The sequence below is a fragment of the Burkholderia reimsis genome (assembly GCF_003294055.1).
Classification (GTDB): Bacteria; Pseudomonadota; Gammaproteobacteria; order Burkholderiales; family Burkholderiaceae; genus Burkholderia; species Burkholderia cepacia.
This window is the reverse complement of sequence record NZ_QMFZ01000020.1, coordinates 1-57671: the sequence shown is the minus strand read 5'-3', so window position 1 is coordinate 57671 and position 57671 is coordinate 1. Positions and strand designations below refer to the sequence as shown.

Here is a 57671-nt window from a genome sequence, read left to right as displayed (position 1 = left end):
GCGATTCGCCGTCCGAACGCGGAGTGCTTTTTTAAGCATACTCGTCATTCGTTCGTTTTAAAAGTCTGCGTCGGCGAGCGACGTGCGTGCGAACGCGGCGTTATCTCCATGCCGCCGGTGTGGCAACACGCGATACATGGCCGGGATCGAAACTTGCGCAACGCTGCAATCGCGGCGTGCGCGACGGCATGCGGAGGACGGGCATCGCGCGCGATCGTCCGTGACGATGCGCGTTTCCGGATAGGCGCACGATGCCGCGCCGGTCGGTAGAAACGACCGGCGACGACGCGGCTGCGCCGATGCGCGAGCTACACGCGCGCGTGCCGCGAACCGGAAAAGGAGACGTGCGACGCGCGCGTGCGAACGGATCGAGCCGGACGGTGACGATGCACGGCCCATCGCGCGGTATGCGCAAGCGTGACGCAGGCAGACCGGCGAATCAGCGTGCGCATCGTCGTCTCCTTGCGGTATCTGCTACGCGGCGGCCGGTTGCCAGTGATGCGCGGCGGGTTCTTGCGCGTGCGTGCCCGACGACGTCACGTGCGTGCCGGACGGCATCCGGAACGCGGCAACCGTTTCGGACAGCTCGCGACCTTGCGCCTCGAGCGACTTCGATGCGGCCGCGGCCTGCTCGACGAGCGCCGCGTTCTGCTGGGTCGTCTCGTCCATCTGCGTGATCGTCAGGTTCACCTGGTCGATGCCGCGGCTCTGCTCGGCCGACGCGGCCGCGATCTCGCCCATGATGTCCGTCACGCGCGCGACGGCCTGCGTGACGTCCGACATCGTCTTGCCGGCTTCGCCGGCGAGCGCCGAGCCGTCGCGGATCGTCTGCACCGACGCGGTGATCAGTTCCTTGATCTCCTTTGCCGCCGTCGACGAGCGTTGCGCGAGACTGCGCACCTCGCTCGCCACGACCGCGAAGCCGCGGCCCTGTTCGCCCGCCCGCGCGGCTTCGACCGCCGCATTCAGCGCGAGGATGTTGGTCTGGAACGCGATGCCTTCGATGATGCCCGTGATGTCGGCGATCTTCGACGAGCTTTGGCCGATTTCCGTCATCGTGTCGACCACGCGGCCGACCACCGAGCTGCCGCGATGCGCGACATCCGACGCATTCGCGGCGAGCGCGCTCGCCTGTTGCGCGTTCTCGGCATTCAGCCGCACCGTCGACGTGAATTCCTCCATCGTCGCGGCGGTTTCCTGCAGCGACGCGGCCTGTTCCTCGGTGCGCTGGCTCAGGTCTAGGTTACCCGACGCGATCTCGCTCACGGCATGCGCGATGCTGTTCGATGAATCGCGCACGCGGCCGACGATGCCGATCAACCGCTCGTTCATCGTCCGCAGCGCTTCGAGCAGGTCGCGGGTCTCGTCATTGCCGCTGACGTGGATGCGACTGCCGAGATCGCCGTTCGCGACCGTGCGCGCGACGTCCACGGCCGAGCCGATCGGCACCGTGATCTTGCGCGTCAGCCACAGGCTGCCGCAGGCCGCGAGCGCGACCGCGATCAGGCAGATGCCGGCCAGCAGGTTGCGCTCCATCGCATAACGATCCGCGAATTGCCGGGCGATCGCGAGTTCGCGTTCATGCGTATAGGTCGCGTAGGCATCGGTCGCACGCACGAGCTGCGCGAGCAGCGGGCGGCAGTTGTCGTCGATGTCCGCGGTCGCCTCTTCTTTCTTGCCGGCCTGCGCGAGCCCGACGATACGCAGCGCGACGGGCCCGTAGCTGGATTCGATGCGGGCGATGTTGTCCACCAGTTCGCGCGCGCGATCGGAGGTGTCGGTCGCGTTCGCCATCATCTCCTTGAGCTTCGCGAGATGTTCCTGCACGTCCTTGTGCGCCTGGTTCACCTCGGCCAGTTCGAACTCGAGATCGGACGGTTTGGTCACGAGCACGATGTTGCGCGCGGCGATCGCGCGCCGGTCGACCGCGGTTCGGATTTGCGCGGACTGGTTCGCCCGCGCGTTGATGCCGTTCATGTAGCGGGAAAACTCGGCGTTCGTATCGGATAGCGCCTTGAGTGCCACGCCCGACACGATCACGACGACCGCGGCGAGCAGGCCGAAGCCGCCGAGGAGTTTTGTCTTGATGCTCATTCTGGCGATATTCACGTTGTGCCCCTGCGCGTGTGGTTGGTGAATTGAATTTATTGTTCGACCAGATACGGGCTCGTGCCGGCATTAACGGGTATACGGAATGATTCTTTACCCTTCGAAAACCCTGATATTAGTTTTTTTAGCGCTGGAATCCTTTTCGGGCGGGTTTGCTCGAACCCGGGCAGAAAGAACCGAGGCGCCCGTGATTCAAAGGTTTATACGTGGAATTTGAAACCGGTTTTATCGGGCGAGGCAAAAGAGATATTTTTGCTAATAATTGTCTGATGAATTGGTTTCTATTTATGGGTGAATAAAACGAAATTCCGTCGCGCTCTAATTGGGGAGGGAACCGGTGCGCGTCGTCGGTATGTATGCGCGATGGGCGGAATTGTCCGGAAAGCGGAAATTCGTGGCGGAGTGGAGGCGCCGCAAGGCGGCCCGCGGCGGGCGCCGCGGGCCATGAGAGGGTCAGAACGTGGTGCGCAACCCGGCCATCACGCTGCGGCCGCCTTCCGGCGCGAGGCCGCGCACGACCGAGGTCGAATAGCGGATTTCCTGGTTCGTCAGGTTGTCGCCGCGCAGGTACGCGAGCCAGTGCGTCGCACCGACGCGGAACCTGTAGGTCAGCATCACGCCGAGCGACGTGTAGCCGTCCGTCGAAAAGTCGTTGTCGGGCACGCGATGCTGCGACCACGCATGCGTGACCTGCGCGCGCGCACCGAACGGGCCGAAGCCGTAGTCGGCCGCGAGCGTCGCGCGCAGCGGCGCGATGCGCGGCAGCGGCTGGCCCGTATCGACGTTGCGTGCGTGCGTGTAGTCGGCCGTCAGCTCCAGGTCGACCGTATGGCCGCGCCGCGCGAAGGCGCGCCACTTGCCGTCCAGCTCGATGCCGTAGAACTCGGCGCGCACGCCACGGTAGATCGCCTCGTTGAGCGAACCGTCGGTACCGGGCGCGACCGGTTCGCCGTCGTCGTTCACCACGCGGCCCGTGTTGTACTCGGTCAGGTAGTTCGAGAAGCGGTTGTAGAACACGCCGACGCTGCCGCGATTCGGCCCGCTCGCGTAGCGCAGCGACAGGTCGGTCGACACGGCCTTTTCCTTCGATGCGTTCGGGTTGCCGATCAGGAACTGGCCGGTCGCATCGTGCGGGCCGTTCGAATACAGCTCGTAGAAGGTCGGCGCGCGTTCGGTGTATGCGACGTTGGCCGCCACCGACCACACGGGCGTCAGCGAGAACAGCGCGCCGGCCGAGACGCTGCCGGCATTGAAGTCGCGCGGCTGCGCGCCCGCGAATTTCTCGACGCCGGCCGGATCGGGATCGACTTTCACGTGCTCGAAGCGCCCGCCGAGGCTCAGCTTGAGCGCCGGGACGACCTGCCATTCCTCGAGACCGAACAGCGCGACGCTGTTCGTGCGCGTGGACGGCACGAGCAATTCGTCACCGAGCGCCGAGAACGTGTTCTGGCCGAACTGCACGCCGATCGCGCCTTCGAACGGGCCGATCCTGCGATGCCGCGCCTCGATGCGCGCCTCGTAGCCGCGGTTGCGGAAGGTGGTGGCCGTCTCGCCGTTGTCGACTTCCTTGTGGCGATAGTCGGTGTACGCGAAGTCGAATTTCAGCTTCGTGAACGGGCCGCTCAGGTTGCGTATCTCGGAGGCGAGCGCGAGCCGTTCCTGGCGCATCCGCAGGCGCACGTCGTCCTCGGCGACGGAGCCGTAGTTCGACTCGTAGCCGCTGTACGACAGGCCCGCGAACCCGTCGGCCCACGTGTACGACGCGCCGACCGCGCCGCCATGCACGCGGCCGTCGCTGTTCGGCACGTTGCCGTACGGTTGCGGCGTGTCGGGGCCGTCGATCGCGCGTTGCTGGCTGCTGCGCGCATAGCCGGGAATCCGCAGCTTGCTCGTTTCGCGGTCGAACGCGTCGACATGGAACGCGAAGCGGCCGTTGCCGCCTTCGACCTGCGCGGCGCCCGCGCGCACCGAATTGGCGCCGCCGTAGCGCGCGTCGAGCGCGCCCGTCACGCCTTCGATCGCCTCGCGCGGAATCCGGTTGTCGATCGTGTTGACGACGCCGCCCACCGCATTGCCGCCGTACAGCAGCGCGGCCGGCCCGCGTACGATTTCGACGCGCTCGATCGACAGCGGATCCTGCGGCACCGCATGGTCGTATGACAGCGACGACGCGTCGTAGGCCGCGACGCCGTTCTGCAGCAACCGGATCCGGTCGCCGTCCATCCCGCGGATGATCGGGCGGCCGACCATCGGCCCGTAGGTGGTGGTCGACACGCCGGGCAGCCCGTTCAGCGTCTCGCCGAGCGAATCGGCCTGGCGGCGCGTCAGCGCGTCGCCGGACAGTTGCGCGGTCGGCGAGATCAGGTCGGTGTCGCCGAGCGGGTTCGCGGTCACGAAGATCGGCGCGAGCGCAGTGGTTTGCGTCGGTGCAGGCGACGCGGGCGCATCGGCCTGCGCGTGCGCGACGGCGGCGAACAGCATCAGCGAGACGGGCGAGAGCGGGCGAAGCGGTAGACGAGGGAGGTCGCGCATGGTCGGTGAATCAGTTGGAATGAATTGGAATCCGATCGGAAGGCGAGCCATGCGGGTCACGGCTGGATACGATATATTGTTGCGTCTGCGGCGCGCAGTGACCCGTCTGGATATGACTCGGCGTAACCCGGCCACCCGGATGAAACGGTTTCAGGTGGGCGAGATCACGAAATGATATGTTATATCATTTCAAATTCCAAGCAAAACGGCCGCCTGCCACAGGGTTTCCGACAAACGGCTGAAATGGCTGCGAAAGCAGAGGCGGGCCGTCGACCCGGCGGCGCAGCGGCGGTTTGCGCCACGCGTCCCACCATGAATCCGCCACCGGCGCGCACGATTCCCGCCCCGTTGACGCGTATCAATGTGTTCCGGTTTCGAGCCCGGATACTGGCGCGGTCATCGACCAGACAGGAGCGACGCATGACTCAAACCATGAAAGCGGCCGTGGTGCACGCGTTCGGCGAACCGTTGCGCATCGAGGAAGTGCCGATCCCGACGCCGGGCCCAGGCCAGATCCTCGTCAACATCAAGGCGTCGGGCGTCTGCCATACCGACCTGCACGCAGCCGACGGCGACTGGCCCGTGAAGCCGTCGCTGCCGTTCATTCCCGGACACGAAGGCGTGGGTGTCGTCGCGGCGGTCGGCGCGGGCGTCACGCACGTGCGCGAGGGCGACCGCGTCGGCGTGCCCTGGCTCTACACCGCATGCGGCCACTGCGAGTACTGTCACACCGGCTGGGAAACCCTCTGCCACGGGCAGCAGAACACCGGCTATTCGGTCAACGGCAGCTATGCGGAATACGTGCTGGCCGATCCCGACTACGTCGGCCATCTGCCGGCGCAGGTCGCGTTCGACGAGATCGCGCCGATCCTGTGCGCGGGCGTCACGGTCTACAAGGGCATTCGCGTCACCGATACGCGCCCGGGCCAGTGGCTCGCGGTTTCCGGTATCGGCGGGCTCGGCCACGTGGCCGTGCAATACGCGCGTGCGATGGGCCTGCACGTCGCGGCCGTCGACATCTCGCCCGACAAGCTCGCACTCGCGCGCGAGCTGGGTGCCCAGCTGACGATCGATGCGTCGATCGACGATCCCGCGAAAGTGATCCAGAAGGAAATCGGCGGCGCGCATGGCGTGCTCGTCACGGCGGTGTCGCGCAGCGCGTTCGCGCAGGCGCTCGGGATGGTGCGGCGCGGCGGCACGGTGGCGCTCAACGGTTTGCCGCCGGGCGATTTCCCGCTGCCGATCTTCTCGAGCGTGCTGAACGGCATCACGGTGCGCGGGTCGATCGTCGGCACGCGGCGCGACCTGCAGGAGTCGCTCGATTTCGCGGCGGACGGGCTGGTGCGCGCGCATATCCATCGCGACCGGCTCGGCAACATCAACGACATATTCGCGCGGCTGCGCGAAGGGAAAGTCGACGGTCGCATCGTGCTCACCGACATGCACTGACGCGCATTCGGCCCGCTGCCGCGACGCGACGGACGTCGCGGCAGCGCTGCGCTCACGCGTGCATCACGGCGCGAAGAACACGTCGGTGCGGTTCGTCAGGTTGCCCGCGTTGGTCTGCACGAAGAACGGGTGGAACGACGACGAAGGCATCACGTCGAGCCCCTGGTAGTCGCCGATGAAGAAGCCTTCCGCGTTCGGCGCGAGCTTCAGGTCGAACGGGCCGCCGACGCGCCGCTCGTCGGCGAACGTCGTGCCGCCGTCATGCGAGATCTTGCGCCAGAAACCGGTCGGCAGCGTCGTCGTGTTGCCGGCCTGCAGGTCGCGGAAGTCGTAGTAGGTGACCATCACGGCGCCCGTGTTGTCGACGCGCACCGACGGATTGAACGCAGGGCGCCCGGTCGGCGTATTCAACTGCTGCGGCGTGCTCCACGTCGCGCCGCCGTCCTTCGACGTCGATACGGCGATCTCGTCATACGTGCCGCCGTTGAAGCGGCTGTCCTGCCACACCACGTAGAGCTGCCCCGAGGCCGGATCGATCGCGGGTTCCGGAATGATGTCGCCGGTGCGCACGGGCTCGCCGGTGTTCGGATCGGTGACGCCGACCGTCTGCAGCCCCGCGATCACCTGCGGTTTCGTCCACGTCGCGCCGTCGTCGGTCGACTTGATGAACGCGACCTTGCCGGCCGCCTTGCTGAACGGCGGCTGGATCAGGTCGAAGAAGTCGTAGAGCGTGCCGCTCTTCGGATCGACGACGATCTGGTTGCCGATCGTCTGCTGACGCGACGGCACGTTGACGATCACCTTCGGGGCGCTCCATGTCTTGCCGCCGTCGGTCGTCTTCGAGAACAGCGTCGGCCCGCGGTAGGCGTGCGTGTGCAGGTTCGCGTACGGGTTGCCGTTCGGCAGCTCGAGGCGGTCCCACACCGCGTAGGCCGTGCCGGCCTTCACCGGGTTCGCCGTCACCGATTCCTTGTCGTTGAAGAACTGCGTCGTCGGTTCGTCGTTGGCGATCAGCACGGCCGGGCTGCTCCAGGTCTGCCCGCCGTCGGTCGACACCGACGCGGCCACCGCGTTGGCATTGTTCGACTGGTTGAACGAGATCGATACCGAATACGCGGTGCCGTCCGGCCCGAACGATACCCACGGATCGGACGCGCGCTCGTACTTCAGCCCGCCCGGCGCGCATGCGCTGAACGGCTGCGGCGTGCGGGCCCAGGTCGCGCCCGCGTCGAACGTGTAGCCGGCGACGAGCCCGTGGGCACCGCCGTTCGACCAGCGGTCCTGCTGCCACACGCCGATCATGTTCATCGGGTTCGCCGGGTTGACCGACAGCCACGGTTCGACCTCGGCGTTCACGTAGTTCGTGCCGGGTCCGCCGATGGTGCAGGCGGCGAACGGGCTCGGGCCGGACACGACCACGGGGTCGGCGTGCGCGGCCGCGGCGGCGGCCATTGCCACGGCCGCCACGGCGGACAGGCGGGTGAGGCGGGGCAGGCCGGTGACAAGCGGGTGGGATACGGTCGAACGTCGCATGGACAGCTCCTCGTTGACGTGCGGTGGCGATGGCGGGCATCGAGCGGCACGTCGCGCACCGGTACGCGGCGGCAACGAATGCCGTGCCGCGCGTCGGATCGTGTCGTTCAGGAAGCCGTTTCGGTCATCGCAATCCGCGTGTGCTGGATGCCGCCAGCACGTCGGTCAAGACACCTCTTCGTTTTCATTGCTTGTCGGGTGCGTCCACGGAGGCGGACGCGACGGGAAGGCCAGTCCGTGCATACGGCGAATGCGTCGAAGTGGATTGAATGTAGGCGATCGGTATGCGGCGCGGGAGGCGATTTTTTGTAACAGTACGTAGCCGGAAAGCGTTGCCGAAACAGCGCTTCCGGGACGCAAGATTTTCCGCCGGAAAGTTCGGAAACCGAATCGAATAAACGAATCGAAGGCGCGAATCGAAGGCACGAATCGGAATCGCTATCGATTACGCGGATTCGTGCCGATGCGGTGCGCGGTCGGCGCGGTTCAGCGTTCGGCCGGAAAGCGATCCTGCAACGCGTGCAGCCAGCGCGCGACGACGTCGAGTTCGGCATCGGAAAACCCGTCGCACAGCTTGCCGTTCAGCTCGCGCAGCAGCACGCGTGCGCGCTTGAGCGCCGCCTGGCCGTCGTCGGTCAGGTACAGCCGCGTTGCGCGGCCGTCGTCCGAATCGGCGTGACGCGTGATGAGGCCGGCCTTTGCCATGCGGTCGGCGAGGCCCGTCATCGCGGACGGCGCGAGCTGCAGCGCGGCGCCGACTTCGCCGATCAGCGCGCCGTCCTGCTTCGCGAGACAGAACAGTGCACCGGCCTGCGCGGCGCTCGCGCGCGTCTCGGTTTCGGCCTTGCGGTCGATCCAGCGCTGCACGCGCCGCTGGCCGATGTTCAACATGAAAAACAGTCGTCGGTCTTCGCTCAAGCTGGGTTCCCGGCTGCAATGGAAAGGGAGGGGCGGCCCGCGGTGCGTGGTGCGTCGAGTGCCCGCGCGAGCCAGTCGGCCACGTCGGGCCACAGCACGGTGCCGGGCCGACTGCGAAAGAAGCCCATGTGCCCGACCGGGCCGCTGCCCGCCGCGCGCGGATCGATCTGGCGGCGTTCGACCGGCGCGCGGGTCAGATAGCTTACCAGCAGGCCGATCGCGGCCGGGTTCGCCCACGGATCGTCGTCGAAGCCGAGCGCGAGAATCGGCAACTGCTGCTTCGCGAAGCGCTCGGCCGCGCCGAGCGTCGGATCGTCGAAGAAATAATGCGGCAGCGTCGTCCAGCGGCTCCATTCGCGGAACACGCCGGCCGGCATGTCTTCGCCGAGCCCGAGCCGCTTGCCGGGCACGTAGCCGAGCAGCGCCGACATCAGCGGGCCGAGCACACGCAGGATCAGCCGTACCTTCAGGCGTTCGGCCGCCCGCGTGATCAATCGTGTGCTGCCCGCATGCGCGGCGACGAGCACGGCCGCGCGCAGGTGCGGCGTGGCGGCGGACAGCCCGATCGCGTGCCCGCCGACGCTGTGCCCGACCGCCAGCAGCGGCAGCCCTTCATAGGCCTGCCGTGCCCACGCGGTCGCGGCACCCACGTCGAGCTCCATCCAGTCGCGCATGCGGGCCTGCAGCGCACCCAGGCGCGCGGGCCGCGATGCACCGATGCCGCGATAGTTGTAGGTGAGCGCGGCGAAACCACGCTCGGTCAGGAAGCGTGCGAAGCCCGCATACAGCCGCTCCGGCACGGCCGTCGCCGGATGGATCAGCACCAGCGCGCGCGGCGCCGCGTCCGGCGACCACAGCGTGCCGTGCAAAGCGTAGCCGTCGGCGGCGGAAAACTCGATGGGTTGGGAGGTCATGGCCGTCCTCGTTCCGGATGGTTATTTCGTATGCGAAATATAGTCCGGGATTTATTTCGCGCACGAAATATCTGTCGAGGATTCATTCGAACCGGGCTCCCGGACGGGCGGCGGGCGGCATCCGGCGATACCGGTCATGTCATAAAACATTTGCATCTTTGCATAGAAGAATATTGCGTTTGTTTCATGGTGCGGATCGACGTATCTTCACCGGTTCCATCCGTTCCGCCGGCCGCCGGGCACGGCGGATCACGTGGCGCCGCGATCGCGCGGGCGCCCGCCAACCTTCCGGGAGATCACGTTGCTGAGCCGAATCGTCACGGCACTCTTGCTGGCGCTTGCCGCGCAGCCAGGCATGGCCAAAGACACCGTCACGCTGCGCGTCGGTGAACAGAACTACTTCAACATCCAGGCGTCGATGGAGGCATCCGGCGTGCTGAAGGACCTGCCTTACACGATCGAGTGGAAGCACTTCCAGGCCGCCGCGCCCGTCGCCGAAAGCCTGAACGGCAACGCGATCGACGTCGGCTTCCTCGGCGATTCCGCGCTGCTCACGCTGGCCGCGCGCGGCGCGCCGGTGAAAGTCGTCGCGGTGTCGCGGCAGAGCCTCGACGGCGTTGCGATCCTCGTGCCGAAGAACTCGCCGGTGCGCACCGTCGCCGACCTGCAGGGCAAGACCATTGCCGTCTGGCGCGGCGCATGGAGCCAGCAGCTCGTGCTGCGCGCGCTCGAACACGCCGGCCTGCGCGCGGATTCCGTCAAGTACGCGTACCTGATGCCGATCGATGCGACCAACGCACTCGCGAACGGCTCGGTCGACGCCGTGTCGCTGTGGGAGCCGTTCGTCAGCACGCTCGCGTTGCGGCAGGGCGCCCGGCCCGTGACGACCGCGCAGGGACTGATGCCCGCGCTGAGCTTCGTCGCCGCGAACGAGCAGGCCGCAACGGGCAAGCGCGCCGAGATCACCGATTTCCTGAAGCGCGTGGTGGCCGCACGCCAGTGGGTCGACAGCCATCCGCGCGAGTATGCCGACCTGTGGGCGAAGCGCGCGAAGCTCGAGCCGGACGTCGCGTACCGCTGGCTCAACAATGCGCACCAGCGCGTGGGCCCCGTCGACGACACGGCCGCGAAGGATGCGCAGAACACCGCCGACTTCCTGCACAAGGCCGGCGTGATTCCGACCGCGTACGACACGGCGAAGCTGCTCGACCGCTCGTATGCGGGCGCGTTCGCCGCGCCCGCGCAGAAGACGGCCGCCGCGCAGTGAGCGTGCCGCAGCGCGCAGCCATTTCCGATCGACAACGAGAAGGACCCTCGACATGCCCGTCGACATCATCGGCATGATCACCGCGACGCCCGGCGCGGAGGTCGACGTACCGGGCGGCGCCGCCGTCCAGCCCGACTACGTGCGCCGCTTCGCGCAGGCGCACGAGGCCGCCGGCTTCGACCAGATCCTGGTCGGCCACTTCAGCAACGCGGCGGACGGCTTCATCGTCGCGTCGTTCGCGGCCGCCGCGACCGAACGCATCCGCATCCTGCTTGCGCACCGGCCGGGCGTGATCGTGCCGTCGGCCGCCGCGCGGCAGATCGCGACGCTCGACGTGTTCAGCGGCGGCCGGCTCGCGCTGAACGTCGTGTCGGGCGGCGACGATGCCGATCTTCAGCGCGACGGCGATTTCGTGCCGCATGACGCGCGTTATCGCCGCACCGGCGAGTATCTCGACGTGCTGAAACGGATCTGGCAGGCCGATGCGCCGGTCGACCACGATGGCGCGTTCTACCGGTTGCGCGGCGCGTCGCCGCTCGTGAAGGGCGCGCAACGGCCGCATGTGCCGATCTATTTCGGCGGCTCGTCGCCGGCCGCGCTGGCGGTGGCGGGAGAGCATGCCGATGTCTACATGATGTGGGGCGAGCCGCTCGCGTCGGTGCGCGAGCAGATCGCGCGCGTGCGTGCGGCCGCCGCGCCGTTCGGGCGTGCGCCGCGCGTCAGCGTGTCGTTCCGGCCGATCGTCGCCGATACCGAGGCGGCCGCGTGGGAGAAGGCCGAGGCGATCCGCGAGCGCGTGCGCGCGGCGCGGCTCGCGAACGGCCAGCCGATCGACGGCCACGCGCCGCAAAACGCGGGCTCGCAACGGCTGATGGCCGCCGCCGCGCAGGGCGACGTGCTCGACGAGCGGCTGTGGATGGGCGTCGCGAACCTGACCGGCGCGCGCTGGAATTCGACCGCGCTGGTCGGCACGCCCGAGCAGGTCGCGCGTGCGCTCGGGGCGTATTACCGGCTCGGCGTTTCGACGTTCCTGATTCGCGGGTTCGATCCGCTCGACGATGCGCTCGATTACGGGCGTCACCTGATTCCGGCGATTCATGCGCAGGTCGCGGAGCTCGACCGGCATCACGCGGCGGTGCCTGCGTAGGCGCATCGCGTCGTTGCGACGCAGGAGGCTGCTTCGATTCGCCCCGGCATTCCCGTTGAGGGATGCCGGGGCGATGTCATTCGGGTGGTCGAGTATCGATAGCTTTCAGAACGACGGCAATCCCGGCGGATTGGTTTCCGCCCGCGCGATCGCCTCGCTCTGCAAACCCCAGCGCGCGAGCGCCTGTCCGTAGCGGCCGCTGCCGATCAGCGCGTTCGTCGCCAGCGTCAGCGCGGGCGCGAGCCCGCTGCCGCGCCGGGTCGCGATCGCCACGTCGGCGTTGGCCGGCCAGCCCGCATTGACGACGCCGACACGGCGGATCTTGCCGGTGCGCGCGGCCTCGTAAGCGAGCGACGCGTTCGGGTTCAGTTCGGCATCGGCGCGGCCCGACAGCAGCGCGACGCGCGACGCCGCATCGTCGTCGAAATATTGCAGCTCGGCCGGCTTCAGCCCCTGCGCCACGTTGCGCCTGTTCCACTCGAGGAGGATGCGCTCCTGGCTCGTCCCCGCGCCCGTGATGATGCGCAGGCCGGCGATGTCCTTCGGCTCGGCGATCCTCGCGATCGGGCTGCCGGTGCGCACGTAGAAGCCGTGCAGCCCGAGCCGGTAGGTCGTGAAATCGTATTTCTCCTTGCGCTTCTCGGTCACGCCGACGTTCGAGATCACCGCGTCGTACTTGCCGGACGTCAACCCGAGCGGCCAGTCGGCCCATGCGATCGGCACCAGCACGAGCGTGCGGCCGAGCGCGTCGGCGACGAGCTGCGCATAGTCGGGATCGGCGCCGACCACGGTGCGCGCGTCGGTCGCGTAGGTCGACACGGGCGGCGCGTGCGGTGAAATCGCGACCGTGAACGCGTCGTCGCGCACCCAGCGGTAGCCGGCTGCCGCGCGGATCGCCGCGTCGTCGCGTTCGGCACGCACGCGGCCCGCCTGGCGCGGGTCGAGGTCGGCCGTCGCGGTGGCCGCATGCGCCGCGCGCCACGGCAAGCCCGCTGCCGCGACCAGCGCGGCGGTCATGAACTGGCGTCGGTCGGTCATCGTGCGGCCCCTCGGGAGTCGGCAGCGGCGCGCATCACAGCACCCGCGACAGGAACGCGCGCGTGCGCGCATGCGTCGGCGCGTCGAGCACGACGGCCGGCGGCCCGGATTCGACGATGCGCCCGCGCTCCATGAACAGCACGTTGTCCGCGACTTCGCGCGCGAAGCCGATCTCGTGCGTGACGATCACGAGCGTCGTGCCCGAGCGCGCGAGTTCCTTGATCACGTCGAGCACCTCGTTCACGAGTTCCGGGTCGAGCGCGGAAGTCGGTTCGTCGAACAGCAGCACCTTCGGGCGCAACGCGAGTGCCCGCGCGATCGCGACGCGCTGCTGCTGGCCGCCGGAGAGCTGGCGCGGATACGCATCGGCCTTGTCCGCGAGACCGACGCGAGCGAGCAACGTGCGGGCAACGCGCTCGGCGGCGTCGCGCGTGACGCCGCCGACGGCGACCGGTGCCTCGATCAGGTTCTCGAGCACGGTCAGGTGCGGGAACAGGTTGAAGTTCTGGAACACCATCCCGACGGCGGTGCGCCGCGTCAGCACGTCGCGCTCCTTCAACTCGTAGAGCACGTCGCCGTCGCGGCGATAGCCGATCAGTTCGCCGTCGATGTCGATGAAGCCGTCGTCGACGCGTTCGAGATGGTTGATCGTGCGCAGCAGCGTCGACTTGCCCGAGCCCGACGGCCCGACGATCACGGTCACGCTGCCGCGCGGCGCGACGAACGAGACGTTGTCGAGCACACGCTGCATGCCGAACTGTTTCGATACGCCATGCACGGCCACTTCGCCGCCGGCGCGTGGTGCGACGGCCGCCGTATCGGCATCGCCTTCGACGCGCACGAGCGAATCATCGCGGCGGGACCTGACACGCCGCCACAGCGCGCCGAGGCGCGCGAGCGCGAACGTGACGACGGATGGCGGCGGGTTGCGCAGCGCGCCGCGCGCATAGTGACGCTCGACCTGCACCTGGATCGCCGACAGCACGGTCAGGATGATCAGGTACCAGACGGTCGCGACCATCAGCAGCGGAATCACCTCGAGATTGCGGCGATAGATCACCTGCACCGTATAGAACAGCTCCGGCATCGCGAGCACGTAGACCATCGACGTGCCTTTCGCGAGCGAGATCAGGTCGTTGAACGCGGTCGGCAGGATCGCGCGCATCGCCTGCGGCAGCACGATCCGCGTGGTCTGGCGGCCGCGCGGCAGCCCGAGCGCGGCCGCCGCTTCGAGCTGCCCCTGGTCGACCGCGAGAATGCCGCCGCGAATCACTTCCGCGGAAAACGCCGCGTGGTTCAGCGTGAGGCCGAGCACGGCCGCGAGGAACGGGCTGATCAGGTCGGTGGTCGGCGTGTCGAACCACACGATGCTGGTGAACGGCACGCCGAGCCGCACATGCTCGTACAGGTAGCCGAGGTTGTTCAGGATCAGCAGCAGCACGATCAGCGGAATCGAGCGGAACAGCCACACGAAGGCCCACGCGCTCGCCGACAGCAGCCGCGAACGCGACAGCCGGGCCAGCGCGACGAACGCCCCGAGCACGAAGCCGAACACCGCGCCGAGCAGCGTCAGCACCAGCGTGCGCGCGAGCCCCGACAGCACCGGCGGCGACAGGAACCATTCGGCGAACACCGGCCAGCCCCATTGCGGGTTGCCGAGTATCGAATGCAGGACGATCGCGATCAGCGCGACGGCGAGCACGGTGCCGGCCGTGCGCGACCGGTGGCGCGCGGGCACGATCCGGAAACGCGTGCCGGCGTCGCGCGCGCCGGGGGAAGAGAGCGGCGGCAGCGCGCCGCCGAGGTGGGTCGTGTCGCTCATGTCGGTGGAAATCCTCGAATCGGTCGGGCGGACGCGCCGCGCACGCGCACGGGCGGCGCGGCGGCGGGTGTCAGGCGTGCGCTTCGGCCGCCGTTTCGGGCGACGCGTCAGGCACCGCGTGACGGCTTGCCTTGCGCGGCAGGCCGAGGTGGTCGCGCAGCGTCGCGCCGGGCAGGTCGCGGCTGTAGCGGCCGCGCGCCTCGAGCACCGGGATCACGAGTTCGACGAAATCGTCGACGCCTTGCGCCTGCACCGCAAAGCCGAGGATGAAGCCGTCGCCGGCGCCCGCGTCGTGCCAGCGGATCAGCTCGTCGGCGACATGCTCGGCCGTGCCGATGAAGTTCGGGCGCGGGGTGGCGACTGCGAGCGCCGTCTCGCGCAGCGACAGGCCTTTCTGCTTCGCGTCGGCCTTGATCCGGTCGGTGGTCGAGCGGAAGCTGTTGCGGCCGAGCTCGCCGAGCTCCGGGAACGGCGCGTCGAGCGCGTACTGCGTGAAATCGTGGTGATCGAAATAGCGGCCCAGATAGGCGAGCGCCTCGTCGATCGTCAGCAGGTCGCGGATCGCCTGGTATTTGTCCTCGGCCTCGGCGGCCGTGCGGCCGACGATCGGCCCGATGCCGGGGAAGACCTTCACGTCGCTGCCTTGCCGGCCGTGCTCGATCGCGCTCTGCTTGACGCGCCGCGTGAACGCGGCCGTCTCGTCGAGCGACGGCGAATGCGTGAACACGGCGTCCGCATACTTTCCGGCGAGCCCGATGCCGGTGTCGGAGGAGCCGGCCTGGAAGATCACCGGCTGCCCCTGCGGGGACCGCTGGATGTTCAGCGGGCCCGCGACCTGGAAGAAGCGGCCGTGGTGATTGAGCGTGTGGAGCTTGTCGCGATCGAAGAAGCGGCCGGTCGCGCGGTCGCGCACGAATGCGTCGTCGTCCCAGCTGTCCCACAGGCCCTGCACGACGTCGAGGTATTCGTCGGCGATCTCGTAGCGCAACTCATGATCGGGATGCGCCTTGCCGAAGTTCTTCGCGGTGCCCTCGAGCGGCGTCGTCACGACGTTCCAGCCCGCGCGCCCGCCGCTGATCGCATCGAGCGACGCCAGCTGGCGGGCGACCGTGAACGGCTCGCTGTACGACGTCGAGATCGTGCCCGCGAGCCCGATCTTCTTCGTCGCGACCGCGAGCGCCGACAGCACGGTCAGCGGCTCGAAGCGGTTCAGGAAGTGCGGGATCGACTTCTCGTTGATGTAGAGGCCGTCCGCGACGAACGCGAAGGCGATGCCGGCGGCTTCCGCCTTGCGGGCGATGCCGATCGCGAAATCGAGGTTGATGCTCGCGTCCGGCGGGTTGCTCGGGTGCCGCCATGCGTTCATGTGGCTGCCTGCGCCTTGCAGCATCAGGCCGAAAGGGATCGATCGTCGGGTCGTCATGGGAGCGTCACGCGTTCTGGTCAGGGGAAAGGGAGCGGTCGGCCGCGAGGGCCGCCTGCAACGGCGTGGCCGACAGCGCGCCGCCGAGCCATTCGGCCGATGCGAGCCGCGCCGCGTAGTCGGTCACCGGCGAATCGATCACGAACGCGTCGACGTCGAGCCGCCGGCTCAGCGCATCGAGCGCGTGGTGCACGCGATCGGGGGTATCGGCCAGCACCGTCGGGCGCAGCTCGTCGATGCGATAGTCGGACGCGCCGCTCTGCCGCGCGAATTCGGCGGCCGCCTGCGCACTGGGGAGGTTGAAGCTCTGCCCGCCCGCGAGTTGCAGCTTGAAGATCTTCAGCGGCCCGATCAGCTGCTCGGCCTCGTCGCGCGTCGGCGCGGCCACCGCGTACAGCGCGACCAGCGGCCGTGTGCCGCCCGCGCTGCGGTACGCGTCGAGCGAGCGTTCGATGTTCGCGTCGTCGCCGTTGAAATGCCCCGCGTAGCAGAAGCGCCAGCCGCTGCGCGCGGCGAGCGTGCCGCTGTCCGGCGAGCCGCCGAGCAGGATGCGTTCGGGCGCGTGCGGCGGCACGGGCAGCGCGACCGCGCCGGCGAGCGGGTGATCCTCTGCCACGCCCCAGCCGAGAAACGCGTCGAGTTCCGCGAGCTGGCCCGCGAAGTCCGGCTTGCGCGCCTTGTCGTGGAACCACTGCAGCGCGCGCGTGGTCAGCGGCAACCCGCCGGGCGCCTTGCCGACGCCGAGGTCGACGCGGCCCGGCGCGAGCGCAGCCAGTACCTTGAACGTCTCGGCGACCTTGAACGGGCTGTAGTGCTGCAGCATCACGCCGCCCGAGCCGACGCGGATGCGTGACGTATGCGCGAGCAGGTGCGCGACGACGATCTCCGGCGCGGAGCTCGCGAAAGCCTGCGTGCCATGATGCTCGGCGACCCAGAAGCGCTCGTAGCCGAGCTGTTCGGCGCGCTGCGCGAGCGTCGTGGTGAAGCGCAACGCGTCGGCGGCGTTCGCGCCGTCGGCGATCGGACTCTTGTCCAGCAACGAAAGCGAATAAGACATGGTGGGCGGCGTTCCTGCTTGAGCGTGAAGTAAGCGTGACGGGACGGGACGAAGGGCGGGCGTGGCGCTCAGCTCTTCGGCAGCCCGGGCGGATTCGTGCGCGACTGGTCGATCGCTTCGGACGCGAGGTTCCAGCGGTCGAGCACCTGCTGGTAGCGGCCGTTCCTGATCAACCCGTTCAGCGCGACGGTCAGCGGATCGGCGAGCCCGCTGCCGCGGCGCGTCGCGATCGCGATGTCGGCCGTGCGCGGCCAGCCGCCGCTGATTGCGCCGACGAGCCGCGTCTTGCCTTGCTGCGCGCTCTGGTACGCGAGCACCGAGTTCACGCTGAACACGGCATCGGCACGGCCCGACTGCACGGCGACGATGCGCATCGCCTGGTCGTCGTAGTACTGGATCTGCACGGGTTTCAGCCCGTGCGCGACGTTCTCGCGATCCCACGCGAGCAGGATCTTTTCCTGGTTGGTGCCGGCATCGGTCACGACACGCAGCCCCGCGACGTCCTTCGGCTCGCGGATCGCCTGGATCTTGCTGTCGTTGCGCACGTAGAAGCCGACCTGGTCCTTGCGGTAGGTCGAGAAATCGAACTTCTGCTTGCGCTCCTCGGTGACGGTGACGTTCGAGATCACCGCGTCGACTTTTCCGGATTCGAGCGCGAGCGGCCAGTCGGCCCACGCGAGCGCGACGATCTTCAGCTTGCGGCCGAGGCTGTCGGACACGAGCTGGCCGACGTCGGCGTCGAAGCCGATCACCGTGCGCGCATCGGTTGCATACGAACTGATCGGCGGCAGGCTCGGTGCGATGCCGATCGTCAGCGTGCCGGGTTCGGCGAACTTGAACGACGCGGGCACCGCGCGCTCGACTGCCGCATCGGCCACGCCGCGCGGGCGCCCGCGCTGTTCGGGGCTCAAGTCGAACGTGGCGGCGGCCGCGGCCGCGGCGAACGCGGTCAGGCCAATCAATGCGGTGGCCAGCGTGCGCGCGGCACGGGAAGAAAACGGTACGGCTCGTTGCATGAAAGCGTCCTGTGGTGGCAAGCGGTAATCGGAGGAAGGCGGGGGCGCGGCGGCGGTCAGCGCGGCAGCGCCGGTTCGGGCGCGGGCGCCCACAGGTCGGCCAGCGTCGACGTGCGCGACGGATCGGCGAGATCCTTGCCGAACCGCAGGTGGTAATGCACCTCGGGGGCGATCGACGAATCGAACAGCCGCGTATAGCCGGTGCGGTCGTACAGCGCCCATGCCTCGGGCTGGCGAAAACCGGTGGTCAGGTAGATGCGACGATAGCCCTGCTGCGCGGCGCGCAGTTCGAGTGCCTCCACGATGATGCGTGCGAGGCCCTGACGGCGCAGGTCCGCGCGGGTCCAGATGCGTTTGAGCTCGGCGGTCTGCGCGTCGTAGCGCTTGAACGCGCCGCCGCCGATCGTCTCGCCGTCGCGCAGCAGCAGCACGAATGCGCCTTCGGGCGGCGCGAACAGTTCGGCCGGGTAGCGCGCGAGCTCCTCGCGTGCGGACGCGTGGCTGTCGGGGCGATACGCGTTGTAACGGGTCGAATACTCGTCGATCAGTGCGTCGATCAGCGGTTGCGCGCGGACGTCGAGCGGCGTCGTGTCGATGATGCGATCGGTCGTGGCCATGGGCATCGCGAAGGGCGCGCGATGCGGACGTTCCTGGCGGGGTGCGGGCACGCGGCCCGTCCGGTCTGTTCCGTTATCGCGACGCGGTTGTCGTGATGGCGGCGGCCGGTGCGTGTCCTGCGGGGATGCAGGTGGCGGGCCGCCGCCGTTTTGAACACGTTAGCGGCGCGGCCGGCAAAGGCGAACGAAGCAATTTCGATAAGGATTTCGCGGCGGACGTCAGAAGGCTCGCAGCGGGAGTGGGGTGGCGACGACGCGGTGCATGCGCGTGCATCGAAGCCGATGCACGCGCGTGCGCGATGCCGACATGCGAGTGCTTATGCCGCCCGGACTTCGGCGAGCAGATCGGGGTGACGATCGAGGATCTTCAGCAGTTTCACGAGGGCAAGCGGCGGATTCGTCTTGCCTGTTTCGTAACGGGAGAACGCGTTGACGCCGCCGCCGAAAAGCTCGGCCGCCTCGCGCTGGTCGAGCCTCAGCTTCTTGCGTACCTTCGCGATGTAATTCGGGTCGACGATGGTGGCGTTCACCTGCTTGTTGAACTCGCTGATCGCTTCGCCGAGACGGGTCGCTTCGTCGAGATCCAGTACCGATTCCCCGCAGGCCGGGCAGAACTCGCCGGTGATGGCGCGGACGACAGTCGACCGGCCCTTGTAGGTATAAGGGATGTCGCGCGTGTCGTGGACCAGCTTCGCGGCACCGCATGCAGGACATTTCATTTCATCGCTCCTTGAAAGACACGATCAGCACATCGTCGATCACCGTCAGTTTCAGGTACACGTCGCCACGCACCGTCAACGGCCGGTAGACGTCCTGCCAGATCGTGTGGTCGGCGTACGTCGTCATGCTCTTGTGGAAGTCGAGGTCGGTCAGCGACATCACGACATCGAGCGCCTCCCGTTCCGTGAAACCGAGTTGCCGCGCGCCGAGTACCGCGCTCGCGGTCAACCGGACCTGGCCGGATTCGACCAGCGCCTTGACGAGGGACAGCTTGCAATGAGGCCTTCTCTTTTCCATTGGCGATCATAACCAAGTAAGTTAATTTGTCAAGTTGGTTAATGGCGAGCGGATGCCGTCCGCCATGACTGGCAGACCGCATGGAAAGGAGATGGATCCGGTTTTAGGCCGTCTGGCCGATGCTCGGCGGGGCCGACAACTCCGCGAGCTGGAACAGGCAATCGCCGCGCTGCACCTGCGCGGGCACGCGCTTGCACACCACTTCGCCGTCGCCCTTGAAGCGGTGCAGCACCGGCTCGCGCAGCGGCGTATCGGGGAAGTGCACCCACGCGGCCGGCTGCCCGGCCTTCACCTGGTCGCCGAGTTCGACGAGCGGCTCGTACAGCCCGCGCTCGTACGCGTAGACGAAGTGGCGATCGCCGTCGACACGCATGAAGCGCGTGACGGTGGGCGGCGCGTCGGGCACGAGCGCACCGTGCAGCAGGCCGATGTAACCGAGGTAGTGCAGCAGCCCGTGGCGACCGAGCCGGATCAGCGACGGGTCGGCCATGCCGGCACCGCCGAGTTCGGTCACGATCGAGATCGCGCCCTGGCGGCGCGCGGCCGAGGCCGAGTGCACGGGATTCGGCGCGTGCAGCAGCGCGTTCTGCAACCCGAACGCGACCAGCAGCCCGTTGAGCTTCGCGGCTTCGTCGGCGTCGAGCGGGTCGATCGCGAGCATGTTGCCGCCCTGGTACAGCAGCGAGCTGCCGCCCGAGTGCAGGTCGACCAGATACTGCGAGCGCGCCAGCAGGACATGCTCGATGTAGTGGGCGATCATCTGCGTCGGCGTGCCGGCCGGGTCGCCGGGGAAGCTGCGGTTCAGGTTGCCCTGGTCGAGCGGCGACACGCGCAGGCCCGCGTCCGCCGCCGGGAAATTCGCCATCGGCAGCAGGATCAGCTGCCCGCTGACCATCCCGGGATCGATCTCGCGCATCAGTTGCGACACGATGATCTGGCCTTCGTACTCGTCGCCGTGGTTGCCGGCCATCACGAGCGCGACCGGGCCGTCGCCGTTGCGAATCGACGCGATCGGGATCGGCAGCCAGCCATACGCCGAGCGGTGTACGGAATGCGGCAGCCGCAGGTAGCCCGCGTGCTTGCCTTGTGCGTCGAGATCGATTTCGCAGTGGATGGGATTGCGGTGTGAGGAGGAGGCGGTCATGGCGGCATCGTTCGATGAACGGAATCTGCCATCTTATCGGGAAACGACCGCCGCGCGCCGCGCCGGGCGCGAGCGACGGCGAACGCCATCAGCCGGCAAGCGCATGGAGGCATCAGGGCGAGTTGCAAAGCCGATGCGCGGAACCCGGTGCGATGTTGCAGCGGTGAACGCCTGCCGGCCTCATTCGGGCCCGGCGTTTCGCGCCGGCCCTTGTCACGACGGGGCCGGCGTGCCAGGCCGGCTCACCGGCCCGATGTTTCAGCTTCGAGACGTCCTTCTTCCCACAGTGCCCAGAAACGGCTGCCGGCACGATACGGATTCGCGCGGCGCGCGGCGTGATCGGCGACGCCCTGGCGAAAAGCGCCGTACAGCGTCAGCGGCGGATTGTCGACGCATCGGGCTTCGCGTGCGGCCGGCATGCGGCGTTCGGAAACGAGCCGGCGGATCAGCGATGCGCCGTCGATCACATCCAGTTCGTCGATGGTTTCGCTGCGGCTGAGGACTTCGACGGTATTCATGTTGGGTCTCCCTGACCACCTGTTTCCCTGACAGGGAGCAATAAGAGTGCCAGGTTCGAAAAGCCCCGCACTGCATCGATCGTGCAGGCTTCTGCAGCCAACGTGACGGGCCGTGGGCGCCGATGTTACGGGACACGTCACGTGACACGCGCGCGCGCGACGCCACGTGTGGTCACGCAAAGCGTTTCGGAATTGATTCGTCGGGAGGCGTTGACGCGGGAGAAAGAGGGCTGCGCAGCCGGGTCAGCTCGCGGTGGCCGGCGTGACCCGGCTGCTGCCGCTCGAATAGAAGCGGTAGATGCCCTTGCCGGCCGATTTCGCGTCGTACAGCGCGCTGTCGGCCTGCCGGATCAGTTCGTCGGGGGAGCCATGCCCGTCGTCGAGTGCGATGCCGATGCTGATCCCCAGGATCACGGTCTCGCCGATCGACAGCGTGTACGGCGCCGAGATCTGCCGGATGATGCGCGCGGCGAGGAGCGAGCACGCGTGCATCGTCGCGCCGTCGATCGCGACGACGAATTCGTCGCCGCCGATGCGCGCGGCCAGCTCGCCGGGCGGCAGCGTCTTGCCGAGTCGCTCGGCAACCTGCGTCAGCACGTCGTCGCCGGCCTGGTGGCCGAACCGGTCGTTGATCGCCTTGAAGCCGTCGAGGTCGAGATACATCACGGCGAGCCCGGACTCCGGCGTGCGTGGCCGGCTCGCGAGCATCCGCTTGAGTTCCGCATGCAGTTCGTGGCGGTTCGGCAACCCCGTCAGCGCATCGTGCCGCGCGAGATGCCGGATGTGCTGTTCGGTCTGGCGGCGCGCGGTGACGTCCTCGACGATGATCACCGCGTTGCCGTCCGGCACGAGATGGCGCGTCAGTTCGAGCTGGCGGCCGTCGGCGAGCACCAGGTCGAGCGGTGCGGGTTCGTCGCAGGCCAGCCAGATCTCGCACTGCGCGGCGAGACGGGCGCCGCCGGGATCGATCGCGTCGTTCGCGCCGAGCGCCGCGACGACGTCGGGCAGCGGCGTATCGAGCATGATCTGGCGCGGCGAGCCGAACAGTTGCGCGGTGCGCCGGTTCGCGACGATCACGCGGCGCTCGCCGTCGATCATGCACAGGCCGTGCGGCATGTAGGTCAGCGCGGCGTCGAAGCGCGCGACGAGTTCGGCGTTGCGCTGGCGCGCGGCAATCAGCGCGACGAGCACGCGATAGTGACGCTGGACGACGGTGCGCATCGCGACGAGGTAGATCGCGAGCGGCGGCAGCAGCAGCCACGCCCCCGGTCGCTGGGCCAGCAACGCGCCGATGCCGATCGGCAGCACGCCGACCGTGACCTGCGTCATCGCGAGCCGGGGCAGCGCCGAATTGCGCGACGCGATCCCGCCGAACACGCCGCCCGCGACCATCACCGACAGCGTGCCGAGCTCGACGTCGACGGCCTGCACGCAGCCCATCACGCCGAGGCCGAGCACGAAGCACGCGACGAGCGACACGGGCGCATAGCGCATCGCCCAGTATTCGGCGCGGTCGTCGCCGCCGTCGCGCTGAACCGTGTACGCACGCACGATCGAGAGCCGCGCGATAAGCAGGCCGACGTCGACGATCAGCCACGCGAGGCACCAGAGCTGCTGCAGCCGGATCAGCGCGACGGCCGCGACGAAGCCGCTCGCGAGCCCTGAGAGCGCCATCGGTCGGACGTCCTCGAACAGGGTAACGAGCATCGACGGGCGCAGCGCGGCCGTCACACGGTGGTTGCCGGAGGGGGGAGTGGCGAGAACGGAGTGCAGGAGAGATGCCCTGACTGCCATGGTTTTTGACCTCGACACGATGTCGCTCGATATCGCGATGGCTGGCGGCACCCGCACGGCACGTGGCGGAAGCCCGGCCAGGCCGGATGCGCACGACATTACCATGAAAAACGGGCGGCGCGGGTTGCCCGGATCGCCCGGCGGACCCGCTTGCCGCGTCGGCCACCAGTCGTCAACCACGCCCACGAAAGTCTTGCGCATTCGCCGGCGCCGGGGCAGCATCGTTGCGAACCGAACAAGGCTCGGCGATCGACAGGAGACAGGCACGTATCCGCCGGGCGCGATCGACACGAACGAAACCGCCGCAAGCGGGCAGGCGATGCGACCTGATGACCTGATTGCCACCCGCGACCGGCTGTCGCAGCCCGGCTGAATACCGTTATAAGAAATTCAATAAGTATTTCATGCGGGAAATACTATAGGCGATATATCAAAAACAATGCCAGAATGCGCGCCGCTCCGAACGTCGCGACATCCGATCGCCGTCCGAGCCGTATCAGGAGGTTCCCCCCAATGAAAAACCACGGCCTGTCACGGCGGGGTTTTCTGAAAGCCAGCGTGCTGGCGGGCGTCGCAGTGTATGTCGCGCCCCTGGGCAGCCGCGCGTTCGCGGCGCTCTTCGAAGAAAAACTCCTCACCCCCGTCAAATGGGATAGCGTCACCGGCATCCCCCAATTCCGCATCGACGGCATCGCGAAGGTCACGGGCTCGAAAGTGTTCGCCCGTGACGTGCGCGCAGCCGACATGCCGCACTGGCCGCAGCAGCAGTCTCATGCGCTGATCCTGCGTGTCACGCAGGCCGACCGCACGTACGAAGGCTTCGACCTTTCGCTGCTCGGCGACGAGCTGAAACCGGACCGCGTGGTCACGGCCGACGATCTCGTGCGCGACGGCGTCGCGTTCCCGGCGTTCTACGGCGACGACATGCTGCTGCCCGCCGGCAAGACGCCCGCGTATCTCGGCCATGCGGTCGCGATCCTCATCTATCACGACTTCGCGCGCTTCCGCTTCGCGAAGAACGCGCTCAAGTTCCGCGACGACGTGATCCGCTACGGCGCGGTCACGGGCCCGCTCGAGCGCGATCCGTGGGGCACCTTCCGCTACGTGCGCGTGGGCGGCAAGACCGCCTACGACGACGATGTCTATTCGAGCCTGAAGGACGCGCCGATCTTCCCGAGCATGATGCGCAAGCACCTGCCGGTCTGGCCGGACGGCAAGGAGCACGGCAAGCTCGACGAGCAGGGCATGTTCCTCGCCGGGCAGATCGCCAGCGAGCTCGACCATCCGTCGGCCGACTGGCTCGTGTTCGACCGCGAATACAGCACGCAGTCGGTCGATACGGCCGCGCTCGAACCCGACAACGCGAACTGCTGGTACGACGCCGCGACGCAGTCGCTGCACCTCGTCGTGCCGACCCAGTCGCCGCTCGAAGTGGCGGAGAACGCGGCCGCGATGGTCGCGAAGTGCCGCTTCCCGGTGAAGAAGCTGTTCGTGCATCCGTGCTACACGGTCGGCTACGGCTCGAAGGATCACTTCAACGTGCCGTTCTACGGCCTCGTCTGCGCGCTGTACGCGGACGGCCGCCCGGTGCGTTTCGCGAACGATCGCTACGAACAGTTCCAGACGTCGCTGAAGCGTCACGCGTTCAAGATGCATTACCGGATCGCCGTGGACCGCAACACGGGCCTGCTGCAGTCGTTCAAGGGCGACTTCGAGGCGAACGGCGGCGGGCGCTCGAACTTCTCGCCGTCGGTCGCGATGGTCGGCGCGACGGCCGCGCAATCGATCTACTACTTCCCGAAGAGCGACCTCGCGGCCGTGGCGATTGCATCGCGCGCGATCGATGCCGGTTCCGCGCGCGGCTACGGCACGCTGCAGAGCATGGCGGCGACCGAGATGGCGGTCGACGAGATCGCCGCGCAGCTGAACATCGACCCGATCGATTTCCGCCTGCGCAACGCGCTGCGTTCGGGGATGAAGAACACGCAAGGGGCGATTCCCGCCGGCGCGCTGCGCGTCGACGAGGTGCTCGAGCGCTCGAAGCAGCATCCGCTGTGGACGCGCCGCGCCGCGCGCAAGGCCGAATACGAGGCTGCACACCCGGGCAAGCGCTACGGCGTCGGTTTCGCGTGCGTGCAGAAGGACTTCGGCACGGGCGCGGAAGCGTCGTTCGCGAAGGTCGAATTCGACGAGAACGGCAAGGTGTCGCTGCGCCACACGGCTGCCGAGATCGGCACCGGGATGTCGACGTCGCAGGCCGTGGCCGTCGTGAAGTGGCTCGGCCGTCCGGCGACGGACGTGCAGGTCGCCGTGACCGAATGGCCGGACCTGCCGGTCGAGACCAGCGGCGATCCGTACATCATGTCGCAGGCCGACCAGGATCGCCTGAGCGCGAACCCGCGCTGGTCGCCGAGCTATGCGTCGCCGTCGAGCGCGACGAACTCCGCGTACTACTTCACGCACAGCACGCGCGAAGCCGCGCGCGCGGTGTTCCGCTACGGCCTGTGGCCGGCGGCGATGTCGATCTGGACGCGCGGCCTCGGCGGCGGCCAGGCCGCGCCGTACACGATCCGCATCGAGGACGCGCGCTGGGTCGACGGCAAGCTGACCGCCGACGGTCTCGAGCCGCTGTCGTTCGAACAGCTCGCGAAGCAGGCGCATGCGCTCGGCCTGCCGACCGGCGCCGTCGTGCACGTGTTCAACCGCTGGCAGTGGACCGACGCCGAGTTCGAAGTGGGCGGCGTGGTCGATCGTTTGCCGATCGACGGGCTGTCGCTGCGCGTCGGCGCACCGAAGACGGGCGACAACGGCCCGGTGCCCGGCACCGCCGCGCCAGCCGGCGCGACCGCGATGCGCGGCACGCTGGCGCCGACCGCGAACGGCTACCGCGTGCTGGACCGCAAGCGCGTGTTCATCCCGCCGACGAGCCGCAACAACGCGGCCGTCACGTACTACACGGCGGTCGGCACGCTGGTCGAGCTGGCCGTGCATGAAGCGACCGGCAAGGTCGAGCTGCTCACGCATCACTCGATCATGGAATGCGGCAACCAGATTTCGCCGCAGCTCGTGTCGGGCCAGTTGCAGGGCGGTCTCGCGATGGGTATCGGCCACGCGTTGCACGAATACCTGCCGCTGTATGAAGACGGCCCCGGCAACGGCACGTGGAACTTCAACCGTTACCAGCTGCCGCGCGCATCCGACGTCGCCGTCTGGACGCAGACGGGCGACGTGCTGCCGCCGCTGTCCGAGACCGATCCGCCGAAGGGCGTCGCCGAAGTGGTGATGATCCCCGTCGTCGGCGCGATCGTGAACGGCATCGCGCACGCGATCGGCCATCGTTTCACCGACCTGCCGGTGACCCCGCAAAAGATTCAGGAGGTGCTCGCATGACGACCGCCCAAACCGCGGCTTCGGCCGCGAGCGCCAGCGCCGCTGCGACCGGCGCTTCCGCACCGGCCCAGGCTTCGGCTGCACCGGCCTCGGCCTCGGCCCCGGCTGTGCCTGCACCGGCCTCGGCCTCGGCCCCGGCTGTGCCGGCACCGGCCTCGGCCTCGGCCCCGGCTGTGCCGGCACCGGCCTCGGCACCGGCCGCCGTCGAGCGTCCGCTCGTCCGGTTCCAGTCGAAACCGCTGTCGATCAACATCAACGGCAAGTCCGTCGGCCCGATGCAGGTGCCGGAAGGGCTGATGATGATCGAGTTCCTGCACGAATACGCGGGCCTCACCGGGTCGCGGCTCGGCTGCGGGCAGGGCATCTGCCACGCGTGCGTCGTGATCGTCGACAAGCCGGACGGCACGAGCGAGGAAATGCGCACCTGCATCACCGGCGCGCATTTCTTCCACGGCCGCACGATCCGCACGATCGAAGGCCACGCGAAGCGCAACGAAGCGGGCGAAGTGGTCGAGCTGTCGCCGATCCAGCAGAAGTTCCTCGAGCACTTCAGCTTCCAGTGCGGCTATTGCACGCCGGGTTTCGTCAACGCGGCGACCGTGCTGATCGAACGCCTGAAGCGCGAGCCGGTTGCGAAGGCCGACGTCGAGCGCACGATCACCGAGGCGCTCGATGCGCACCTCTGCCGCTGCACGGGCTATGTCCGCTACTACGAAGCCGTCAAGGACGTGGTGCTGACGACGCCGGGACTCGTGAAGGACGCCGCATGAAACGCACATTCGCTCATCGTGTCGCGCGGGCTGCGGGCCTCCCCGTGCTCGCGGCGGCTTGCGCGCTGCTGCTCGCCGCTTGCGGCGGCCACGACGCACCGGCCTCGAACGCCGCTTCCGGCGCGCCCGGTGCCGACCCGGTCGCGCGCGGCCGTTATCTCGTCAAGGCCGCCGACTGCGCCGCGTGCCACACCGCGAAGGACGGCGCGCCGTTCGCCGGCGGCGCGCCCCTCGAATCGCCGTTCGGCACGTTCTACGGCTCGAACATCACGCCGGACAAGGATCACGGGATCGGCAGCTGGAGCGCGGACGATTTCTACGCCGCGCTGCATGACGGCAAGGCGCCGGGCAAGCGCCTGTATCCGTCGATGCCGTACACGTCGTACCGGCAGCTCACGCGTGCCGATTCCGACGCGATGTACGCGTACCTGAAAACCGTCAGGCCGGTCGCGCAGGAAAACCGCGAGCACGAGCTGAAGTTCCCGTACAACCTGCGTTTCGGGATGGTCTTCTGGGACATGGTGTTCCTGAAGGACAGCCTGCCCGATGCCTCGGCCGGCCAGTCCGCCGACTGGCAGCGCGGCCGCTACCTGGCGGGTGCGCTCGGCCACTGCGCGGAATGCCACACGCCGCGCGCGTTCACGGGCCAGCTCGACAGCGCGAAGCCGTTCGCGGGCGCGGCGCTCGGCCGCGTGGCCGCGCCCGACATCACGCCGGCCGGCCTTGCCGCGCGCGGCTGGACGGGCGCCGACCTGCAGACGTTCTTCGGCGTCGGCATCGCGCCGCAAGGCTCGGCATTCGGCGAGATGTACCCGGTCGTGCACCTGAGCACGCAGTACATGACGAAGGACGACCTGCGTGCGCTGTCCGTGTACCTGCTGGGCGATACGCCGCCCGCGCCGCAACCGGTGAAGCCGGTGTCGGCCGACGCCGCGCAACTCGCGGCCGGCCGCTCGGTGTATCTCGCGGTCTGCGCGGGGTGTCACGGCTTCAACGGCGAAGGCAAGCCGCACGTGGCGGTGCCGATGAACGGCAATTCGACGGTGCGCCAGGGCGACCCGCGCAACCTGCTGGTCGCGATGCTCGACGGCATCGGCGAGCAGAAGTTCGCCGGGTTCGAGAACCTGCAGCCGATGCCCGGTTTCGCGCACACGCTGAGCGACGACGAACTCGCGCAGCTCGCGAACTACCTGCGTGCGACGTGGGGCGGCCAGCCCGCGAGCGTCACGCCGGCCGACGTGAAGGCCATGCGTTAAGTCGTGCCGCCGGGCGGGGCGTCGCGCGCGATTCAGCCGGTTTCCGGTGCTCGTGCGCGACGCGTCGCCCGACTGCTCGCGGCGGTTCTTCAGTAGCCGCTGCCTCCTCCGCCACCGCCCGCACCTCCCGCGCCACTGCCGCCGTACCGGCTCATGCCCGGCCCTTGCGGCGCGCCGCCGCCCGACGTACATCCTGCCGACAGCACGAGCACCAGCGCCGCGATCAGCGCCGCGGCCAAGGTTGCAGATCTCATTTTCACCTCCTTGCAACGCGCAGGCCGCGGGAAAGGCCGGTTCGCGTGAACCGTGCGTCTGCGCGCTGAAGAAACGTTTCGGGCGGGCTGTTTATTCCATGCGTTTTGCGGATCGTCGAATGCGAGGGGGCGGATCGGCGTCGTCGCACGGCGTGTTGATACACTGCGGCACGCCGCCATTCCGGTTCCGACCACGAAAAACATGAGTGCCACCGCTGAACGTCCGTCGTCGCGTCCGTTCCGTCCCGCCGTGCTCGGCTGCTTGTCGTTTGCGGTCGGCGGCCCGCTGGTCGCATCGCTCGTCTGGCCGGCCGTGATGCTGGTCGGGTGGTCGTTGATCGACGGCCCGTCGTGGGAGGCACTGAAAGTCGGTGCCGGCATGGTTCCGCTGATCTTCTTCGCGTCGTTCCTGTTCGGCTACTTCCTGCCGGCGGCCGTGACCGGCGGCATCATGGGCGCAATCGGCACGCGGCTCCGGCGGCGCTGGTTCGTGCTGCTGGGGATGGTCGTCGGCGCCGGTGCGATGATCGGTTTCGTCGAACTCGAGGGTTACCTGATGAAAATCGACCAGTTCAGCGACATCGACGCGATCGCCACGCTCGATGCGATCGTGACGTCGGCCGTGATGTCGCACTGGCTGCATCGCCGGCTCGATCGCCGGCGTTGAGCGCGAAGCGTTGCGCGATCGGCCGCCTTCACGTCGATCGCGTGCAGGCGGCGGGCAGGGGCGGCACCGCGCGGCCGCTTGCGCGACCAGCGGGCTGCCATGCTGTTCCTGAAGCGAATGCCGCCGTCACGGCGGCCCGGGATCAACGATAGACGAGATCCGCGCGGCGGTTCTGTGCCCACGCATCCTCGTCGTGGCCGAGCGCGACCGGCTTTTCCTTGCCGAGGCTGACTGCCTCGAGTTGCGTGGCTTGCACACCGAGCGTTTCGAGCGCGCTCGTCACGGCCTGCGAACGGCGTTGGCCGAGCGCGAGGTTGTATTCGGACGTGCCGCGTTCGTCGGTGTTGCCCTGGATCAGCACGTGCCGCGCCGGATGGCTGCGCAGGTAGTCGGCGTGTGCCTGCAGCAGCGACTGGTATTCGGGCTTGACGGAGTACTGGTCGAAATCGAAGTAGATGCTGCGCTTCGCGAGCGGGCTGTTCGGATTGTTGAGCTCGTCGGCCGTCACCGTTGCGACGGCTTCGCTCGAGGGCGCGGGCTCCATGCCGGCATTCTCGGGTGTCTTGGCCGCATGGTGGCAACCGGCCAGCAGTACGACGGTTGTCAGGACCGCAAATCGGTTCGTTTTGCTCATCGTTCGTCTCCAGCGGTTGACTGCATTGAACGCGTGGGGCGATCGACACGCCCGTATCCGGCCGAACGGCGCGAAAGATCCGGCACCTACGACGTGAATCATGTTCGTAAGCCGGTGGTGCGCCATATGAAAGAGTGTTGCGGCCGGAACGCCAAATCTCGGCGTCGCTGCAAACAGATTAGGAAAAATGTCACAGCGTGACCAGTTTCTCCGCATTTTTTTGCGTCGACGCCACAGACCGGGCGGCATTCGTGCCGTCACGCGGCGCGATGCCACTGCGCAAAGGCCGCGCACGGGCACGGCCCTTGCGGCTCGGGGCATGCGATCGAGCCGTGCCGAAACGCATGCGTTGCGCGGACGGCGTGGCGACGCCGTGCTTCGTCTTCAGAACTTGTGCCGCAGCCCCAGTGCAACGACGACCTGGTTGCTGTTCGCCGACGGCGTCAGCGTCCAGACGGTCGCGTTGAACGCGGGGTTGCCGTTGCCGCCGCTCACGCTCTGGTAGACGCCCTCGAGATACGCATCCGTGCGCTTCGACAGCGCATAGTCGGCTTGCGCGACGACCTGGTTCCATTTGGGCCGCGTCTGGCCGGTGCGCGTGTCGAAGCGGCCCATCGTGTACGTGTACGCGGCCGAGAGGCTCAACGCACGCGTGACGGCGAAGCGCCCGTCGACCGAGAAATTGTCGAACACCAGCGATTCTCCCTTCAACGGCGCGATGCCGCTGCCCTGGAGCACGCCCGTCACGCCGTCGGTGGTCGAGTGCGACCACGCGGCGCCGACCGAATGCGGCCCAAACGCATAACGGCCCGCCGCGGCCCAGATCTGCTGGTTGCCGCCCGTGATCGTCGCCGAGCCGTCGACCGTGCTGAGTGCACCGTTCGGGTTCGGCGCATTGCGGTCGCGGCTGATCTTCAGGTAACCGGCGCCGAGCTTCAGCGGCCCGTTCGCGTACGACACGCCCGCGCTCCACGCCGCGTTGTTGGCGAACTGGCCGGCCGTGTTCGAGAACCCGTACATCGCGCCGAACCTCAGCCCGCGATACGTCGGGCTCGTGTACTTCACCGCCTGGTTGATGCGGAGGTTGCGATTCGAATCGTCGTTGTCGTACGGATGAACCGCGAGATTGCCGCCCCAGCCGGGGCCGGACGCGCCGAGCGGCGTGACGAAATCGAGGATCAGGTCGTACTGGCGGCCGAACGTAAGTTCGCCGGCCGTCTTCGAGCTGACGCCGACCCATGCCTGGCGGCCGAACATGTCGACGCCTTTCTGCGACAGCGCGCCAGTGGTGCCCGAGAAACCATTCTCGAGCCCGAAGATCGCGGCCATCCCGCCGCCAAGATCCTCGCGGCCGCGCAACCCCCAGCGCGACGCGTTCAGGGCGCCGCTCGTCATCGCGACGGTGCCGCTGCCCGGCGAGCCGGCGCCGTGCGTGCGCTGGTTGGTCGCGTAGGTGATCGACGTGTCGATCAGGCCGTACAGCGTCACGCTGCTCTGCGCGTGTGCGCCGTCCGACGCGAAGGCGGTCAGGCAGGTGGCAATGGCGGTCCCCGCGAGTCGAGTGCTGGCGTGTTTGTTCATCTTGTAGGAATGCAAAGGAGTTTTTTATCGTTTTACCGGCGCGGTGGCCGGCGGATCGAGCGGCCATTATTGGAGATCGCGCGCCGGTCGATTAAGGCGTTGCACAGGAAAGGTCCTCTGCGAAATCGCGTGGAATCGCGGCGGACGAAGGCGGAGAGGGGCGGTTCGGCGGGAAACCCGTCGCCGGGTTTGCGATGGGCTCAAGGGCTCAAGGGCGAGGTCAGGTGATTCAGTTGACCATCGCGTGATCGTCCGTCGAGCGATGGCCGATGGGGAGCCTAGCGGCGGGCAACCGGCAGCGCGGCTTCGATGCCACCGCCGCGATACGCGGCACGAACGGCGATCGCCCTGGCTTCGAGTGCTTCCGGCGAGAGCCAGGGCCGCAAGCGGACCGCGACGCGCGGCAACGCGGCAAGCTGATCGCGCAGGCGCACGATCGACCGGCAGCCACGGAATGCCGACGACCCGGCGTCGGGGCCGGACGCGGCTTCCGCAAGCTCGGCCGCCCACTCGACGCCGCGGTGGCGCCTGACTTCGTCGAGGTGCGGCAGATGGCGCGCATCGCCCGATAACGCGATCAACAGCGCGGCCCAGTGCGCGCCGCGCCATCCCATGTTCATGTCGTCCGTGAGGTCGGCGAGCAGCGTGTCGTCCAGCACGCACAGGCTTTGCTGGCACAGGTAGTGGAAGTCGAGCGGCTGGTAGCGGACCTGCGGATAGTCGCGCAGCACATGGCCGAGTTCGGCGCCGGTCTCGACAGCAGCGGCCAGGAACCGTTCGGCCGGCGCCGGGCGGTTCAGCAGCAGCGTCGGCACGCTCCGGTAGAGCCGGTAGATGTCGTCGGGGTGATAGTGCATCGCGAAGGTCGGGGTGATCGAACGGCGCGCGCGGCGCGCCGTTCGGGTTGTCTGCTGACCGCCGGACAGCAGCGCCGTATGACGCCGCTGCATTTCATCGGGCTCGACCGCTTCGATCGTGGGCGCGATCGGGCAATCGTAACCGAACGGGTCGTGAATCGTGTCGGCGCGCTCACGTCGGGTTGTCTACGATTCCCCCGCGGGGCGAAAGCGATCGCGGTATGCGCCGGGGCTGAGGCCGACCTTGTCCTTGAACAGTCGGCAGAACGAGCTGGTATCGCTGTATCCCACCTGGGCCGTAATCCGCTCGAGGCTGAGATCGCCGGCCTCCAGCAAGCCGCGCGCGGCTTCGATGCGCAGGTTCTGCAAATACCGCAACGGCGGCTGATTCAGCGCCGCGCGGAACCGGCGGATGATCGTGCGCTCGCTCACGCCGAGCTCATGCGCCATCTCCGACATCTTCACGTCCTTCGTCATGTTCTTCTGCAGCCAATACTGCGCGCGGTGAACCAGCGAGTCGGCGTGTTCCTTGTCTGCCAGCAACGGGAGATACGGCAATTGCTTCGTCTGGCTGACGTCGATCAGCATCGTCTTCGCGCACTGCGCGGCGATGGCCGCCCCGCAGAAGCGCTCGATGACATGGATGGTCTGCAGCAGGTAGGACGCCGATGCCCCGGCACAGATCAGGCGGTCGGCTTCGGTGACGACGGGTTCCAGCTGAAGGTCGACGCGGGGAAACCGGCTGCGGAACTGATCGGCCAGCCACCATGTGGTCGTCGCGGGCCGTTCGTCCAGGAGGCCGGTTCTGGCCAGGACGAACGTGCCGGTGCAGTTCGCCGCAAGGTAGGCCCCCGCGTTCCATTGCGAAACCAGCCAGTCGCATGCGGCCGACTGTCGTGCCAGCAACCGGTCGAAGGCCTTGCCGCTCGCGTAATGCGCACTGGGAATGAAAACCAGGTCGAACTTCTCGCGCGGCCGGATCGGCTCCGTGTTCAGTTGCAAGCCGTTGCTCGCCATGACCGGCTTCCCCGTCGGAGAAACGAACCGCCATTCGAACTGCGCATTGCCATCGCCCCTTTGTCGTCGCCAGTGCGCGTTCGCGATCTGCAGGATGTCGGCGAACCCGCCCAGGCTGGACGCGTAGCAATCGTCATACGCAAGAATGGCGGCGCGAGGCATGAGGTGTCGGATATCGCATTCGATGTGTCAGTTTCGCCAATGTACGGCAGTTCGGCCCGAGAGGAAACTGGTCGTGTCAACCTGACGCCAGTTGGCGGGCAGCGACAGGATCGCCATGCGGCCGGCAGCGCGGGGGACGCAGTATCGTGTGCCGTCCGGGCCACGAGAAGGCCAATGTGGCCGCCCCCGGGTAGCGGCAGGCGCCTCCGTTGCCCGGCAGCGTGGATTTCCGTCGGCTTCGCACCGCCGATTCAGCCGCGCGGTGACGCGCGTCGGGGCCGCAGCGTGCCCTGCATGCGAAGGCGCTTTCGTCTCAACCTGAACCGCAAACATCATGAAAACCAGGATCACCGAACTCTTCGGCATCGACTATCCGATCATCCAGGGCGGCATGCACCATGTCGGGTACGCGGAGCTGGCCGCAGCAGTCTCCAACGCCGGCGGACTCGGCATCATCACCGGCCTGACCCAGCGATCGCCGGCCGATCTGGCCGCTGAAATCCGGCGTTGCCGCGAAATGACCGACAAGCCGTTCGGCGTGAACCTCACGTTCCTGCCGACCGTCACGTCCCCCGACTATCCCGGCTATATCCGGGCCATCGTCGAAGGCGGGGTCAAGGTCGTCGAAACGGCCGGCAACAACCCGCAGCCCTACCTGGCCGCGCTCAAGGAAGCGCACATCAAGGTGATCCACAAGTGCACGTCGATTCGCCACGCGCTGAAGGCCGAGTCCATCGGCTGCGATGCGGTCAGCGTGGACGGATTCGAATGCGGCGGCCATCCGGGCGAGGACGACATTCCGAACTTCATTCTGCTGCCACGCGCCGCCGAAGAACTCAGGATTCCGTTCGTGGCCTCCGGCGGCATGGCTGACGGCCGGTCGCTGGTTGCGGCACTTTCGCTCGGCGCGGACGGCGTCAACATGGGAACGCGCTTCGTCGCCACCCGCGAGGCACCGGTGCACGAGAACGTGAAGCAGGCGCTGGTCGCGGCCTCCGAGCTGGATACGCGCCTGGTCATGCGCCCGTTGCGCAATACCGAGCGCGTGCTGCGCAATGCCGCGGTCGATCGCATTCTCGAAAAGGAAAGCAGGCTCGGCGCCGGCATCCGGTTCGACGATATCGCCGAAGAAGTCGCCGGCGTGTATCCGCGCATCATGAAGGAGGGCGCGCTCGACGCGGGCGCGTGGTCGTGCGGCTTGGTCGTCGGCCTGATCCGCGATATCCCGACCGTGAAGGAACTCGTCGAGCGCATCGTGAGCGAGGCGACGGAGATCATCCGCAGCCGCCTGGCACGTATCGCGGTTTGATCCGGATTGGCGACGCGGGATGCCGCCGGCCGTCGCCGACGAATCGTCGCCGGCGCGATGCCGGCGAGGATTCGTGCGGGATGTGGTCGACGAGGGCCAACCGGGCGACCGCGGCGATGATCGAAAGCGTGCGGTTGGCGGCCGCTTTGTCGATGTAGAGTCTGTCGCGTCGTCGGTTCCAGTCGCCTCGCGGCGCGACCGGACTCGAGCACCCTGTCCGTCGTGAACTGAATCGCTTCACGCCGGCCGGGTGCTCGTGAATTCAATGACTTCTCCCTTTAAGGATCGGGTAACCCGGGTTGCCCGATTCCGCTTTCCCTTCGGGCAGCGCCCCCCCGGACGTCATCCGGATTCCGGCCCGGCCGACGCCACCGCGTTGCGCCACGCGAGCCCGAAGCGGTTTCTCCCCGGCTCGACCATCGCAAGCCGGCGCCCGCTCCGGCGATCGGCCCATGAGATGACAAATACCGTCATCGACGGATCGAGATCTTGCGCGCGGCGATATAATTCGCGCTCCGAGGGCCTTCGAGCCCGACCGCGAATACAAGACAAGAAGAAGCAGACATGGCTCCGTCTCAACCGCATGCATTGCAGCGTCCGCCCGCTGAAGTCCTGTATGCCGATCAGCTCGCGCAGCTGAAGGCGCAGGATGGCGCCCAACCACGCCCGCCGGGCTGGCAACTGAGTCTGACGGCCGCCCGCGCATTCATTGCCGGCGATCGCTCGCTCGGCATCGCGCCGAAGGTGGTCGCGCCGATCGCGAGCATCGAGCGCATGCTCGTCACGCTTGCCACCGGGCGCGGGCTGATGCTGGTCGGCGAGCCGGGCACCGCGAAATCGATGCTGTCCGAGCTGCTGGCGGCCGCGATCAGCGGCACGTCGACGCTGACGATCCAGGGCGGCGCATCGATCACCGAAGACCAGATCAAGTACGGCTGGAACTACGCGTTGCTGATCAACGAAGGGCCGAGCCCGCGCGCGCTCGTGCCCGCGCCGCTGTACCAGGGCATGCACGACGGCCGGATCGTGCGCTTCGAGGAAATCACGCGCGCGCCGCTGGAAGTGCAGGACTGCCTGCTCGGCATGCTGTCGGATCGCGTGATGGCCGTGCCCGAACTGCACGGCGAACACGGGATGCTGTACGCGCGCGAGGGCTTCAACATCATCGCGACCGCGAACACGCGCGACCGTGGCGTGAACGAGATGAGCGCGGCGCTCAAGCGGCGCTTCGATTTCGAAACCGTGTTTCCGATTCTCGACTTCGACAGCGAACTCGCGCTCGTGCGCGAAGCCAGCGCGCGCCTGCTGGCCGGCAGCGGCATTCCGGCGGCCGTGCCGCAGCCGGTGCTGGAACTGCTGGTCACCACGTTTCGCGATTTGCGCGGCGGGGCTGGCGATGCGGCGGGCAGCGACGGCGCGATGGACCGGCTGACGGCGGTGATGTCGACGGCCGAAGCAGTGAACGTCGCCCATGCGGTCGGCGTGCGCGCATGGTTTCTCGAGCAGCGCGAAGGGTCGCCGCAGGATCTCGTCGACTGCATCGCCGGCACCGTGGTCAAGGACAACGCCGACGACCGCGCGAAGCTGCGCCGCTATTTCGAACAGAAGGCCGCCCGGCGCGAAGGGGCGCATTGGCGCGCGTATTACGCGGCACGCCACCGTCTGCCGTGATGCGCAACATGAGTACGACCGATCGCGGCGGCGTGCGCGGGCCGGGACGTCGTGTGCCCGATGCGTGCCGCGAGCACGGCAAAAAGGGCGTAAAGGGCGTAGAGATCGACAAGGGCAGGTCGGGCTGCGTCGCGTCCGGCGCCTCCGTATGCATCGACTTCGACTGACAGGCGCCGCATGCAGACCGTGACGCCCGGCCAGCCGCACATCGTCGGCATCCGCCATCACAGCCCCGCGTGCGCGCGGCTGGTGGCCGAGCGCATCCGCGCACGGCGGCCGCGCTACGTGCTGATCGAGGGGCCGGCCGACTTCAACGGCCGGCTCGACGAACTGTATCGTCCGCACCGCCTGCCGATCGCGATCTACAGCTATCTGTCCGGCGATTCCGCGAATTACGGCTCGTGGACCCCGTTCGCCGAGCATTCGCCGGAATGGCAGGCATTGCAGGCGGGGCGCGAAGTCGGCGCGACGGTCCGGTTCATCGACCTGCCCGCGTGGCACGCGGCGTTCTCGCGGCTCGAGAACCGCTATGCCGATGTCGCGGACGCCGAACACGAGGCCCGCGCCGACGCATACGAGCGCGCGCTGGCGGACACGCTCGCGGTGCAAGGCCGCGATGCGCTGTGGGACCACCTGTTCGAGGACGTCGGCGATACGCCGGGCGCGCTGGACGAACTCGCGGCGCGCCTGTCGACCTACTTCTCGCATCTGCGCGCCGACGATCCGGGCTCGCTCGGCAACCAGGCACGCGAACGGATGATGGCGCGCTGGATCGCGTGGGCCGTCGCCGAAGCCGACGGGCAGGCGGACGACGTGCTGGTCGTCTGCGGCGGTTATCACGCGCCGGCGCTGGCGACACTCTGGCGCACGCAGCCGGCCGCGTTGCCCGATACGCCCGAACCCGGCGCGATCGACGGCGATGCCGGTGCCGTGCCCGACGAACGGGACGATGGCGCCGGCGCGTGCGAGACGGATTCGACGACCGCCGATGAGGCCGCGCGCAGCGTCCGCTACGGTTCCTATCTCGTGCCTTACACGTTCAAGCGTCTCGACGCGTTCGCGGGCTACGCATCGGGGATGCCTTCGCCGGCTTATTACCAGTGGGTCTGGGCTGACGGCGCGGAAGCGGCGGCGCGTCGCGTGCTCGAGAACGTGATGCAGCGGCTGCGCGCGCGCAAGCTGCCGGTATCGACGGCCGACCTGATTGCCGTGCACGTGCGGGCCGAAGGGCTGGCACGCCTGCGCGGCCACGCGCGGCCGTTGCGTTGCGACTGGCTCGACGCGCTGGCCGGCGCGCTGGTGAAGGAGGCGCTCGACGCGCCGCTGCCGTGGACCTATCGCGGGCCGCTGCGGGCCGGCACCGATCCGGTGCTGGTCGAGGCGATGGATGCGCTGGCGGGCGACGCCGCCGGCGAGCTCGCGCCCGGCACGCCGCAACCGCCGCTCGTCGCCGCGGTGCGCGACGAGCTGGCCGCGCTCGGCATCGTGCTGCACGGCACGCTGACGCTCGACCTGCTGACCGACCAGGGACGTGCGCGCAGCCGCGTGCTGCACCGGCTGGCGCTGCTGCGCGTACCGGGCATCGTGCGCCGCCAGGGCGCACAGCTTGCGATGTCGGGCGAACGCGACGAAGTCTGGCAGCTCGGCGAGCCGCTCGAGCAGCAGGCGGCGCTGATCGAAGCCGGCGCGTGGGGCGCGACGCTGTCCGACGCGGCACGCGCGCGGCTCGAGGATGAATTGCGTGAGGCAGGCGGGCGCATCGCGCCGCTCGCGGCTGGCCTGAACCGCGCCGCGTGGGCCGGGCTGGCAGCGCTGAGCACCGCGCTGCTGGACACGCTGCACGATGCGGTCGCGCGCGAGCAGCGCTTCGAGTCGCTCGCCCCGGCGCTCGGCAACCTGCATACGCTGCTGCGTCACGGCCATCTGCTCGGCATGAACGATGCACCGGTGCTGCGGATCGTCGTCGAGGCCGGGTTCGATCGCGCGCTATGGTTGCTGGAGCCGGCCGCCGCGCTGCCGCCGGCCGATCTCGACGCCCACGTGCAGGGGCACGTCGCGCTGCGCCGGATCGTGGCCGACGTACTGGCCGGTGCCGACGATGTCGCCCACACGCCGCTCGCGATCGAGCCGTTGCGCGCGCTGGCCGTCTGGCGGCGCAAGGCCGCCGATAAGGTGGCGGCGCCCGCGAGTCGCGGCGCGGCGCTCGGCGCGCTGCTCGGCCTGGCGGGGCAGGCCGGCGTCGACGACGGTCAACCCGTCGCCGGTATCGACGATGCGATGGCGCTGCTGCGGGCGATGCCGGCCGCCGCGCTCGGCGATGCGCTCGGCGGTTTGCTTGCGCTGGCGCGCGAGACACTGGCGAGCGCACCGGCTTTCGTCGCGGGCATGGACGCGACCATACGCGCGCTCGACGACGCCGATTTCGTGCTCGCGTTGCCGGGCTTGCGCAGCGCGTTCGCGTGGTTGCCGCCGCGGGAGCGCGGGCAGCTCGCGGATCAGGTGCTCGCGCTGCACGACGCGACACACCTGTCACGCCGCGTGCTGACGGAGCGGCACGCGGACGATGCGTCGCCCGAAGAGGCCGCGCACGCCGCGCGCATCGAGGCGCAGGTGCTCGGCCGTTTGCGCCGCTGGGGGCTCACGCCCGATCCGGAGGCGTCGTGAAGTGCCGATCGACAGGCCGCCGCGCATCCGGCTTCCGCTTCCTTCACCACGATGTCGCGCCGTCACGGCACGGTGCGGCGCGTTTTCCGCGAGTCCTGCCATGCCGCTGAACATTCCCGGTCCGCTCGAACGCTGGCGCCTGCTGCTCGGCGAACCGGCCGAGGCCGCATGCGGCACGCCGGGTGCGGACGCGCGGGCCGCCGATGCGGCGCTCGACTGGCTGTACGGTCGCGACGACGACCGCGCGCAGCGCGGCGAGCGCGGGGCCGGCCTCGGGCCGTCCGCGCTGAGCACGCCGGACTGGATCAACACGATCCACACGCTGTTTCCGAAGGAGGTAATCGACCGGCTCGAGCGCGACGCGGTCGAGCGTTTCGGCATCGACGAAGTCGTCACGAACCTCGAGGTGCTGGAGCGGATCGAGCCGTCCGAATCGTTGCTGCGCGCCGTGCTGCACACCAAGCACCTGATGAATCCCGAGGTGCTGGCGGCGGCGCGGCGGCTGGTTGCCGAGGTGGTCCGGCGAATCATGGAGCGGCTGGCGACCGACGTGCGGCAGGCCTTCAGCGGCACCCGCGACCGGCGCCGGCGCTCGCGGATGAAGATCGCGCGCAATTTCGACTACACACGCACGCTAGCCGCGAACCTGCGTCACTGGCATCCCGAGCGGCGCAAGCTGTATCTCGACACGCCGGTCTTCAACAGTCGCACGCGTCGCCACGCCGAGCCGTGGGACATCGTGCTGCTCGTCGACCAGAGCGGGTCGATGGTCAACTCGGTGATTCACAGCGCGGTGATGGCCGCGTGCCTGTGGCAATTGCCGGGCATGCGCACGCGGCTCGTGGCCTTCGACACGTCGGTGGTCGACCTGACCGCCGACGTGTCCGACCCGGTCGAGCTGTTGATGAAGGTCCAGCTCGGCGGCGGCACGGACATCGCGAAGGCCGTCGCGTATGCGCAGTCGTGCGTCGCGAATCCCGCCCGCACGATCATCGTGCTGGTCAGCGATTTCTATGAAGGCGGCAGCGGCTACGAGCTCGTGCGCCGCGTGAAGGCGCTGGCCGAGAGCGGCGCGCGCGTGCTCGGGCTGGCCGCGCTCGATTCGGCTGCCGAGCCCGCCTACGATCGCGAGATGGCCGCGCGGCTCGTGAACGCCGGTGCGCAAGTCGGCGCGATGACGCCCGGCCAACTGGCCGCGTGGCTCGCCGAGAAGGTGCAGGGATGAGCGCGCCGATCCGCGACGACCTCCTCGAACTGACGCCCGAAGCGCTGACGGCGCTCGCCAACGCCGGGTTCGTCAAGCGCGCCCAGAAGGATGTTGCCGCCGGCGCAGTGCCGACGGTGGCCGTCGACGGCGACGGTACGGTGCACGCGTCGTTCGCCGACGGCGTGCGTACCAGCTTGCCGCCGGGCCGGACCTTGCGCGACGCGGCGTGCAACTGCACCGCGAGCGGCATGTGCCGGCATCGCGTGATGCTGGTGTTCGCCTATCAGGCGAGCATGCGGGGGACCGAAGCGGCTGCCCCGGGCGAGGTGCGTGCAGGCGGAGACGACGAGACGGGGCAGGCCGATACGCGCGATGAATCGATCTGCAATCCGGACGATGTCGCACGCGGCGCAACAGGTGCCGGTGCGGACGATGCGCCGCCGGGCGACGACACGAACGGCACGTCGTCCGCGGATCGCGCATGGAGCCCCGCCGATTTCGACGATGCCGCACTGGCGGCGAGTTTTGCGCCGTCGGTGCTCGAACAGGCCGCGCGCATGGCGGCCGCGCGGCCCGCCGTGACCGTGCAGCCGTGGTCCGGCGCACAGTCGTCGCCGGTTGCACGCCTGCCGATGTGTACCGTGCGGTTCTTCTCGCGACGCTCGCTCGCGCATGCGCGTTGCGACTGCCGGCAAGGCAGCGGCTGCGCGCACGTCGTGCTGGCCGTCTGGGCATTCCGACAGGCCGGGGCATCGGCCGATGGTTTATCGGAAACGATCGTCGAGGTGCGCCCGCCGGCCGGCGAAGAAGACGAGTGTGGCGACGACCGGTCGCCGTTGCGTGACGAAGCGGCGCACGCGCTGATCGCCGACCTCGACAGGCTGGTACACGCGCTGTGGCTGGACGGCTCGAGCCAGCCGCCGATCGCGCTGGCCGCGCGCGTGGAGTCGCTGCGCGGCCGCCTGGGCGAGCGCGGCTGGCAGTGGGTCGACGACGCGCTCGACGAAGCCTGGCAGCTCGTGCACGCGCAGCATGCGCGCAGCAGCCGTTTCGAGCCGCTGCGGCTCGTGCGCGTGCTGGCCGAACTGTGGGCGCGCTTGCGCGCGGCGTTGTCCGCCGCGACGCAGCTTGAGGGTGCCGCCGTGCCGGCCCGCCAGATGCTCGGCATCGGCGTGAAGGGCGAGGTGGAACTCGATCATCTGCGGCTGGTGTCGCTCGGCGTCGAGCTGTGGGCCGACGACGCGGAAGAGGGGGCGAGCGTGCTGTTTGCCGATCCCGATACGCAGACCGTGATGGTGCTGACGCGCAACTGGCCGCGTGCCGCCGACGTCGCGGCCGGCGGCCGTGCGCCGGATCTGGCCGGCCGCCGCGTCGCGGGTTTTCCGTTGCGGCAGATCGCTGCCGGGCAGGTCGTCACGAAGACCGCGAAGCGGCGCGCGAACGGTGCGGTCGACATCTCCGCCGGCGTGCGGCAGACAGGCGTGCTGCCGCTGTCGCCGACCTCCTGGGACGATCTGGTCGCGCCGATCCGCCAGCCGGGCATCGCGGCGCTCGTCGCGCACCTGCGTGACGCGCTGCCCGACTTCGTGCGGCCGAGACAGGCGGCGAACGGCGCGGCGGCCGGCGCGGCCGGGTCGCTGCACGTGGTCGCGTTCGAGCCGATGGTCGTGCGGTCGGTCCATTGGGATGCGGCTGCCCAGGTGCTGCACGCGCGGCTCGAGCAGGGGGAAGCAGGGACGGCCGATGTGGACGGCGACGATGTGCTGCACCTCGCGCTGCCGCATCGCGCCGTGGCACCCGGCGCGGTCGATGCGCTGGCGCGCGCGCTGTCCGGCGAATGGGGCGCGTTGCGCGCGCTGGCGGGTACCGTCCGGCTGCATGCGGGCACGGCCGTGATGCGGCCGCTGGCCGTGTTGACCGCGCAGCGCGCCGTCGTGCTGCAGACCGAAACGACGGCGCCGCAACCGCTGCCGCTGGCCGGCGGGCGCGAGTCGTTGCCCGCGCTGGTCGCGCTCGCGGAGGACACGCTGGCGCTGCTGGCCGAATGGCTGCGCCAGGGCATGCGCCATCAGGGCGGCGGCGCGGTCGAGCGTGCGCTGGCGCAGGCCACGCGACTGGAGCGCGCCGGCCTCGCGCACGCGGGGCGACTGCTGCGCACGCTGGCCGACGGCCTGCGCGGTGCGCAATCGGCGTCGATCCTGGCGCAACTGGGTTCGCTGACGTTGCTGCTGCTGGGCATCGTCGAGCAATGACGGTATGACCGTCGAACGGGCGAGCAGTCGGCGCCCGACACCGCGAGCCGTCGGGCAGGCTGCACGGCTCGCGGGATGAATGAACGAGAGGGCGTCATGGCTGCGTTGCGGCCATGGCATGCGGGCGCGGCATCGTGCCGCGTCGTCGATCCGAGTGAGAGGGAACGGATGCGTCGTTTTGAACTGATCGAAGGCAACTCCAGCAAGTTCTGGGAAGTGGAGCAGGAAGGCTCCGGGCTCAATATCCGCTGGGGCCGCATCGGCACCGCGGGCCAGAGCCAGACGAAGTCGTTCGCGGACGACGCGAAGGCGCGCGCCGCGCTCGACAAGCTCGTCAAGGAGAAGACCGGCAAGGGTTATGCCGAAGTCGCGGTAGCGGCCGGCGCCAGCATTGGCGCGACTGCCGCCAAGCCGCCGGCCGTCGCGTCGCCGGCAACCCCGGCCGCGGTGCCGCAGGCGCCGACAGACGCGGAACCGGCCGCGAACGCGCAACCCGCAGCGGCGAAAGCCGCGAAGGGTGTGCCGCCCACACCGTCGGCCCAGCCGGCGGCATCGACGCCGCGTTCAACGGTTTCCAGCGCCTCCACCTCCACCGCCGCCGTGCCCTTGCCGCCCGTCGCCGCCGAAGGTTTCGACGCCCAGTGCGAGCGTGTCTTCGAGACCGTGCGCGCGCAGATCGCGAACGGCGACCTGAAGCCCGGCGAGACGTTGACGGTCGCCGTGATCAAGCGCCGCTACGACGTCGGCGACCAGGGCGCCGCGATGGCGCTCGACCTGCTCAAGTCGCGCCGTCTGCTGCATGGCTGGGGCGCGTCGGCCAGCGTGCACGAGCACGGGCAGGCAACTGCCGTGGCACTCGGCGAGTGGTTGGCGTCCGAGGCGGCCGCCGCACCGGCGCCTGCCGCACCCGCCGTCGCCGACACCGGCGCCCCGCCGTGGCTGATGCACGGCGATCCCGTGCGGCTGTCGCCGCAGATCCTGCGCGAAGCCTATGCGTCCCGCCGTTTTCCCGTCCCGGTGACCGCGCTCGACGTCCGCGCTGCATGGCTGAAGATCGAAGGCAAGGACGGGTACTCGATCGACATCGGCGCGACCGACGCGGCGCTGCGGCCGGCCGCCCAGCGGATGCTCGACCGGCTGGCCGCGCGTACGCCGATCGCCGGGCCGGTGGCGGACGCGCAAGCCGACGCCGTGCTGTTCGCACTGGCGATGACCGTGGGCGACTATCACGGCGAAACCACGATCGGCCGCCCGGTCGCCGACTACCTGGTTGCGCAATACGGATTGACGGGCGCGATCGACGTGCTGCTCGACGCGTTGAAAATCCACGTGCACGCCGATTACGACCGTCAGGCGCAGCGCCGCCTCCATCGTTTCTCGACGAATGTCGAAGGCCCGGTGCGCGGGAGCTGGCGCGGGCCGATCGTCGGCGGTGAGGCGGCGCTGCGCGAGCATCTTGCCGCGGCGAGCGAGGCGGACTGGCAGGCCTGCGTCGACAGGATCGAGGCCGCGTTGCCGGCGCTGCACCCGACCCGCCAGCCGATACCCGCACTGTTGTTGCCCGATGTGCCGCAGTTGTCGAATGCGCTGGTGCGCAGGCTGAGCGCTGAACCCGACGTGCCCGAGACGCTGCACTGGATGCTGCTGACCGCGACCGATCCCGATGCGATCGCGGTGGCCGGGAAAATCCGGCCGAACAGCTATGGCCGCGAGTTCTGGGGAATGTCGCGGATGGTCGCGACCGTGCTGCGCGAGCGCGGCACGGTCGCGTTCGACGTGCTCGAACGCGGCGCTGCCGCCGACGAGGCGGGCGACGCGCTCGCCGCGATCGGCACACCCGACGCGGTGGCTGCGCTGGCGAAGGTCGCCAGCGGTTCGAAGGGCGCGCTCGCGCGCCTGTCGCTGTCGCTCGATCGCTGGCCGCTGGCCGGCATGGTCGCGCTGTCGCGGCTCGTGGCCGCGGGCGGCAAGGATGCCGGGCTGCTGACGCCGAGCCTCACGCGCCTGTTGCGCGCGCATACGGCGCACGTCGATGGGCTGCGGCCGTGGCTCGACGCACCGGCCCAGGCCGTGATCGACAAGCTCCTCGCGCTGCTGGCCGGCCCGGCCGAGGTCGCATCGGCCGAGGAATTGCCGGGTGTGCTGGCCGCGCCCCCCTGGCTTGCCGCGCGGCAGAAGCGGGCGGCTGCGCTCACGCTGGAGCCGCTCGAACTGGCAGCGGTCGAATGCTGGGACGAAGCGAAGCGCAAGCAGGCGAAAACGCCCGACCAGTGGGAAGTGAAGCGGCTCGCCGCGGCGTCGAAGGACACGATGACGCTGATCGACGGCCTCGGTTTCGACGCGAGCAAAAAATACTACGGGCCGCTCGGCGAGGCGGCGGCGAAGGCGATCCGGCACGGTGACGCGCCGGCGTTCGTCGCCGCGTGGCGCGCGATGATCGACGCGCGCAAGCGCGAGCGTTACTTCTGGTACTGGCTGCGCGCCGAATACCTGACGCTGTTGCCGGCCGCGGTGGCCGTCGACATCTGGAACGCGGTGGCAGGCGAACACAGCACGGCGGGCGTGACCCTGGTGATGGCGACCTTCGGCCTGCCCGCGTTGCCCGGCCTCATCGCGACCGTGCGCAACAAGCCGACCGAGAATTTCGGCTACGCGCTGAATTACGGCGCCGTCGAATGCGCGCCGATCGCGGCCCGCGCGTTCGCGAAGCTGAAGACCTTGCGTGACGACGGCCGTGCGTGGCTGCTCAAGTTTCCGGAGCATGCGGCCTGCGGCCTGATCGCACCGTCGCTCGGCAAGCCGGGCGAAGCGCGCGACTGCGCCGGCGCGGCGCTGCGTTTGCTGCAGGCGAACGGCCACGAGGCGCTGCTGATCGACGTCGCCTCGCGCTATGCCGACGACGCGGTGCCGCAAGCGGTGCGCGCCGTGCTCGACGAGAGCCCGCTCGACCGTTTTCCGACCAAGCGCAGCAAGCTGCCCGAATTCTGGCAGCCGCGCGGCTGGCGCCGGCCGGTGCTGAAAAACGGCAAGGCGCTGCCGGACGACGCGCTCGACCATCTCGGCCAGATGCTGACGTTCCCGACCGGTGAAGGCGTCTACGGCGGCATCGATGTCGTGAAGGACGCGTGCACGGCGGAGTCGCTGGCCGATTTCGCGTGGGACTGCTTCAACGCATGGCTCGATGCCGGCGCGCCGGGCAAGGAGGGTTGGGCGCTCACCGCGCTGGGCCTGTTCGGCAACGACGACACCGCACGCAAGCTGACGCCGCTGATCCGCACGTGGCCCGGCGAATCGGCGCATGCACGCGCGGCGACCGGCCTCGACGTGCTGGCCTCGATCGGCAGCGACGTCGCGCTGATGCTGCTCAACGGCATCGCGCAGAAGGTCAAGTTCCGCGCGCTGCAGGACCGTGCGCGAGAGAAGATCGATGCGATCGCGGAAGCGCGCGGGCTGTCGTCCGAGGAACTGGAGGACCGTCTCGCGCCGGATCTCGGGCTCGACGAACAGGGGACGATGCTGCTCGACTTCGGTCCGCGTGCATTCCGGGTCGGCTTCGACGAGACGCTCAAGCCGTATGTGCGCGAGACCGGCGCCGACGGCGCGGCCGGCGCGCGGCTCGCCGATCTGCCGAAGCCGAAGAAGACCGACGATCCCGTGAAGGGCAAGGAAGCGGTCGAGCGCTTCAAGGTGCTGAAGAAGGATGCGCGCACCATCGCGAGCCAGCAGGTCGCGCGGCTCGAGGTCGCGATGTGCGGGCGCCGCCGCTGGACACCCGAGGTGTTTCGCACGTTTCTCGCCGAGCATCCGCTCGTGCGCCACCTTGTCCAGCGCCTTGTCTGGGGTGTGTACGAAGTCGACGACGGCGGCAACTTCGGCGGCACGCTGAAGGCCTGCTTCCGCGTGGCGGAAGACGGCACGGCGGCGACTGCCGACGACGATGCGTTTACGTTGCCGGAGGGCGCGACGATCCGCATCGGGGTGCCGCATGCGCTGGAGATCGCGCCGGCCGATGCCGCCGCATTCGGGCAGGTGTTCGCCGACTACGAGCTGCTGCAGCCGTTCGCGCAGCTCGGTCGCGACGTGTACCGGCTGACCGACGACGAGCGCAACGGGCGGCAGCTCGAACGCTGGAAGGGCGTCAAGGTGCCGACCGGCCGCGTGCTCGGGCTCGTCAACAAGGGCTGGCGGCGCGGCCAGGTCGAGGACGCAGGCTGCATCTGGTATTTCACGAAGCCGCTCGGCGCGGGCAAGGTGATCGAACTGTCGCTGGACCCGGGGATCTTCGTCGGGGCGGTCGACATGAATCCGGATCAGCAACTCGGCGCGTTGCAGGCCGGTTCGCCGTCGAACTGGGGCAGCATTCGCGAGCCCGATGCGCTGTCGACGCTCGACGAAATCTCGGCAAGCGAGTTGATTCGCGATCTGGAGGGGATGCGGGAGTAACACGTGACCCTTGCATGACCATTCACCTTCATCCAGTTCGACATGAAGACAACGATTGCCCTCCGGACGCTGGCCCGCATTGCATTGCTGCCGGCGTCCTTCTGGTTCGCCGGCACCGTATACGCCGCGTCCTTCAATTGCCATCTGGCCAGACAACCGGCGGAGCAAACGATATGCGCCGTCCCCGAGTTGTCGAAACTCGACGATCAGCTCGCGATCGCGTGGTCGCTTGCGCCGCAACGCGTCGACAGGTCGCACGGCGACTCCGGCCTCAATGGACTGAAGCGCGATCAGCGCGGCTGGCGAAGCCAACGGGATGCCTGCGGACGAGACGTCGACTGCCTGCGTACCAGCTATCTCCGGCGGCTGCAGCAGCTTTCCCAGCCCAACCCCGAAATCGTGCTCGACATCAACGACTTCCACTGGTCGCAAACGTGGACGCTCCTGGAGATTTCGTCCAGGCCGTTGCCGCGCAATCGCGGCGGAATCATCATGATTCACCTCAACCCGTATGCCGATGCGGCACGGCTGACGTTCGACGCGTCGTCGTGGAACGGTGAAAACAGCGGACGGGAATACAAGGCAGACGCCGTCGTGCGGGCCGACGGCAAGGCATTCCACGTGGGCGCCGACGGCTGCCAGCTCGATTTCGCCATTCACGGTGCGCAGATGGAAGTCGAACAGCGCGGTCAATGCGGGACCGTGCTCGGCCACGGCAACGACGTGGATTTTCAGGGCACGTATATCGACGAGGAGCACGCGCCGAACAAAGGCTTCCAATTTGAATGACCGTCTGAACCGCACGTCTGCAAACCGACACGCCGACCGCCTCGGTCACGCCTGTCGCCCATTCGCCCGTTCCTGCCATGCCAACCATGACGCAGCTGACACCTGAGCTCCTTGCCGTCCTGCACCGGCCCGTCCTCGACGAAACCGATCTCTTCACGCTGGACGACTTCTTCGAACTGGCCGAAGTCGACGAACTGCGTGCGCAGGCGCAGGACCGTCGCCGCGCCGACGCGATCCTGCACGCGTGTGCGGCCGAGCTGCCGGCGCTGCATCCGAATCGCGCGGCGTTGCTGGCGTTGCTCGGTGGCGCGATCGTCGAGGGTGGGGCCGATCCGCGCATCCTGTTTCCGGCCGCGCTGGCGAGGCTTGGGGCGTGGCTGCCTGAACTCGCGCCGTTTTGCGCAAGGGCAGTCGAGGATGACGACGACGGCGCCACCGACGACGAACGGCTCAACTGGCATGCCGCCCGGCAACGGCTCGATGCGCTCGACGGGCGACAGGGCCGGGAAATCGATGCGTTGCGGGACGCGGTCGATACGCTCGTCCTGCCGCTGATGGCGATGCTGATGCGCGATCGCGACAATCACGGCGATCTCGTGGCAGACACCGCGCTGCAGGCGTTGCTGGAGCGGATCGCCGACAACGACAGTTTGCCGTTCGATCAGTTGCACTTTCTGTGTGCAGCGTCGGCGTTGAGCTACGAACCGGAGTGCGTCGTCGTGCTGCCGGCTTCCGGCACGGGCTTCGTCGCCAGCGCGCATGCGGTCAACAACACGTTCCATGCGTTCACGCTGCTTCAGCGCCTGATCGGCGAACATGCGCGGACGCTGCGCGTCGGCAAGCCGATCGCGCCGAGGAGCGGCGACGAAGATCGAAGATCAGGATTCGTCGGAGTTTCACTGGCTGCAGGCGCATGCGTACGCGAACGGCGTGCTGGTCGACAACCTGGCGCTCGCATGGGGCGAAGCGTCGTTGCGCAGCCACCGCAAGCACGGCAAATGCGTACTGATCGCGCTGGAGACGGAAGAGGGTATCAAGAGGAGCTGGAACGGCTTCAATGGCGTCTGCCATCCGGCGCAGAACCCGTCCGTGACGCTGGTGCGGTTCCTGACGCGGGAGGAAGTGGCCGCGTATCTGGTTTGATGCGGCGGGCTAAATCGGCGTAGCGAGCGCGGATGATCGACAGCGCCCGGTCAGCGGCTCCTGAATCCAGGCTGCGGTTGCCGGGCTTCGACCGGTGTCCCGACACCAGTCCCGCCGGCCCGTGCTCACGTAACCGGGCGACCAGCCGGCAGGCCTGCCGGGTCGTCAATTCCAGCCGTTCAGCCGCACCCCCAAAGCGGACATTTCAATCTAGCCACTACAACAAAAACCACCGATAATTCACGTTATGTAAAATTTCATATTGACATGGGCGACGAGCCCAAGGCTTGTCGCTCACGTCCGAACGTGGACAGTCGCCACAGCGGCCTGGCCGCGGCAACCTCCTTTCCTGTAAGAAGCTGCCTACGCGGAACTGTCTTTCCGATACAGGGCGCGATACTCCTGCAGAACTTGAAAATCCTCGTCATCCTCGCTCAACCGGAAGTCGTCCAGGAGTGTGCCGCTCTCATCCCAGCTTTTTTCCCACAGGGTGATCCCATATTCGTATTCGCCATCCTCGGCAAGCTGGCCATTCTTGTGCCATTCACGAGCACGTCCATGGAGTACGCCCTTGAAGAACGTCGCTTCTCGCATTGGCCGTCCCGGTTCGTACCACTCTTTCGTCGTACCCCACTGCAAGCCCTGACGGATCTCAGTTTCCGATTTTTCCCATCCATCTCTGAGCGTATAAGAAACGCCTGAAAAAGGCTCGCCATCGAGATAATAGAGACCGTCTCCGGGATACTCGAGTTGACTGGAAAGAATGCGTTGCATCAGAAAGTACCTCTTAGTCGGTTAGAGCAATAATGCCGTCAGTAATTGGCTTGCAGTTGTCGCATCGAGGCATAGGCTCGCCAGCGTCTGCCTTGTCCATTTCTGTGCGGACATTATAGACAGCCAACTCATTCAGCTGGGCACCGGGCCGTGCCTCCAACGCCTGGTTGGCCGCCTGTACTTCGGAGTGCGAACCCGGGATGCCTTTGTTTCGCGTCCACCCAGGATTGTTCGGATATGGGGAAGGACTTTTTTCCTCGTTGGCGATCGCGACTTTCTCGGTCTGCTCCTTGAGCGGTGAACGCAACCCGCGCGGGCGCTTCCCCGTGTTCTGTCCGTAGTAGATGGCTCCCGTTGTCAAATCCTTCACAACAGAAAGACACGGCCCCATCGTCGTGTCACCGGTCTTCAAGACAGTCCCGTCGTCAAGAGTGACCGTTCGATCACCTCGAGCATTGGCGTCCTTCATCTTCTGCCAGGCGGTTTGTGCGAGCGCCCCAAGCTCTTGCCGAAGTTCGTCAAGGTCGTGCTCGCCGTGCGCGGGCGCGTCGTGTGCTTTCTCGGTCTCCGAACCCTTTTTCTTGTTGTCTGCGACTTCTTCGCCGAGGCTGGATCCGCAACCACTTTCCGCCAACCCCAGAACGTCCACCCGGACAACCGGATTTGCCGTATACGCATATAAATTGATGCCACCGGCCTGGCCGGCGGGATCCGACTGCAGGTAGCGCCCGAGTGTCGGGCTGTACGACCGAAACCGATTGGAGTGTATGCCGGTTTCGACATCATGGTAGTGACCCGGAAAGCGGAGATCGTAGTCGATCAAGCTTTCGTTCGAAACGGAAATTGCGCCGTACGGATCGATATCGTCGGGTTTCCAGACGACACCGTTCTCCTGGTTCGTGATCAGGTCGGGCAGTCCAACCTGATTGTGTTGTAGAAAATATGCGATTCCACTGCCCGGCTCAGCATCCACGGATTCGTAGTCGATCAGCATGAACGGAACATAGGCGGCTTCGCTTGGGTATACGTAAAGTCGCAGGCGCCCGCCGGGACTTCTCTCGGCTACAAGGCGGTCATCGTCCCAAAAGAAGTCAGTGCGCTGTTCACCGATGGACTTGTAGATGCGGCGACACAGTCCGTCATACTCTGCGGTCCAGGAATTTTGTTGATCGCTCCAATCGACCGCCACCAGCAAGTCCATGCTGTCATAGCGGTAGACGGTACGACGGTCATCGCCGGTAATGCTTTCGGCAAGATGATTTCGGTCGGTATAGCGGAATATGCTCGTCGCCGATGCCGAGAGTCGGTTGCCCTCGGTATAGCGCATCCACGCACATGTCGGCGATGACAGAAGATTCCCCCCCGCGTCATACTGGAAGCGCCGCGTGTGAAATCCGTCGCGGGTTTCGCCAATCAAGCGGTGCGCGGCATCGTATTGATACTCGGTTGTGCCCGTTGCGCTATCGGTTACGCTCCGCAGTTCCCCCGTTGCACTGTATACATACGTCACACAATGAACGGACTCAGGTCGATCGGAGATCCACCTGGTTCGTCCGATACACCAACCGTTCGCGTCGAAGGTATGGAGGATATTTGTGCCGTTGCCTAGGCATAGCAGGACCTGCCCATCGCGTGAACGCACAAGACGGTGGCTACCGCCCACGGGCGTATGAATGTGTATTTCACCATGACCGACAGATTCATAACGGACGGTATATCGATCAAGATAGGTGGTACTGGCTAGCGATTTTTTGACGTAACCGTGTTCGACACCCAAGCCATCGCGTTTATCCGAAGTGCGCCGGCCCTGTGAGTCATAGGTTAATTTGACGTCGTACCTGTTCGTCGAGGCCTTTGTAATATTCGCGCGCGAATCGTACTGGTAGAAATGTGTGGTACCGCTCGATAGCACTCGCTTACTGTGAAGACCGTTGTCGCCAATCTCAAAATGGAGCAGCAGGTTGCCGGAACCATCGCGCTTTTCGATCAATCGATCGCCGGTGTCATATTTATAGGTTTCGCGCAATACGCCGTGCCGCGTTACGCTTTGAATTCGACCTTTGAAATCGTAGTGGTAGACGCTCTCATTGCCATTCGCGTCGACTATCGCAGCGACCTCCTCTTTGGCGGTATACCGGTACCTGACTGCATTGCCCGCCGGTCCTGTCTCGCTTTCACGCAAGTTCCAGGACGTGACGTTGTAGCGATATTCGCGCCCGTCTCCGTCTCGCAGTCGCACGAGATTCCCCGCAGCATCGTATTGAAGGCGCTCTGTATTCCCGTACATGTCAGTGCGGCTGACGATGTGCCCGGCCGGATCGCATTGCTCGGTCGGTGATGATGTAACACGGGCGACTGGAAAAACCGTTGTCGAAAAGCTATCGATCTCCGGTGGCAGGAGTAATCGATCTGGCAGTTCGGATGGTCGAATCCAGCCATACAGCAGTCCCATCGGTGTGTCGGGAACCCGATGCGTCAGGGGATTTGGCAGGGCTGGCACTTCTTCCCTCGTGGGCCAACTGTTTCCCCAGCGATCCAGCCGCCCGGTGTTTGCTCCGCGCTGGTCGTAAAGCCAGCGCATCGTGCGTCCACCGGAATCAATCTCGCACAGAATTCGACCGTCACCACCGGTTACGCGCTCGGTCGTTCCGCCATACGGGTCGATGATCCGTGTCACCGTACGCGATCGGTCGTACAGGAAAGCCCACTTGCCTCCGTCGGCACGCGTCACTACGGTGCGGCCCGGTTGGTACTCGAGCGCGACATGCCACAATCCGTCTTGTCCCCTGCTTTCAATACATCGGCTCTCGTTGTCGTACTTGTAGTGGAACGAGTAACCGTTCGCATCCGTCTCTCGGGTCATTCTTCCGCGGGTGTCATAGCCGTAAGACATTTTCTCGCCGAGCGGATCAGTCGCTACCTCCAGGCATCCGGATGCGTTGTAACGATAGTGAGCGATGCACAGCCTCTCCCCCTGCGGCGGTGTGACGTAAATCGCCGAGACATGACCGAAGTCGTTGTAGTGAAATTCAATCGTCCGTCGAAGGTGGTCGCGGCCGGTTTCCTGGATGATTTGTATCAGTGAGCCGCTTTCGTCATAAACAAACCTGAATTCGAATTCCGGTTTGACATGATTCACGAGCCGGGCAACATGAACGTCTTTATACGGAAGCTCGAAAGTCATTTTTCCAAGCCGCGTATGATGGATCACGAAGCGGCGTTCATCGCACTGCTCCAGTTCATAACCGGCAAAGCATCCTTCATAACGACCGGCGCCGCTCCGAGGAAATGGATGCTCCCGGTTGCGCGCATCTACATAAATGGCGCGCGTTCGCAGAAGACGCAACTCGTGTTGGAAAACGTGTCGAAAACCAAAGCCAATCGGACTGTCTTGTTTGTGCCAGCCGCTGCAGTAGTAGCGCTCCCACTTGAATGCAGGCGCCGCTTGCGTTTTGTAGTCGATGAATTCGTTTTCCGCCGTACCCCTGACGACATCGACGGGATGTCCGTCGGTGCACGGGCTGACTTCTTTCTGTCTATTCGCAACCCGTGCCTTGACCTTCTTCCCGATCCCGTGCTTCGCCGCGTGCCACATCATCTGCGAGTCTGGCAAAGGAAACCCGCCGATCAACACCGTCGGATCCCCGGCGAGCAGCGTCCCCATACTCGGCTCGATCCCTGGATCCTTGCCCATCAGGTTGCCGAGCATCATGAACGCGAGATCAGCTGCGGTCTGCGCGGCCATCATCGCGGCCGCCGCAATCTCCCCTTGCGACGCGTCATCGGCTGCAGTGGCTACACCCGACGCTGGCCCGACCGCTGCGTTGCCAACCGACCACGCCTTCCCTGCCCGCCCCAACATCTTCGCCCGGCCGGACACCTGGGCCGCCTCGCTTGCCACCTCCTCGCCTTTCTCGGCAACGCTCGCCGCTTCACCACCCGAGTGCCCCGCGTGCCCCACAGGATTGCAGTGCCGCGTCATGTCGATACCCATGCGCGCAGCACGCATCCCGCCGATGAATGTATTGCTCGATCCGGTCTGAATATCGAAGTACGGTGTTATCCCGCCGCACGTCGGTGCAATACCGATATCCAGCACGCGTGCCGCAGGAATGCCCCCAATCAGCACGCTCAAACACCCACTGCCAATCGTCGCCCCGACACTCGGCAACGGAAAGCCGCTGCTCGGCGGATGACTATGCGCATGCGGTGTACCGAGATGCGGAACACCGATGGTGGCCGCCGGCATCCCGGGCATCTTGTCGAGCAGCGGGATCTGCGCGATACCGGTGTTGAGCAACTGCGACGGCATGCCTTGCAACGACGCAAGCGAATTGACGGCCTCGCTGACATGGTGGAGCGTGCCACCTTCCGACGAGAAGGTCTCCTTGAACGGATCGAACGTCGACTTGACCGTACCGAGCAGCGAATCGCATGCGGTGTCGACCTTCGACTCCGATTGCGTTGCATGAGTCTCCGCAGGCGCTGACGCACGCGTCAACCGTGTTTCCACTTCACTCATTGGGGCGCCCGCACGTATCCGGCCGTCAGTGCGACGGTTCCACGCAGGCGAGCCATGTGCAGGGGATCCTTCTCCAGTTCGTACGCCCGCGCCTCGATTTTCAAGCCCGCGTTTCGATAGAGCGATATCAGGCGATCGAGGATGGAAATGCGTTGCCGCTCGCAGACGAACTGCTCGCATAGACCCTTCGCGGCGATCCAGTTCTTCGCCGCTTCCGCCGCCTGGCCACACGCCAGTAGCGCGACACCGCCCTTCTCCATTGCCTCGATCTTCGTGTGCACGAGCATCAGCCTGCCGGCGGCACCGCTCGCGAGATCGAAATAGGTCGCCGCCTTCGCATGCTCGCCGAGCGTGTTGCAACAGCTACCCGTTGCCATCAGCGCGTTCAGCACGACCAGCAGATTCCGGCCATCGAGCGCAGCCGGCAGCGCGCGCACATACCAGTCCTTCGCATCGCGCGGCGATCCGTGGCGCAACGCCACATCGCCGAGCCCGTGCAATGCCACTGCGCAGCCGGTCGCATCCTTGCGCTCGGCATGGAAGGAAAAGAGCGCGTAGTACTTGCGCTGCGCGTCGGGCAGCCTGCCATGCGCAAGGTCGATCCCGGCAATCTGCATCAAGGCGCCCATGCGCTGCTCGATCGGATGGGCCGCATCGTTTGCAATGTCGACCAGATGGCGGGTCGCCTTCTCTGACGAGAAATCGACCGGAAGAATCAGTACATGCTCGGCCTTTCTGTCGCGCGCAAGCGGAATCAGGCACGGATGCTTCCGGTCATCTCGGATACAGAATCGATGTCCTTCCATCCATTCCTCAAAGCCGTTCAGCGCCAGGCATTGCAGCACCAACTTCGCGAATCCGCCGAAATCGCCAAGCGGTGACGGCAACCACGCCCAGACGACCTTGGTACCTTCCGGCATCAGCGTGCGAACGTGCGTGAAGGCATCGCGCAGCCGTGTTGCCGGTGCGCGCCTTGGATCGGTGCAGGTCAGCGGCAACGGTAGCCAGCCTGTTTCGCCACGCTCGACGCGCGCGCTGCTCGCTTCGTCGATCTGACGTGCAAGTGCCTCCATGCAGGTCTGCAAATACGCTTCGGCAGAGTCGCAAGGAAACGGAAAATTCAGGAATACCGCATCGCCGACTCGTTCGTCGAGCGATTGAATCATCTTGAGAACCGGCACGACGTCGTTATCGGTCGCTTCGATCAACAACGTCGGATCGTCAGGTTGATCGATGAACGCTTCGATCGAAGATTCGATGGCGGCGAATTCGCGATGCATGGCGTCAGGCTGCCTCTCAGTTCAGACGCACGTACCGGCTGCGCACCACGGTGTCCGCCTCGGTCCGGATATCGACACCGCCTCGCCCGCCCTCCAGTTCGAGCGACTGCGCACTCAACCGCAGCTTGCCGGCGACTTCGATGTTCACGTTTCGGTTCAGCAGTGTGACGACAGGCCCGTCAGGCGAGGCCCGCACCTGCAACAGCGGGCAGCCCGATGCATCCGCGATCTGCACGCACTTGCCGGCTTCAAGGGAAAGCGCCATCGCGGGCTCGACCACCGGCTGTACCGGATCACCATGCCCTTTCCGCATCAACAGCCCGGCGATCAGGTACTCGGGCCAGTTCGCCGGCGATTGCAGCAGCACACGATCGCCGATGCGAGGCTTCACGCCGTCCACGCATTCGAGCCAGCGCTCGCATGTCGTGTCGTCCCGCAATGCCCACTTCACGCGAATGAGGCCCATCGCATCGGGATGGTGCGTATCAGTCACTTCGCCGATCATCGTCGATGATTCGCGGCGCTCGGCAGGCGTTGTCCGATCCGGCACCGGATCGTTGTCGAACAACCGGCGCAGCGCTTCGATCGTTTCCGCTTCGAGCGTTTCATCAACCGTCAATTGATCCGATTCGTTTTCCATCGAATGTCTCCCATGCTTCGCATGCCATCAGGCAACCGGCAGGCTGCCGGTCGAAATCAATTGATGTGGGCAATCGTTCCCTGGATCGTCACGCCGGAACCGTCGAGCGTGATGGAACCGCCGCCAGTCGCCAGAACGATCTTCGTCGCATTGACGTTGACGTTGCAGCTGCTCTTGCCGTTGTCGATATTCACCGTCGGTGCCTGAAGATTGGCGGTCGATTTACCTGAAAGATTGAGATCGTTCTCGCCGTAGATCGTCACGCCTTTCGCATAGCCGGAGATGCTCACGCCCTTGTCGTATCCGGCGATGTCGACACCGCCGCCCTGACCGGTAATGCCGACACCGACATCGCTCGCGAGTCCGCCAATCAGGACCCCGACGTTATCCTTGTTGATCGACACGCCGCTTTTTCCGGCCCCCATGTCGATATACTTGCCGGCCGCCAATGACGCGACCTGAGCCACGTCGACGGAGTGGCTTCCCGTATTGACCTTCGTCGCATACGACCCGGTACCGACGACATGCGTGCTGTTCCCCTCGACGAAGACGTCATGCGTACCGGTGACAACGGCGAGGTTGTGATTCCCCTTCGTCACCGTATGCGAACTGTTGCCATCGACCGACACGCTGCGGTTCCCCGTCACCCCATGCGTCTCATTCGCCCCGATCTGCGCGACCCGGTTCTGCCCGATATTCACCGTCTCGTTCTGCCCCACGCTCCGTTGCCGGTTGTTCTTCACCTGCATCGTCTCGTCGTTTCCGACCGTATGCGTATGGTTGTTCCCGACGGAAAGCGAATGATCGAGCTCCGTCTCCGCATCGAAATTCCGTTCCGCGTGCATCCACAGCTGCTCGGCGCCCTTCTTGTCCTCGAACCGGAACGCATTCGCATGCTCGGTCGTCCCGCCCGGTGACGAGCGCGACAGCAACCCGCTCTGCGTCGCGCTCCCGGGCAGCCCCCACGGCGGCATCTTTTCGCCGTTGTAAACCCGCCCGGTCACGATCGGCTCATCCGGATCGCCGTTCAGGAAATCCACGACGACCTCGTCGCCCACCCGCGGAATCTGCACC

At 67.2% G+C, this 57671-nt stretch carries 43 protein-coding genes; 17 read left to right on the top strand and 26 right to left on the bottom strand.

From position 1 onward, the window contains the following. Positions 1-474: 474 nt before the first annotated feature. Positions 475-2094, bottom strand: a complete 1620-nt coding sequence (locus tag DPV79_RS22390) for a methyl-accepting chemotaxis protein (RefSeq protein ID WP_113046492.1) — start codon at positions 2092-2094, stop codon at positions 475-477. 468 nt (positions 2095-2562) lie between these two features. Beyond that, positions 2563-4641 (bottom strand): TonB-dependent receptor, encoded by a 2079-nt coding sequence (locus DPV79_RS22385; RefSeq protein WP_244321798.1) that lies wholly within the window; start codon positions 4639-4641, stop codon positions 2563-2565. A gap of 420 nt (positions 4642-5061) precedes the next feature. Between DPV79_RS22385 and adhP the strand changes: the two genes are divergently transcribed. Beyond that, positions 5062-6090, top strand: a complete 1029-nt coding sequence (gene adhP / locus DPV79_RS22380; RefSeq protein ID WP_113046490.1) for an alcohol dehydrogenase AdhP — start codon at positions 5062-5064, stop codon at positions 6088-6090. Between the two features lie 63 nt (positions 6091-6153). Here the strand turns inward: adhP and DPV79_RS22375 are convergent, their stop codons facing one another. The 3 genes from DPV79_RS22375 to DPV79_RS22360 all read right to left on the bottom strand — a co-directional run bounded on the left by DPV79_RS22375 (position 6154) and on the right by DPV79_RS22360 (position 9455). Beyond that, positions 6154-7623: a sialidase family protein gene (locus DPV79_RS22375; protein ID WP_021162134.1), complete on the bottom strand. Its 1470-nt coding sequence runs from the start codon at positions 7621-7623 to the stop codon at positions 6154-6156. Positions 7624-8109: 486 nt separating this feature from the next. Then, positions 8110-8541 carry a MarR family winged helix-turn-helix transcriptional regulator gene (locus DPV79_RS22365; protein WP_027791650.1) on the bottom strand — a complete coding sequence of 144 codons (432 nt, stop codon included), beginning with the start codon at positions 8539-8541 and terminating at the stop codon, positions 8110-8112. Further along, positions 8538-9455 carry an alpha/beta hydrolase family protein gene (locus DPV79_RS22360; protein ID WP_113046489.1) on the bottom strand — a complete coding sequence of 306 codons (918 nt, stop codon included), beginning with the start codon at positions 9453-9455 and terminating at the stop codon, positions 8538-8540. Before DPV79_RS22360 ends, DPV79_RS22365 begins: the two co-directional genes overlap by 4 nt. Positions 9456-9810: 355 nt before the next feature. On the opposite strand from DPV79_RS22360, the gene DPV79_RS22355 reads away from it, so the two are divergent. Together DPV79_RS22355 and DPV79_RS22350 are read left to right on the top strand one after the other, a co-directional pair. Next, positions 9811-10722 carry an ABC transporter substrate-binding protein gene (locus tag DPV79_RS22355; protein WP_049117255.1) on the top strand — a complete coding sequence of 304 codons (912 nt, stop codon included), beginning with the start codon at positions 9811-9813 and terminating at the stop codon, positions 10720-10722. Between the two features lie 52 nt (positions 10723-10774). After that, positions 10775-11869, top strand: coding sequence for an LLM class flavin-dependent oxidoreductase (locus tag DPV79_RS22350; RefSeq protein WP_113046488.1), 1095 nt, complete (start codon positions 10775-10777; stop codon positions 11867-11869). Positions 11870-11974: 105 nt separating this feature from the next. On the opposite strand, the gene DPV79_RS22345 is transcribed toward DPV79_RS22350, so the two are convergent. The 11 genes from DPV79_RS22345 to DPV79_RS22295 all read right to left on the bottom strand — a co-directional run bounded on the left by DPV79_RS22345 (position 11975) and on the right by DPV79_RS22295 (position 23315). Continuing rightward, a complete protein-coding gene (locus tag DPV79_RS22345) occupies positions 11975-12907 on the bottom strand; it encodes an ABC transporter substrate-binding protein (RefSeq protein ID WP_113046487.1) in 933 nt (310 codons plus the stop codon). Between the two features lie 34 nt (positions 12908-12941). Beyond that, positions 12942-14729 (bottom strand): amino acid ABC transporter permease/ATP-binding protein, encoded by a 1788-nt coding sequence (locus tag DPV79_RS22340; protein WP_113046486.1) that lies wholly within the window; start codon positions 14727-14729, stop codon positions 12942-12944. A gap of 70 nt (positions 14730-14799) precedes the next feature. Next, a complete protein-coding gene (locus tag DPV79_RS22335) occupies positions 14800-16152 on the bottom strand; it encodes an LLM class flavin-dependent oxidoreductase (RefSeq protein WP_113046485.1) in 1353 nt (450 codons plus the stop codon). 7 nt (positions 16153-16159) lie between these two features. Further along, positions 16160-17209, bottom strand: a complete 1050-nt coding sequence (locus DPV79_RS22330; protein ID WP_113046484.1) for an LLM class flavin-dependent oxidoreductase — start codon at positions 17207-17209, stop codon at positions 16160-16162. Positions 17210-17277: 68 nt separating this feature from the next. Next, complete coding sequence (locus tag DPV79_RS22325; RefSeq protein WP_021158756.1) at positions 17278-18225, bottom strand: ABC transporter substrate-binding protein; 948 nt, start codon at positions 18223-18225, stop codon at positions 17278-17280. 56 nt (positions 18226-18281) lie between these two features. Continuing rightward, positions 18282-18842: a GNAT family N-acetyltransferase gene (locus DPV79_RS22320; RefSeq protein ID WP_060125629.1), complete on the bottom strand. Its 561-nt coding sequence runs from the start codon at positions 18840-18842 to the stop codon at positions 18282-18284. Between the two features lie 317 nt (positions 18843-19159). Next, on the bottom strand, positions 19160-19561 hold the full coding sequence (locus DPV79_RS22315; RefSeq protein WP_059861535.1) for a type II toxin-antitoxin system MqsA family antitoxin: 402 nt from the start codon (positions 19559-19561) through the stop codon (positions 19160-19162). 1 nt (position 19562) lies between these two features. Next, a complete protein-coding gene (locus tag DPV79_RS22310) occupies positions 19563-19859 on the bottom strand; it encodes a type II toxin-antitoxin system MqsR family toxin (RefSeq protein ID WP_021158759.1) in 297 nt (98 codons plus the stop codon). A gap of 103 nt (positions 19860-19962) precedes the next feature. Continuing rightward, positions 19963-21003 carry a succinylglutamate desuccinylase/aspartoacylase family protein gene (locus DPV79_RS22305; RefSeq protein ID WP_059683597.1) on the bottom strand — a complete coding sequence of 347 codons (1041 nt, stop codon included), beginning with the start codon at positions 21001-21003 and terminating at the stop codon, positions 19963-19965. A gap of 242 nt (positions 21004-21245) precedes the next feature. After that, the gene (locus DPV79_RS22300) at positions 21246-21521 is read right to left on the bottom strand and encodes a hypothetical protein (RefSeq protein WP_021158762.1); all 276 of its coding nucleotides are present in this window, start codon (positions 21519-21521) and stop codon (positions 21246-21248) included. 243 nt (positions 21522-21764) lie between these two features. Next, a complete protein-coding gene (locus DPV79_RS22295) occupies positions 21765-23315 on the bottom strand; it encodes a sensor domain-containing diguanylate cyclase (protein ID WP_113046483.1) in 1551 nt (516 codons plus the stop codon). Here DPV79_RS22295 and DPV79_RS42200 point away from each other — a divergent pair. The 4 genes from DPV79_RS42200 (at position 23314) to DPV79_RS22280 (ending at position 28731) form a co-directional block, all read left to right on the top strand. Beyond that, positions 23314-23688 (top strand): hypothetical protein, encoded by a 375-nt coding sequence (locus DPV79_RS42200; RefSeq protein ID WP_133295703.1) that lies wholly within the window; start codon positions 23314-23316, stop codon positions 23686-23688. The two genes, DPV79_RS22295 and DPV79_RS42200, sit on opposite strands and share 2 nt — an antisense overlap. Positions 23689-23828: 140 nt before the next feature. After that, positions 23829-26705: a xanthine dehydrogenase family protein molybdopterin-binding subunit gene (locus DPV79_RS22290; protein ID WP_113046482.1), complete on the top strand. Its 2877-nt coding sequence runs from the start codon at positions 23829-23831 to the stop codon at positions 26703-26705. Then, positions 26702-27475: a (2Fe-2S)-binding protein gene (locus DPV79_RS22285; RefSeq protein ID WP_113046481.1), complete on the top strand. Its 774-nt coding sequence runs from the start codon at positions 26702-26704 to the stop codon at positions 27473-27475. The genes DPV79_RS22290 and DPV79_RS22285 overlap by 4 nt, the downstream gene beginning before the upstream one ends. Further along, positions 27472-28731 carry a cytochrome c gene (locus tag DPV79_RS22280; protein WP_113046480.1) on the top strand — a complete coding sequence of 420 codons (1260 nt, stop codon included), beginning with the start codon at positions 27472-27474 and terminating at the stop codon, positions 28729-28731. The genes DPV79_RS22285 and DPV79_RS22280 overlap by 4 nt, the downstream gene beginning before the upstream one ends. 89 nt (positions 28732-28820) lie before the next feature. Here DPV79_RS22280 and DPV79_RS42735 read toward each other — a convergent pair whose 3' ends face one another. Further along, positions 28821-28985: a hypothetical protein gene (locus DPV79_RS42735; RefSeq protein ID WP_165580347.1), complete on the bottom strand. Its 165-nt coding sequence runs from the start codon at positions 28983-28985 to the stop codon at positions 28821-28823. Between the two features lie 202 nt (positions 28986-29187). Here DPV79_RS42735 and DPV79_RS22275 point away from each other — a divergent pair, with 202 nt between their 5' ends. Beyond that, positions 29188-29652 (top strand): hypothetical protein, encoded by a 465-nt coding sequence (locus DPV79_RS22275; protein ID WP_113046479.1) that lies wholly within the window; start codon positions 29188-29190, stop codon positions 29650-29652. 142 nt (positions 29653-29794) lie between these two features. Here DPV79_RS22275 and pal read toward each other — a convergent pair whose 3' ends face one another. From pal to DPV79_RS22245, 4 genes are all read right to left on the bottom strand, one after another. Then, positions 29795-30286 carry a peptidoglycan-associated lipoprotein Pal gene (gene pal / locus DPV79_RS22270; protein ID WP_059683585.1) on the bottom strand — a complete coding sequence of 164 codons (492 nt, stop codon included), beginning with the start codon at positions 30284-30286 and terminating at the stop codon, positions 29795-29797. Between the two features lie 384 nt (positions 30287-30670). Beyond that, positions 30671-31867 carry a porin gene (locus tag DPV79_RS22260; protein WP_059683583.1) on the bottom strand — a complete coding sequence of 399 codons (1197 nt, stop codon included), beginning with the start codon at positions 31865-31867 and terminating at the stop codon, positions 30671-30673. A gap of 278 nt (positions 31868-32145) precedes the next feature. After that, complete coding sequence (locus DPV79_RS22255; RefSeq protein WP_244321797.1) at positions 32146-32817, bottom strand: hypothetical protein; 672 nt, start codon at positions 32815-32817, stop codon at positions 32146-32148. Positions 32818-32910: 93 nt separating this feature from the next. Further along, a complete protein-coding gene (locus tag DPV79_RS22245) occupies positions 32911-33903 on the bottom strand; it encodes a GlxA family transcriptional regulator (protein WP_048024642.1) in 993 nt (330 codons plus the stop codon). A gap of 334 nt (positions 33904-34237) precedes the next feature. On the opposite strand from DPV79_RS22245, the gene DPV79_RS22240 reads away from it, so the two are divergent. The 9 genes from DPV79_RS22240 to DPV79_RS22205 all read left to right on the top strand — a co-directional run bounded on the left by DPV79_RS22240 (position 34238) and on the right by DPV79_RS22205 (position 49404). Beyond that, positions 34238-35212: an NAD(P)H-dependent flavin oxidoreductase gene (locus DPV79_RS22240; RefSeq protein WP_059484897.1), complete on the top strand. Its 975-nt coding sequence runs from the start codon at positions 34238-34240 to the stop codon at positions 35210-35212. A gap of 564 nt (positions 35213-35776) precedes the next feature. Beyond that, positions 35777-36883 carry an ATP-binding protein gene (locus tag DPV79_RS22235; RefSeq protein ID WP_021158777.1) on the top strand — a complete coding sequence of 369 codons (1107 nt, stop codon included), beginning with the start codon at positions 35777-35779 and terminating at the stop codon, positions 36881-36883. An 8-nt stretch (positions 36884-36891) separates the two neighbouring features. Further along, positions 36892-37050, top strand: a complete 159-nt coding sequence (locus DPV79_RS42730) for a hypothetical protein (RefSeq protein WP_165843552.1) — start codon at positions 36892-36894, stop codon at positions 37048-37050. 10 nt (positions 37051-37060) lie between these two features. Beyond that, positions 37061-39547: a DUF5682 family protein gene (locus DPV79_RS22230; protein ID WP_113046478.1), complete on the top strand. Its 2487-nt coding sequence runs from the start codon at positions 37061-37063 to the stop codon at positions 39545-39547. A 100-nt stretch (positions 39548-39647) separates the two neighbouring features. Next, on the top strand, positions 39648-40772 hold the full coding sequence (locus tag DPV79_RS22225) for a vWA domain-containing protein (RefSeq protein WP_059552223.1): 1125 nt from the start codon (positions 39648-39650) through the stop codon (positions 40770-40772). Next, positions 40769-43006 carry a hypothetical protein gene (locus DPV79_RS22220; RefSeq protein ID WP_113046477.1) on the top strand — a complete coding sequence of 746 codons (2238 nt, stop codon included), beginning with the start codon at positions 40769-40771 and terminating at the stop codon, positions 43004-43006. The genes DPV79_RS22225 and DPV79_RS22220 overlap by 4 nt, the downstream gene beginning before the upstream one ends. 168 nt (positions 43007-43174) lie before the next feature. Continuing rightward, positions 43175-47449 (top strand): WGR and DUF4132 domain-containing protein, encoded by a 4275-nt coding sequence (locus DPV79_RS22215; RefSeq protein ID WP_113046476.1) that lies wholly within the window; start codon positions 43175-43177, stop codon positions 47447-47449. A 42-nt stretch (positions 47450-47491) separates the two neighbouring features. Next, positions 47492-48238 (top strand): lysozyme inhibitor LprI family protein, encoded by a 747-nt coding sequence (locus tag DPV79_RS43420; protein WP_021159412.1) that lies wholly within the window; start codon positions 47492-47494, stop codon positions 48236-48238. A gap of 86 nt (positions 48239-48324) precedes the next feature. Further along, positions 48325-49404 (top strand): hypothetical protein, encoded by a 1080-nt coding sequence (locus tag DPV79_RS22205; protein ID WP_244321796.1) that lies wholly within the window; start codon positions 48325-48327, stop codon positions 49402-49404. Between the two features lie 340 nt (positions 49405-49744). On the opposite strand, the gene DPV79_RS22195 is transcribed toward DPV79_RS22205, so the two are convergent. The 5 genes from DPV79_RS22195 to DPV79_RS43770 form a co-directional block, all read right to left on the bottom strand. After that, positions 49745-50155 (bottom strand): toxin-antitoxin system YwqK family antitoxin, encoded by a 411-nt coding sequence (locus tag DPV79_RS22195; RefSeq protein ID WP_113046475.1) that lies wholly within the window; start codon positions 50153-50155, stop codon positions 49745-49747. A 13-nt stretch (positions 50156-50168) separates the two neighbouring features. Continuing rightward, positions 50169-54677, bottom strand: coding sequence for an RHS repeat-associated core domain-containing protein (locus DPV79_RS22190; RefSeq protein ID WP_165843551.1), 4509 nt, complete (start codon positions 54675-54677; stop codon positions 50169-50171). Then, positions 54674-55957, bottom strand: coding sequence for a hypothetical protein (locus tag DPV79_RS42725; protein WP_165843550.1), 1284 nt, complete (start codon positions 55955-55957; stop codon positions 54674-54676). The genes DPV79_RS22190 and DPV79_RS42725 overlap by 4 nt, the downstream gene beginning before the upstream one ends. Before the next feature lie 16 nt (positions 55958-55973). Then, positions 55974-56597 (bottom strand): hypothetical protein, encoded by a 624-nt coding sequence (locus DPV79_RS22180; RefSeq protein WP_021159407.1) that lies wholly within the window; start codon positions 56595-56597, stop codon positions 55974-55976. A 56-nt stretch (positions 56598-56653) separates the two neighbouring features. Continuing rightward, positions 56654-57671, bottom strand: a 1018-nt coding sequence (locus DPV79_RS43770) for a type VI secretion system Vgr family protein (RefSeq protein ID WP_341867612.1), incomplete at its 5' end; no start/stop codon positions are given.

Excerpts from the sequence above, each read along its gene's own strand:
- DPV79_RS22390 (WP_113046492.1), bottom strand. The coding sequence starts at position 2,094 with ATGAGCATCAAGACAAAACTCCTCGGCGGCTTCGGCCTGCTCGCCGCG.
- DPV79_RS22385 (WP_244321798.1), bottom strand. The coding sequence starts at position 4,641 with ATGCGCGACCTCCCTCGTCTACCGCTTCGCCCGCTCTCGCCCGTCTCG.
- adhP (WP_113046490.1), top strand. The coding sequence starts at position 5,062 with ATGACTCAAACCATGAAAGCGGCCGTGGTGCACGCGTTCGGCGAACCG.
- DPV79_RS22375 (WP_021162134.1), bottom strand. The coding sequence starts at position 7,623 with ATGCGACGTTCGACCGTATCCCACCCGCTTGTCACCGGCCTGCCCCGC.
- DPV79_RS22360 (WP_113046489.1), bottom strand. The coding sequence starts at position 9,455 with ATGACCTCCCAACCCATCGAGTTTTCCGCCGCCGACGGCTACGCTTTG.
- DPV79_RS22355 (WP_049117255.1), top strand. The coding sequence starts at position 9,811 with ATGGCCAAAGACACCGTCACGCTGCGCGTCGGTGAACAGAACTACTTC.
- DPV79_RS22350 (WP_113046488.1), top strand. The coding sequence starts at position 10,775 with ATGCCCGTCGACATCATCGGCATGATCACCGCGACGCCCGGCGCGGAG.
- DPV79_RS22345 (WP_113046487.1), bottom strand. The coding sequence starts at position 12,907 with ATGACCGACCGACGCCAGTTCATGACCGCCGCGCTGGTCGCGGCAGCG.
- DPV79_RS22340 (WP_113046486.1), bottom strand. The coding sequence starts at position 14,729 with ATGAGCGACACGACCCACCTCGGCGGCGCGCTGCCGCCGCTCTCTTCC.
- DPV79_RS22335 (WP_113046485.1), bottom strand. The coding sequence starts at position 16,152 with ATGACGACCCGACGATCGATCCCTTTCGGCCTGATGCTGCAAGGCGCA.
- DPV79_RS22330 (WP_113046484.1), bottom strand. The coding sequence starts at position 17,209 with ATGTCTTATTCGCTTTCGTTGCTGGACAAGAGTCCGATCGCCGACGGC.
- DPV79_RS22325 (WP_021158756.1), bottom strand. The coding sequence starts at position 18,225 with ATGCAACGAGCCGTACCGTTTTCTTCCCGTGCCGCGCGCACGCTGGCC.
- DPV79_RS22320 (WP_060125629.1), bottom strand. The coding sequence starts at position 18,842 with ATGGCCACGACCGATCGCATCATCGACACGACGCCGCTCGACGTCCGC.
- DPV79_RS22315 (WP_059861535.1), bottom strand. The coding sequence starts at position 19,561 with ATGAAATGTCCTGCATGCGGTGCCGCGAAGCTGGTCCACGACACGCGC.
- DPV79_RS22310 (WP_021158759.1), bottom strand. The coding sequence starts at position 19,859 with ATGGAAAAGAGAAGGCCTCATTGCAAGCTGTCCCTCGTCAAGGCGCTG.
- DPV79_RS22305 (WP_059683597.1), bottom strand. The coding sequence starts at position 21,003 with ATGACCGCCTCCTCCTCACACCGCAATCCCATCCACTGCGAAATCGAT.
- DPV79_RS22300 (WP_021158762.1), bottom strand. The coding sequence starts at position 21,521 with ATGAATACCGTCGAAGTCCTCAGCCGCAGCGAAACCATCGACGAACTG.
- DPV79_RS42200 (WP_133295703.1), top strand. The coding sequence starts at position 23,314 with ATGGTTTTTGACCTCGACACGATGTCGCTCGATATCGCGATGGCTGGC.
- DPV79_RS22295 (WP_113046483.1), bottom strand. The coding sequence starts at position 23,315 with ATGGCAGTCAGGGCATCTCTCCTGCACTCCGTTCTCGCCACTCCCCCC.
- DPV79_RS22290 (WP_113046482.1), top strand. The coding sequence starts at position 23,829 with ATGAAAAACCACGGCCTGTCACGGCGGGGTTTTCTGAAAGCCAGCGTG.
- DPV79_RS22285 (WP_113046481.1), top strand. The coding sequence starts at position 26,702 with ATGACGACCGCCCAAACCGCGGCTTCGGCCGCGAGCGCCAGCGCCGCT.
- DPV79_RS22280 (WP_113046480.1), top strand. The coding sequence starts at position 27,472 with ATGAAACGCACATTCGCTCATCGTGTCGCGCGGGCTGCGGGCCTCCCC.
- DPV79_RS42735 (WP_165580347.1), bottom strand. The coding sequence starts at position 28,985 with ATGAGATCTGCAACCTTGGCCGCGGCGCTGATCGCGGCGCTGGTGCTC.
- DPV79_RS22275 (WP_113046479.1), top strand. The coding sequence starts at position 29,188 with ATGAGTGCCACCGCTGAACGTCCGTCGTCGCGTCCGTTCCGTCCCGCC.
- pal (WP_059683585.1), bottom strand. The coding sequence starts at position 30,286 with ATGAGCAAAACGAACCGATTTGCGGTCCTGACAACCGTCGTACTGCTG.
- DPV79_RS22260 (WP_059683583.1), bottom strand. The coding sequence starts at position 31,867 with ATGAACAAACACGCCAGCACTCGACTCGCGGGGACCGCCATTGCCACC.
- DPV79_RS22255 (WP_244321797.1), bottom strand. The coding sequence starts at position 32,817 with ATGCAGCGGCGTCATACGGCGCTGCTGTCCGGCGGTCAGCAGACAACC.
- DPV79_RS22245 (WP_048024642.1), bottom strand. The coding sequence starts at position 33,903 with ATGCCTCGCGCCGCCATTCTTGCGTATGACGATTGCTACGCGTCCAGC.
- DPV79_RS22240 (WP_059484897.1), top strand. The coding sequence starts at position 34,238 with ATGAAAACCAGGATCACCGAACTCTTCGGCATCGACTATCCGATCATC.
- DPV79_RS22235 (WP_021158777.1), top strand. The coding sequence starts at position 35,777 with ATGGCTCCGTCTCAACCGCATGCATTGCAGCGTCCGCCCGCTGAAGTC.
- DPV79_RS42730 (WP_165843552.1), top strand. The coding sequence starts at position 36,892 with ATGAGTACGACCGATCGCGGCGGCGTGCGCGGGCCGGGACGTCGTGTG.
- DPV79_RS22230 (WP_113046478.1), top strand. The coding sequence starts at position 37,061 with ATGCAGACCGTGACGCCCGGCCAGCCGCACATCGTCGGCATCCGCCAT.
- DPV79_RS22225 (WP_059552223.1), top strand. The coding sequence starts at position 39,648 with ATGCCGCTGAACATTCCCGGTCCGCTCGAACGCTGGCGCCTGCTGCTC.
- DPV79_RS22220 (WP_113046477.1), top strand. The coding sequence starts at position 40,769 with ATGAGCGCGCCGATCCGCGACGACCTCCTCGAACTGACGCCCGAAGCG.
- DPV79_RS22215 (WP_113046476.1), top strand. The coding sequence starts at position 43,175 with ATGCGTCGTTTTGAACTGATCGAAGGCAACTCCAGCAAGTTCTGGGAA.
- DPV79_RS43420 (WP_021159412.1), top strand. The coding sequence starts at position 47,492 with ATGAAGACAACGATTGCCCTCCGGACGCTGGCCCGCATTGCATTGCTG.
- DPV79_RS22205 (WP_244321796.1), top strand. The coding sequence starts at position 48,325 with ATGACGCAGCTGACACCTGAGCTCCTTGCCGTCCTGCACCGGCCCGTC.
- DPV79_RS22195 (WP_113046475.1), bottom strand. The coding sequence starts at position 50,155 with ATGCAACGCATTCTTTCCAGTCAACTCGAGTATCCCGGAGACGGTCTC.
- DPV79_RS22190 (WP_165843551.1), bottom strand. The coding sequence starts at position 54,677 with ATGAGTGAAGTGGAAACACGGTTGACGCGTGCGTCAGCGCCTGCGGAG.
- DPV79_RS42725 (WP_165843550.1), bottom strand. The coding sequence starts at position 55,957 with ATGCATCGCGAATTCGCCGCCATCGAATCTTCGATCGAAGCGTTCATC.
- DPV79_RS22180 (WP_021159407.1), bottom strand. The coding sequence starts at position 56,597 with ATGGAAAACGAATCGGATCAATTGACGGTTGATGAAACGCTCGAAGCG.